The following is a 40,570-nucleotide window of genomic DNA, read 5'->3' on the forward strand; positions in this document are numbered from 1 at the left end:
GCTGCCCGGGTTCTCGTTCGGCAGCGTCTTGCCCGAAGCGGCGGATTTCCATTCGCCATCGATGTGCAGCAGCACCTGCTCGGGGTAGGACATTTTCAGCCAGTCTCCTGTTTGATGCCACCTTGGGCCGGCGGAACGCCGATGTGGCTTCCATGGCCGAGACGACTTTGCTCATGACGCTCGGGCCCAGTTCTCAAGGCACGCTTGATACGGCACGGCGGAAGGATTGACTACGGCGCTAGTCGATTTTCTTTTCACTTTCGGATAGGCCAGCGCCTTCAGCGCCGGGGGTGGAAGCAGGGCCTCTCAAAGCGAATGGTGAAGCTTCAAGCCCGCTTCGTGCCAGTCCAGCGCGACGAGCCTTGCATGATGCGAAAGCGTTGCGAAGCAGGTCCGCCGATCGACCCCGCCGAAACACAGATTGGTGACGAGGAGGTCGGGCATGGGATGCACTATAGGCTGACTGCCAAGCCCTCTGAACTCCAGTATGGCGCATAGATCGAGCGCCGCCGCGCAGACCGCGCCGGACTCGGTGACGGCGAGCCCATCGAAGCGGGCGAGCCCTCCGGGACTGGCGAAGAGCGTTCCTCCCGCCGGCGAGGGCCATGAACGTTTGCCGACCCGACCCGGGCCTTCGATCGCCCATGACCAGATGCGTCCCGTATAGGTCTCGGCCACGTAGAGCGTCCTGCCGTCGGGCGACAAGGCGATACCGTTGGGCGAGATGAGACCGGCGATGACTTCCCTGATCTCGGAACCGTCGCCGGCGGCCCAGTAGACCGCGCCGAGATCCATGTCCCGCTGCCGGCGCTTGCCCATATCGGTGAACCAGAAACCACCCGTGCCGTCGAACACCAGATCGTTCGGCCCGCGCAGCGGATATCCGTCGCATCGGTCATAGAGGCGCTGCAGTCGCCCGCTGGCGAGGTCGACGACGTCGATGCTCCCGGTCTCATAGTTTGCGCGCTGCGGGCCACTGCGCAGCCGGCCGGGCTCAACCTCGATCCAATCGACGCCACCATGGTTGCAGATGTAAATCCTGCCGTCGGGGCCGAGCGCGGCGCCGTTTGGCCCTCCGGGCACTTTGGCGATCACCGACACCTCGCCGCTGGCGGACACCCGCTTCAAGCTTTCGTCGGCGATATCGACCACAATGACGGAGCCGTCGGGCATGGCCACTGGGCCTTCCGGGTATACCAGCCTGTCAGTAACGACGCGCATTGGACCTCGACAACCTGCAAATGGGACAGCGCCACGCCGATGTCGGCCGGGGCGCCTGGATCGAGCGCCGGGCGATGGCCCAGCACGGCTTCATATTGTCCGCGCGGCTTCCGTCAATTGGCGCGCGAAAAGGTCTTCATCAACATTGCGGCCGCTGAGAACGACGACGAAGGTGCGTCCTTCGGTCCTGTCGCGTGCGGCCAGCAGGGAGCCCAGGGCAACCGCGCCGCTCGGCTCCGTCACCAATCCGAACTCCTCGAACGCGGCGCGCATGCCTTGCCTTGCATCATCATCCGTCGCGGTGATGATCCCCGACAGCCGCCTTCTGTTGATCTCGAACGTGAACTCTCCAGGGGTCAGCGACAGCAGCGCGTCGCAGATTGTTTCCCCGGATGCGGACACGCTGACGCGTTCGCCACGAACCAGACTTTGCGATGTGTCGTCATAACCCGCCGGTTCGACGCCCCAGATTTCAGTCGCCGGTGACAGGACACCCAGCGCAAGCGCGCTTCCGGCGATCAGCCCGCCCCCGGAACATGCGGCGGCGAAGCCGTCGATCCGAACGCCCGATGCCGCAGCCTCCTTGGCAGCCTCGTAGGCGACCGTCGCGGCGCCGGCGACTATATGCGTGTCGTCGAACGCCGGAACATAAACGAGCCCCTCGCTTTCGCGCCAATGCCTGACAAGCTCCGCCCTGTCGGCCGAGCGACGATCATAGGCGACGATCTTGGCGCCCAGCGCGCGCGTCTGCTCGATCTTGTTGAGCGGCGCGTCCGCGGGCATCAGGATGACGGCCCGCGCGCCGGCAGCCCGTGCGGCCCAGGCAACCGCGCGCCCGTGATTGCCTGACGACAACGCCAGCACACCGCGCGCGAGCTCATCGGAAGACGATCGGGATATGCGGTTCCACGCGCCGCGCACCTTGAAGCTTCCGGTCGGCTGCAAAGTCTCGGCCTTGACCAGAAGCCGACCGCCGATGCGATCATTCAGCCGTCCGCTCTCCATGAGCGGGACCTTGAGCAGGATCGGAGCCAGCCGGCGGGCGGCGTCCTCGATCGCGGCGATGCCGGGGATCTGTCCTTCGGCAATCACAACGGGACTTCTTTCGGCGGATATGTCGGCAGCATCAGCGATCACGATTTTGATCCATCATAAGCGGATTTCCGGGATTCCGGAGACGGCGGGCGCGGCTGCGGCGGCCGAGATCCCGATCGATCACTTCGGCCTGGCTCGCCGTGATGCAAGCATCGTCGCGCCGATCTGCTCGTTTTTCCCGACCAGCTCGAAAAGCCGGCGCGGATTGGCGCCGATCGCTTTCACGACGCGGCCCCGGGCGGCCGGTATGCAGACTTCCGTCTTCTTGTCGCGTATCGCCTTCAGGACGATTGCGGCGATCTCTTCGGGGGCCGCAGGCTCGCGGGAAAAGGCCGCCGCCACGCCTTTCTCGGCTTCCAGCTCGAGCATCGCCGTTTCGGTGGCGCCGGGGTGGATGATCGTGAAATCGACGGGCGAGCCGCGCTCTTCCAACGCCAGGCCGAGATGCATCGCGCGCAGCGCATGCTTCGAGGCCGCATAGCTGACCAGCCCCGGAAGGGTCAGAAACGCCGTCATCGAGCAGACCGTGGCGATATGCCCCGATCCCTGCGCCCGGAAATACGGCAGGACGGCAAGGCTTCCGAGCATCGGTCCAAGCGCATTGACCTTCATTGTGTGCTCATGCGCTTCGAGCGGCACGTCCTTGGTCGGACCGGGGTGAGCCACGCCGGCATTGTTCACCAGAACATCAAGCCGGCCGAAATGACCGCATGTTGCCTCCACCGCCGCCTTCCAGCGCGCTTCGGAGCATATGTCGAGATCAAGGGGCAGCGCGTTGTCGCCGAGCGACGCCGCCAGCTGCCTTGCGGCGGCGATATCGACGTCCGCGATCGCAACCCTGTGGCCCTGCTTTATTGCGAGCCTGACGATCGCAGCCCCGATACCACCAGCGCCACCGGTCACGATCATGACCTTCGGCAAATTTCCCTTCGTCACGCCTATTCCTCGATTTAATTTTGCCAATAATAGAAATCGTGTTGGTTGGACCTTGTCATACGAACGTGCGTCCCTTCAAGTGGCGTTCGTGCGAAGCAGCCCGTTCCGTGCACATCGATCGAGCTAACTGGCGGACCGAACCATGAATGACCATTTGGACATTGCGAGCCTACCTTCCTTGGCCGAGGCGGGGTTTTTGGGCGGCCGCGATAACTTCCGGGAGTTCTGCAGGACCATTTTCAAACTGCCCGAGCCACGGTTCCTGCGTAACGACCAGAACCAGCTCGTGGTCTTTCGACATGAAGACCTGCAGGCGTTTGGAACCGCGCCGGAAATCGGCAACCTGCCGATCGGCAAGCTTTACCCCGCCAGATTTGCCAGCGACGGCAGCCCTGCAAGAGGGCCGGGTTCCGACGTCGCCGACGTCATCTCCAGCCAGGTCTTTACCTTCAATCCACCGCTCCACGGTCCTGCCCGGCGGATATTGATCGACTGGCTTGGGCCGATGCAGATGACGGTGCTCGAGAAAGTGGGCCGCCAGGCGGCGCAAGCCGTGCTCGACCAGATCCAGCATTCCAGCCCGCTGGACTTCGTATCCGCGATCGCCGAAAGGCTGACGATCTCGTTCTGGAGTTCGCTGCTTCACCTGACAGAAAGCGAGGCAGACACGATCGGCGCTTGCACGCGGGAGATGACGAGGCTTTTCCACCTCGCCCGCAGTGCCGACGATCTCCAGGCGCTCGATCTCGCCTTTGCCGAATACGCGCGAGTACTCGATGGCGTCGCGACCCGCAGATTGGCAGCGAAGGATCCCGATCTAACCGCAATAGCCGAAAAACTCGCGATGCTGCATTGCGACGACGATCCCTTCGCGGTGGGCGTGGCGCCAAAATCCGTCGGGCAATTGCTCGCCGGCAATCTGGTCGACGGCTTCCATACGACGGCGCTGGCAACGGCCAATACGTTCTGCGTTCTGGCAAGAGATCCGAACGCCATGACCCACGTTCGCAACTCTCCGCAGCTTGCCGCCAAGGCGATCGCCGAGGCTCTGAGGATAGAACCGCCGATCATCCTCCTGAAGAGATACGCGCTCGAAGACTTCACATATCGGGGCAAGACGATACCGGCAGGCAGCATCGTGACGATGCTCTGGGCGGCAGGCAACTACGATCCGTCGGTGTTTCCGGACCCGGAACGCTTCGACATCAACCGGCTCCACGCCGGATTGACCACCTTCGGCAAGGGCATCCACATTTGCCCGGGAAGGCACCTGGGAGTGATGCTGATACGGGTACTTCTGGATGTCTTTCTGGAGAACGATATCGAGGTTGAGCTTTCAGGTGATCGCGTCACCTGGATTCCTCGCCATATGGTCAATCAGCTCAGCCTTATGCCCGCGATGGTCAAGAGACGCGCGGGGTGAACACCACCGCGCCAATGCAACCTTGGCCGACGGCTTAAGTTCAGGAACCCGCCGGCCTGGCCGCCAACACCGATAGTCCTCGACGCCCCCACGGGATGTCGACGGGAGCGACCCATTAGACAGGAATTCCATCAATCCAGGTCTCGGATGGTTGAAACGCCCCGGTTCCGGACGCTGCCCGTTCAAGCAAAGTGAAATCGGCATTACGGGCCGTCGAGATCGAGCCCGCTACGTCCTCGAGGCCGAACCGGCGGGCAGCTCCCCGCGTCACCGCAAAGACCTGTTGGGCGATGTCGCAAGCCAAGAGAGAAGAATGCGTCTCGGCAGGAGAAGCTGCCGCCGGGCTCTCGATACAAAAATCGGGTTCCAGATCCTCGACCAGGCGCGCGACGGACGGGTCGATCGGGAATCGGATTTCCAGACGATGACGCCGATGAGGTGGCCGAGGTTTCAATGCGGTACAGGTCTTCACGATGTTCTCGAGTTCGCCTGGGTCGTTGGCAACCAGGGCCAGTCGCCAGCCCGCGCGATCGAGCAATTGCGCTTCTTTCGCGACCTCGTCCGATGCCTGACCCGCTTCGATGAGGGCCGTATCAACGCTCAGCAGTTCGGCACGGCTCGCCGCCGGCAGACGACCATCCCATTCCTCGCGCAGACGGCGATGCGCCACCGCACTGATGCGAACCTGCCGCCTGCCGCCAAGCAGCGCCGCGACGGCTTCGATTTCGACACGCCCGCCGTAGGCTCCGATGGCGCGGTCTATGACCGTGGTAAAGCCCCCGTTGCGCGCGTTCGCAACGCTGTTGGCCAACATGCGCGTGTGCGACGACACCGTATGATGCTTGCGCATCGCGAAGGGCCGAAGCACTGCAGCCAGGTCCATGGCGCCGGAGCAGCGCTCGCCCGCATCGGCTGTTGCGCCGGCGAGAGCATGCATCGCACGGTTTGCCAGGCCTCTTCCGACCCCCTCTGTCTCGATCGCTATCGGCCTCGGTCCGTATAGATCTTCCACCATCAGGAGGATATCGCGACTTTGACAGTGGGGATCCTTGCCTTGGCTCAGCCTGACGAAGATCGGTTCCGAAAACAGCGGCGGCGTGAGTGTGGTGGCGAGGTGCCCTTTCAGGTCGCCGACGGGCTCGCGGAGGTCGACGTCCTGCCAATCCAGCAGCGCAAGCGGGTCCTTGGAAAGGTTGTCGAGCACCATGCCTGGAATGACCGTCCTGCCGCCGAGGTCGATGACGCGGGTGCTCCTGGCCTTGTGCGCCATGGCGCCGTCGAGCGAGCCGACAAACTGAACGAGGCCGTCACGGATGCTCAGCGCCTCGGCGTCAGGCTGCAGCTCGTCCATCGTCACGATGGGGCCGCCGCGCAGGATGACGTCCGCCGGCCCTTCCAGACGCCGCGCGACAGTCTTGCCAGCCGCCCGGTAGCTCAGGCGGCTGGCGGTTGCGGGGTCGCAGAACAGGCACATCCGGGGACCGTGGCGTATCGTTGCCGAACGTCAGCAATGCCGATCTATTTGATCGCCACGACGTTGACCGGCGAGCCGGTGCCCTGGTGGACCTTGAGCGGAGCGGCGACGTAGAGGAAATCCCATTGGCCGTCCGCGTGGCAATCCTTCGCCAGCGCCTCGAAATTGCAGATCTCGTTGAAGGTGATGCCCAGATTGCGCATCAGCGCGCAATGCAGCGTCACCTGCATGCCGGTTTCCGGGTCGAAGTCCATCTCGTTGGAGATGGTGTCGGTGCACAGAGCCGGGATCTCCATCTTGTGGAACCAGTCCACCAGTTCCGGGCTGTAGATCATGCCAGGCTCGTTGAAGTCGGCATAGAATTTCTGCGGCCCCTGCGTGTGCAGCAGCTGCAGGAAGCCGATGCGCATGCACAGCACGTCGTGCTTCTCGATCGTGACGCCCTGCTTCTTGGCCGCGCCGAGGATATCCTCGAGGCCGAGCGTGTCGCCCTTCTCCAAGGCGAACTTGCCCTTGTAGGCAGCCATGTCGAGAAGAACGCCGCGTCCGACGATCCCGCGTTCGGCGATCGGCTCGATCGACGCCTTGTTCATGCCACCGATGGTCTCGGACGCCGGATAGCCGTTCCAGATCTGGTCCTCGTACCAAACGTGGCCGAGGGCGTCATACTGCGTGGACCCCTGCAGGAACATGGTGATCTGATCGTCGGCATATTGGGCGCCGCCGGGCAGCGGCTTCAACCTGCCGCTGTCGTAGTCGCCACGGTCTTGCGTGTTGCTGCGCTTGGGTTGCGTGCGGCTGGGAAAGATCGGATCGCCGGTCGGGCTGGCGATCAGTTCGCCGCAGGTGATGACCTTGCCCTGCCTGATCGCGCGCACGCCGCGCAGAACTTCGGCATTGGTCAGAAAATTCAGGGCGCCGACCTGGTCGTTGGGACCCCAGCGCCCCCAGTTCTTCGGCGAGCCGGCCAGGAGCTGGCTCATCCTCCGATCCTGGTCGCCTGTCATTCCGGCTTGTTTCGACATTTCTTTCTCCTCCTTCGCAAGATCTGAATTTCGGCGCCCGGCTATCCGGTGGACCGTTCCCTCAAGGCAAGCACCGCCGCCAGAACGACCAGGCCGAAGATGATGTCGCGCGACGCCGACGGCAGCGTCGTTCCGGCAAGCAGGGTTTGCAGGGCCGTCAGCAACAGGACGCCGCCCAGCATTCCGACATAGTGGCCGCGTCCGCCGGTGATCAGCGTGCCGCCGATGATCACCACGGCGATCGAAGGCAGCAGATAGGTGTCGCCCATGCCGAGGCTGGCCTGTCCCCCGAACCCGGTCAGCAGGATGCCGACGAGAGCGGAGCAGACGCCGCTCAGAACATAGACGGCAATCGTCGTGGTCCGGACGTTCACGCCGGCGAGATAGGAGGCCCTGGGGCTGTTGCCCAGCGCGTATACCCAACGGCTGAAGACCGTGCGGCCGAGCAGGCCGATCGCCGCGAGCACGAAGATCGCCACGAAGACGACGACAGGGGTAATGCCTAACACCTTGCCGGTCATCAGCCAGCGCAAGCCTGGCGAGGTGAAGCCTGCTGGCGTGCCATCGCTGAACACAAGGGCCGCGCCCTGCAGGATGCCGTTCATGGCCAGAGTGACGACGATGGGCGGCAGGCCGAGGACGGCGACGCCGATGCCATTCAGCCCGCCAATCGCCGCGCCGACGACGAGCACCAGAGGGATCACCCACACCGAGGCCAGATTGGAGCCATTGATGAGGCCGGCGGCGAGGATGCCGCAAAAGGCAATCGTCCAGGCGATTGAAAGGTCCAGTCCGCCCGAGAGGATGACCGTCCCCTGTCCGAGCGCCAGGATAGCCAGGAAAGAGCCCAGGACGATCAGGGAATCATAGTATTTCCAGGCGAAGATCGTGTCGCCGCCATAGACGACCTGCGTCGCGATCACCACGATCACGAAGGCGAGGTAGGCCGGCAGAACGATGCGCACGAGATCGGCGTGGCGCACCAGCCATGACACGTTCCAACCCTGGTCTTGCGCGCTCATCTGTCTGAGGGCCGCAGGCTTGAGCGTAGCAGCCGACGCCGCAAAACCGGCACCGCGGGACTTCAGGCGCAGGCCGACCGAACTGAGATAGCGGCGCAGCGGCGCCTCCGAACCAAGTGCTCCGGCCATTGCGGCGACGATCAGGACGATGCCCTCGGCAACCGTGCTGTAATAGGCCGAGACATCCAGTGAAAGCAGGATGTTGACCATGACCATCAGCGTATAGGCGCCAAGGACGGAGCCAAGGGCGCCGCCGCGGCCGCCCGCCAGCGATGTGCCTCCGAGCACCACCGCCGTAAAGGTCTGCAGCAGGATCGGGTCGCCGACCAACGGATCGGCCGAGCCGGTCTGCGCGCTTATGAAGACACCCGCGGCGCCGTAGAAAAGACCGCCGAGGGTAAAGGCCCAGAAGCGGGTCCAGGGGACCGACAATCCGGCCGAGCGGGCGGCATCGGCATCGCTGCCGACGGCGTAAAGGGCGGTGCCGAACCGCAAGCCCTTGAGATAGAGCCACGCCAGAAGCGCCACGGCCACGACGAGAACGGAGGCCGGCAACACGTCCGTGATGGCCGAACCGGAGAAGAACGCCGTGATTTCCGGCGCGACCGCCCCGCCCGGGTCCGGCATGATCAGCAGCGTCACGCCGTGCACAAGGAACATGGTGGACAACGTGACCACAATCGACTGAAGCCTGAAATACGCGACGAAGAAGCCGTTGAAGGCGCCGACGAGCCCGCCGACCAGCAGACCGAGCAGCACCACGCCGACCTGTCCGGCGAGCGTATCCTGCGGCAGCGATGCAACGATGACGTTGACCAGGGAGATGGTCGAGCCGGCCGACAGGTCGAAGCCGCCGGATAGCACGATGATCGTCTGGCCGACGGCAGCCAGCGCCAGCGGCGCCCCGCCATTGGCGAGGGAGTGAAAATCGAAGTAGCTCATCGGCGCCGGCGAGATGGCATTCACCAGTCCCAGAGCCAGGATGAATATGACGATGATGGCGGCGAGCCCGCGATTTCTGAGCGCCGCCGAGAACAAGCCATTGCCGGACCGGGCGGAAGGTGCCTGCATCGACTGGGCCATGATCAGACGCTCGCTGCTTGTGGCCGGCGGGCACCACCGATGGCCGCTTCGATGACCACGTCCTCGCTGAGGTCGGCGCCATCGATCTGCCGCGCGATCCGCCCGCCATACATGACGAGGACGCGGTCGCATAGATTGGTCAATTCCGGGATTTCCGTCGAGAACATAAGAACGGCGCCGCCGCCATCCGCGAATTGGCGGATCATAGTGTAGATCTCATGCTTGGTGCCGACGTCGACGCCGCGTGTCGGATCGTAAAGCAGCAGGATCCTGCTCCCGGTCAGCAGCCACTTCGCGATGGCAATCTTCTGCTGGTTTCCGCCGCTGAAGGTGCCGACTTTGCTGTGCAGCGCCCTCTGGTCGACCTGGATGGCCTTCAGCGCGTCGGAGACGGCCTTCCGTTCCCTGGCGGCGTCGATCAACCCGAAGCGCGTGAACTGGCTGAGGCTTGGCAGCGACGCATTGCGCCGGCCGTCGAGCTTCAGGAACAAGCCTTCCGTCTTGCGGTCCTCCGGAACCAGGCTGATGCCGATATTGGCACGAATGGCATCGCGCGGCGACGTAAGCACGACAGGCTGGCCCCGCACAAGGAGCTGTCCATCGCTGACGGGTTGCGCGCCGAAGCAGGCGAGGAAAAGCTCGAGCTGCCCCATGCCTTGCAGCCCGGCGACACCCAGCACCTCGCCCGGCGACAGCGTGAAGGATGCGCCCTTCAGCCGATGGCCGACGGAGATGGAGCGTGCTTCCAGGGCCGGCGGCGAGACGGCCTGCCGCGCTTCGGCGCGCGGCGGGAATGTCGCGTCCAGCGAACGGCCGATGATCATGCGCACGACCTCGTCATCGGAGAGCTCGCCCACTCTGGCGGTACCGATGTCCTTGCCGTTTCGCAGAACCGTCAGGTATTCGCAGAAATCGTTCACCTCGGGCATGCGATGCGAAATGAAGATCGTGGAGATGCCCTCCGTCTTCGCCTTGGCAATGATGTCGCCGAGCCAGGTGATGTCGGGGCCGGACAACGTCGATGTCGGCTCGTCGAGAAGCAGGATTCGAGGGCGTCGGAAGATCGCCCTGGCGATCTCGAGTTTCTGGCGGATCGCCAGGCTGAGGTCGCGCAGGTCGGCGCGCGGATCGACGAAACTGAGACCCATATCCGCGAGATGGCGCGCGACGATCCGCTCGGTTTCGGCCTTTCTGATTTGCCCCAGAGCATTGGTCGGCTCGTAGAGCAGCAGCATGTTCTGGGTGACCGTCAGATCCGGAATCTGGGTCATCTCCTGGAAGGCCGTCTGTATCCCGAGCATATGCGCTTCGCGCGGCGAGCCGATCGTGACATCCTTGCCGTCGATGACCAGTTGTCCACTGTCGGGTCGCACGAGCCCGCTCAGCACCTTGACCAGGGTCGACTTGCCGGCACCGTTCTCGCCGAGAAGCGCATGCACGGTTCCGGCCTTGACCGAAAAGGACGCATCGTTGAGCGCAACGGTCGGCCCGTAGGCTTTGCGCACTTTGATTGCCGAGATGGCTGTAGGTGTTTCACTCACGGTATCACTCGCCAGGCAAACAGACAGGCCGGCATTTGGCGCGGACGCCAAATGCCGGTTCATGCGCCGACTACTCTTCAGGCGTGCCGGTGAGCGCGGCGTTGAGGCCGACCTGCGGCAGATCCGGCGAGAAGATCGAGGCGTACCAGCCGGGGTTGGGAATGATCTCGGGCTGGAACGTGTTGCAGCCGGCTTTCATTTCCTCCCAGGAGCCAGTCTGGCACAGCTTGACCTTGTCGTTTGTGACCGCGCCGGGAGACAGGAGCGTGGTTTTCTCGACCTTCTTCTTCGCCAGAACCTCCATGGCGATCTTGAAGGCATAAGCGCCCGGATAGGCTTGCGAGCTCGCCGAGATGCTGGGCGCGCCGAGCGGCTTGTAGGTGCCGTTCGAGCCGGCAGCCTGCGTGTCCTTGGGAAGCATCTGCACGCGGTGGCCATTGGAGCCCTCGCCCGCGCAAGGCAGAACCTTGTCGTCGGCGACACCGGCCTCGAGCTGCATCGAGTTGGCCGTGTAGCATCCGACCTGCATCCACAAGCCGTTCAGCGTATCCCAGCTATGGGTGGCCACGATCTTCGCCAATTCGGTGCGAGCGACCGCCTGGCTCCACATGCCATTCGCCTCGGCCACCACCTTGATGTCGGGATATTTTGCGAAAACCTCGCGAGCGGCTTTGTTGCGCAGCGTGTCGACGGAGGTTCCGGACACGCCGGTGATCATCACGATATTGCCCTTGCCACCGAGCTTGTCGGCGAGCCACCGCGCCGTCACCTTGCCCCATTCCGCCTGATCAATATGGACGTTGTAGGCGCATGGCTCCTCGATCACGCCGTCATAGGCGACGATGGTGACGCCCTTGGCGCAAGCATTCTTGACGGCTTCATTGAGCGCGGTGGGTGAAATCGGGTAGACGATGATCGCCTCCGCCCCGGCCTGCACCATGGCGTTTATCTGCTGGATCTGCTTCTGGGCGTTCGGACCGGCGACCTGGACTTTCAGGTCCACCTTGTCGGCATACTCTTTCGACGCAGCCATGGCCTTCAGCATGTTAGCCGCCTCGGCCTGCCAGTCGTTGCCGATATAGCTCATGCTCAGATAGATCTTGTGCCGCTTCTCGGCCATCGCCTGCGACGTGACCGACAGGGCCGCAACCGCTGCGGTTGCCAGACCCAAAGCGGCGGATTTCCAGAAATTCATGACTTTTCCTCCCTTCAACGAACCGATGGCCAGGCCAGGCCTGGCCGCCACTGGAATTCGACTCTCTCTCCCCATTCAGTCGCGGCGCACGACGTGTTGTCGATTTAACCGACTGACTGATTGTCGGACAATAACCATGTCTAACTCTGCCCGTCAACGCCGTTGATGGTCACCGCTCAATTTTGCTGAACGCAAAGCGCTATAGCGGCGTGTCGTCGCTGGCCCACCAGTCGGAGGCGAGATCGTGAGCGCTGATCGCGGCGTTGAAATTCGGCCGCCGTTTTTCCTTGTATGCGGCCATGGCTTCAGCGACGTCAGGCAGGGCCAAGGCAGCCACCAGCGCCCGCGACTCGTAACGATGCGCGACAACCGGATGGCTCGCGCCGAGCATGCGCCAGAGCAGGCGTCGCGTCGTCGCGATTGAAACGGGCGCCCCGTCGGCGGCGATCTCGTTCGCCTTGCGCAACGCTCGCGCCATCAGGTCTTGCGGGCTGACGACCTCGTGCACGAGCCCTTTGGCGAACGCTTCGTCGGCACCGATCATCCTGCCCGACATCATCCATTCGACGGCATTCGCGATACCGACGATGCGCGGCAGAAACCAGCTCGAGCAGGATTCGGCCACAATGGCGCGCCGGACAAAGACATAGCCGAAACTGGCCTGGGTCGAGCAGATCCGCACGTCCATCGGCAACGTCACCGAGGCGCCAAACCCGACCGCTGGGCCGTTGATCGCGCCGATGACCGGCTTGTTCATCCTGAAGAGACGCAGGACGACTTTGGCACCGACATCGGCCGGCACGCCTTCGCCGGTCACCGGATCGCCGCCGGTAGGCAGGGCGAAACCGTTGGTCAGGTCGGTCCCCGCGCAGAAAGCCCGGCCTGCCCCCGTCACCACGACTGCCCTCACGGCATCGTTGCGGTCGATCTCATCGAGAGCTTCGAAAAGATCGTCTATGCCATTTTGCGTTATGGCGTTGAGCTTCGCGGGCCCGTTCAGCGTGATCGTCGCGACGTGTCCGTTGACCTCGCATTTGATTTCAGTGTCCACCGGATTGCCCTTCCTTGCAGTTGACAAGTTTCGCGTCCGCCATCAACGTCGGCTTGTCCGACAGTTAGACAAATTCAGCGGCAAAAGCCATGACTCACAGGTTCGTTTCGCTGCAAAGGGCAGGAGGCGTCGCGACGATCGCCTTCTCCCGCGAAGAGGCTTTGAACGCGCTGACGCTGGGCATGATCGAGGAGTTCGACTGCCTGCTGGCGCAAATCGACGGTGCGCCGGACATCCGCGCCGTGCTGCTGCGCGGCGAAGGCCGGGCCTTCATGGCCGGCGGGGATCTGGATTATCTGCGTGCCGCCGAAGACGCGCCGGCTGCCGCCGGCGCCACGATCCGTTCGCTGAACAGGACCATCCTGCGGCTGACGCGCCTGTCCAAGCCAACGGTCGCCTGCGTCCATGGCGTGGTGGCGGGTGCCGGGCTCAGCATCGTCCTGGCTTGCGATGTGGCGGTGGCCGCGCAGGATTGCCGCTTCGTCTACGCCTATGATGCCATCGCCGCGGTGCCGGACGGCGGCCTGTCGCATTTCCTGCCGCGGGCGATCGGCCTCGGCAGAGCCTTGAAATTCGCTTTCCTGAAAGGAGAGCTGACAGCGAGCGAGGCCGAGAGCTTCGGGCTGGTCGCAATGACTGTGCCGGCATCGGAGCTATTGCATAGGGGAGCCGCAGTCGCGGAAAGGCTGTCCGGCCGGAACCGCGAGGCCCTGGTCCGTACCCGGCGTCTCTTGCGTGAAAATTTCGATAGAGCGCTGGAGGATCAGTTGGAGCAGGAACGAACCGCCTTCATGGCATGCGCCGAGACCGCCGCCTTCCAGACCGCGATCGAAGAATTCTTTGCCGCACGCGCCGCGCGAAAGGCGAAATCAGCTGGTGAGTGACCTGTCGATCTGGTTATCGAGCGGCAGCTTCGCCATCAGCCAGCCGCGCTTCAGGTCTTCGATGTGCTTGGCGGCCCAGAGCTCGGCGTGCCGGGGATCCCGACGCTCCAGCGCCTCCACAATCTCCGTATGCGCTTTTATGAGGCGACCGGCAGCCTGGGGAAGCTGGGGCTGGATCTGCTCGAACGCGGGATAGAGCAACCGGCCCACAGGCTCCCGGCACAAAAGCAGCGCATGATTGTGTGCGGCCTCCGACAGCAGCGTGTGGAACTCCAGGTCGAGAATGCCCGGCGATTGCCCTTGCTCGACAGCCTGCTTCGTTGCCGCGAGATTTTGCTTGAGGGCGTCCAGTTCCGCTTCCGAGATGTTTTCCGCGGCGAGCCTGGCTGCGAGAGGCTCAAGCACCCGCGACACATCCCAAAGCTCCCCGAAGGTCACGGCGCGCATGACGAGGGCTCGCGTCGTGCGCGGTGTCAGATCCGAATGATCCGGTATCGTCACGAGGAGCCGCTTGCGCCCCTCGCGCCTGACCAGGCCATCGCTTTCGAGCTGGCGTATGCCTTCGCGCACGGTCGAGCGGTTGACGCCGAACCGGGCGGCGAGTTCGACTTCGCTGGGTAACGGATCGCCCGGTCTCAGCGAGCCGGCAAGAATGTGGCGCCTCAACTCGTTCGACACGACCTGATATGCCGGCGGGACGCTCAATTTTTCGATTTTCAGCATTCTTATGCCTTTGGTGGCCGCAGTATCCGCAGTCGTCTTGCTCAAATCGCGGGCGACACGTCTTTGGCGGAACTCGCCGCTGCCCCGCGCATTTTCGCGGCCCTCAATTCGTCGCGGGCGATGCCGCGCAAATGAACCTCGTCAGGCCCGTCGATGTAGCGCAGCGCCCGGCCCCAAGTCCACAGAAATGCAAGCGGAGTATCCGAAGTCAATCCTTTTGCTCCAAAGACCTGCATTGCCCGGTCGGCAACTCTTGTCTGCAGACGAGCGGCAACTACTTTGATCGCCGATATTTCTCGTTTGGCGGCCTTGTTCCCGGCGACGTCCATAAGCCAGGCCGCCTTCAGGTTCAACAGCCGGGCCTGCTCGATCTCGATGCGGGATTCGGCAATCCAGTCCTGGATGTTGGCATTGTCCGCGAGGGCTTTGCCGAAGGTGGATCGGCTGAGCGCGCGATCGCACATCAGTTCCAGGGCGAGCTCGCATTGGCCGATGGTGCGCATGCAATGATGGATCCGGCCCGGCCCCAGGCGGGCCTGGGCGATGGCGAACCCCGCCCCCTCCTCCCCGAGGAGGTTGGCGACCGGCACGCGGACATTTTCGAAGCGCACCTCGCAATGCCCTTCGGGCGAATGGTGGTGCATCAAGGTGACATCGCGCACGACGCTGAATCCGGGCGTGCCGGCCGGGACGATCACGAAAGAGTGCCTGCCGTGTTTCGGCGCATCCGGCGACTTGTCCGAGATGCCGAAAACCAGGGTGAAGGCGAAGAGCGGATGCAGCGCGCCGGTGGTGAACCATTTGCGGCCGTTGACGACGAAATGGTCGCCGTCGCGATCGATCGTGGTGGCAAGGTTGGTCGGATCCGACGATGCCACGTCCGGCTCGGTGATGGACACGCCTGACCGTATCTTGCCGTGCAGCAGCGGGTTGAGCCATTGCTCCCGCTGGGCGGGCGTGGCGAACATGTGGAGAATTTCCATGTTGCCCGTGTCCGGCGCGCTGCAATTGAACACCTCGGAGGCCCAGGGCACGCGTCCCATGATCTCGGCGAGAGGCGCGTAGTCCACGTTGCTGAGCGCCGTCCCCGGTTCGTCTTGACGGAGCGCGGGAAGGAACAGGTTCCAGAGCCCTGCGCTCCTGGCCTTTTCCTTCAGCGGCTCGACCACTTCGCTCGGGTAGGCGCCGGAGTGGGCAATTTCATGCCACCGCCGGTCCTTGGGCAGGATGTGGTCTTCCATGAACCGGTCGAGTTCCGTCCTGAAGGACTGGACCTTTGGTGAATGTTCGAAGTTCATCATCTTCCTTTCCGTCATGGCGCCCGATCGAGGATTTCTTCAGGGCGCTGAAACACGCGACCTCGACCGCCTATCCGGTGATCAGGGCGCGCAGTGCATTCTTGAGGACCTTGCCGTTGGCGTTGCGGGGCAACGGTTCCTTGAGGAAGGTCACGCCGTCCGGCACCTTGTAGTCGGACAGGCGCTCGGCGCAGAAATTCTTGACGGCGGCCTCATCGCTGAGCGAGCCGTCGCTGTAGATGAAGGCATGCACCCGTTCGCCCAGGATCGGATCCGGCTTGCCGACGACCGCGCTTTCGACGAGGCCCGGTATATGGGCGAGCGTGCTTTCGACCTCGATGCAGTAGACCTTGAAGCCGGCCCTGTTGATCATGTCCTTCTTGCGGTCGAAGACGTAGACATAGCCCTGCTCGTCCTTCGACCCGATGTCGCCGGACACCCAGTAGCCCATGACGAAACCGGCCTTGTTGCCAGCGGGATTGTCCCAATATCCGGGAACGACGACGGCGCCGCCGATCAGCAACTCGCCGCTCTGCCCTGACGCAACCTCGCGCCCTTGATCGTCGACGACGATGATGTCGGCGCAAGGCAGGACCTTGCCCACCGAACTCGGCGCCTTGGTGATGTCGCCGAGCGGCATCATCGTCACGGGCGAACTTGTTTCGGTCGAACCGTAGACGTTGCACAAGGTAAGGTTGGGCAGCGCGGCCGCCAGGCGCTCGATCGTGGCTTCCGGCATTGCCGCTCCGCCGAACCCGGCGACCTTCCAGTTGGAGAGATCGAACTGCATGAAATCGGGATCGAGCAGCAGCAGATTGTAGATGGCAGGGACGACGACGGTGAAGTTGATCTTCTCGCGGGAGGCAAGCTCGAGGAACGGGCGTGCCTTGAAGGCGCGCTGGATCACGGTGCAGCCCGCGACGCGCATCGCGGTCAGGATGATGGCGACAAGCCCGGTCACATGCGAGGCCGGCACGGCCAGCATCGCTATATCGCCTTCAGCGATCGCAAAGCCGTGCTGGTAGTGGAGCAATGTATGGATCGTGCTCACATGGGTGAGCATGGCTCCCTTGGGCTTGCCGGTGGTGCCGGATGTGTAGAGCAGGCAGTAGGTATCCTCCTCGGCGACATCGGGAAACGCCACGGCCGGGCGTTCGCCAAACAGGTCGCCGAAAGGCTCGCCGCGGCCGTCTCCCACGACGTAGGCATGGCGCAGCGAGCCGACCGCTTCGCCCGTCGGAACATTCGCCTCGTATTCCGCGTCATAGATGATCCCGGAAGCCGTGCATTGATTGAGGACGAATTCGACCTCCGGAAGCTTCTGACGGATATTCATCGGCACGGAGATCAGGCCGGCGCGCGCCGCCCCCAGGATCGAGTAGACGAACTCGAGGCCGTTTCCGAGCAGCAGCGCCAGGCGATCCCCCTTCTTGAATCCCGCATGGATCAGGTTTCGTGCAACCAGCTCCGCCTTCGCATCCAGTTCCCGGTAGGTAACCCGCTGCTGTTCGAACACCAGGGCAATCCGGTCGGGCGCGCGTTGCACGGCACTGCGGAACATCTCGTCCATGTTGCCCGGCCTGTCGACGAAACAGCGCACTATGCGTTCACCGTAGCGAACCTCATGACGCATCGCTGGAACCGGCATTTTTGACCTCCCTTGGAAATTAGCGGCCGACGTGCTTCGGCCATGTCCTTTTATGGAACCGTGATGACCACCTTGCCCGTCACGGTCCTGGAGGCGAGCAGCTTCAAAGCCTCGGCAGTGTCCGCAAGGGGAAAAAGGCGGTGTATCGACGGTTTGATTTTTCCGGCGGCATAGAACGCGAGCAATTCGCTCACCGCCTCGACGTGGCGCGCCGCGTCGCGCTCGATCGCCGCGCCCCAGAACACGCCGCGGATATCGCAGCTCTTCAGCAGGGGCAGGTTGAGCGGTATGCTTGCGATGCCCGCCGGGAATCCGACGACAAGATAGCGTCCCTCCCACGCGATCGCGCGCAGAGCCGGCTCGGTATATTCGCCTCCGACCGGGTCGTAGACGACGTCGGCGCCTTGTTCTCCGCATGCAGTCTTGAACTGGCCTGCAAGGCGCTTCTGTCCGTCTTTCCCCAGTGCGCCGGTTTCATAAAGAACCGTGCCGTCGGCACCGAGCGAGCGCGTCGCGGCAAGCTTGCCCTCGCTCGACGCCGCCGCGATCACCCGGGCCCCCATGGCCTTGCCAAGCTCGACGGCCGCGAGCCCGACGCCACCGGCGGCGCCGAGGACGAGCAACGTCTCTTCGGGCCGCAGCCCGGCCCGATCGTTCAACGCATGGTAGGAGGTGCCGTAGGTCATCAGGAAGGCCGCGCCGTCCTCGAACGGCATCGAATCGGGCATCAAGGAACAGCGCTGGGCTTCCGCGCACACATATTCGGCCATGCCGCCCCAGCCGAGCATCGCCATGACGCGCTGCCCCGGAACGAAGTTGCCGACCCCCGGGCCGATTGCATCGATGATCCCGGAAACTTCGGCTCCCGGTGAGAAGGGACGAGCCGGCTTGAACTGGTAGCGGTCCTCGATGATCAGCAGGTCCGGATAGTTCACGCCGATGGCATGAACGCGGATGCGGACCTGACCCGGCCCTGGCGAAGGAACCGGCCGCTCCGCCAAAACCAGGGATTCAGGCCCTCCCGGTTCAAGGCTGAGCACGGAAATCATCGAATCTGACATAGTTCGGGCTCCAGCCTTGTCCGACAAACCGATAATCCGGCTTCATAGCGCATTCGTCAATGCCCTTGTTAAGGCGGATTGTCGGATTGACGGTCTGTTGGCACTTATTTATTGTCCGACAATCGAACATTAGCAGCAGGCCTCTTGTGACCAATCCTACCAAACGGCTCGAACAATTCCTGAGATCGGAAATCCCGGGACTTTCGGGGGACCTTCGGCTGGAACCCGTCGCGGGAGGACAATCCAATCCGACTTTCTTTGCAAATTTCGACAATCGCCGGCTCGTTGTAAGGAAGAAGCCCGACGGGCCGGTCCTGCCGTCCGCCCACGCCGTGGATCGGGAATTCAGGGTCCTGGAAGCCCTCGGAAAGGTCGGGATCGCGGTGCCGCCCGTCCTGCTTTACCACGAGGCGGGAGATGTATTCGGGACATCCTTCTACGTCATGGAGCGCGTCGACGGGCGCATCTTCCATGACAGCCAGCTCGCCGGGGCGCCTCGGTCCGAACGCTTCGAGATGTATCGCTCCGCGGCCCGGATGCTTGCCGCGATCCACAAAGTCGACTTCGAGCAGGCCGGCTTGTCCACGTTCGGCAAACACGGCAATTTTTTTTCGCGTCAGATCGCCCGCTGGACCCATCAGTGGCATCTCTCCAAATCGCACGACCTGCCGGAAATCGACCGGCTGGTCGAGTGGCTGCCAGCGAATCTACCCGCGAACGACCAAACCACTGTCGTTCATGGCGATTTCCGCATCGGCAATCTGATGTTCCACCCGACGGAGCCGCGCATCGTGGCGGTGCTTGATTGGGAGCTTTCGACACTCGGCCATCCGATGGCGGACCTTGCGCATAGCTGCATCTACAGCTGGTATGTCACGCCCGAGGAATATGGCGGCATTCTCGGCCTGGACTTCGCCGACCACGGACTGCCGACGCTTTCGGAATTCTCCCGCGCCTATTACGAGGCCTCCAACCAGTCGGACCGGCTGGAGGTTTTCCATATCGTGCTGGCCTTGTTTCGAAATGCCGTCATCTTTCAGGGCATCGCCTCGCGCGCCAAGGCTGGAAACGCGGCCTCGCAAAACGCCGCCGCCGTGGGCAAGCTGGCTCCGATCTTCGCCCGCCGCGCGGTCGACCTGATCGAATCCTCCGGACAGCTCTGAGCCGGCCGGGCCGAGGGTCCGGCTCCGTCGCTGCCGCGACCCCCGCCGTGTTCTAATCGCAGTAAGCGAAGCCGACCGCCCTCGTGTGGTAGTAAAGACCGGAATCCTGCATGACAAAACTGCGCATCAATTCCTGGCCGCAGTTGTGATGCGAGTGGGCTTCGGTGGGCGGCGTGACCATGACGCCGAATTTGCGCCAATCGACGCGCTGGCCTTCGATGACGGAATGACACCCCTCGCCCTGGATGCAGAACGTCAGCGCCACCGCGTTGTGGCGATGGGCGCGCTGATCGCCACCGGCTTCAAGGGTGTTGATTACGCCCACCATCATTGGCGTGACGGTGCTGGTCGCCTCGCTTATGGGTGTTGTGCAGAAAACCGCCTTGCCGGCGACATCCGTTCCGGCCCGCGAGTGGACATCCTTGAGGATCAGGTCGATCTCGGAGCCTCTGTAAAGCGTCGGCTTTATCACGCCGTCGGCCGGATCCCTGGGCCGAACCCCGAGGAAGTTCAGCATCGGCTCGTCGGTGCATTGCAGCAGCAGCGCGCGCCCGCGCCCGCGCCCGGCTCTGTGCGTTGTGACTCCGCCGCCCGGCATGCAGAACACATCTCCGGCCTGCCATTCGAGCTTGACGTCGCCCTTGCTCGAAGCGCCATGGCCGGAGGCCACATAGTACATTTCGCCGGTGGCGTTGGTGGAGAGCTCGAGCGCGGAACTGTCGTCGAGGATCAGGTATCGCGCCAGCAGGCTGGGAGTGGTTGCCGGATAAGCCAACCCCAAACGCGCCGACAGATCGAGAGCGATAGCGCCCGCCGGCGTGGCATCATCGAGAGCCGCCAACCGCTCTTCCTCGAAGAGATGACAAGGCACTTTCGGGATCTTCACGCTGAACGCGTTCGAAGGCGTTCGGAATATGGGCGCTCCGATGCCTGCGTGGTTGCCGTGGATTGCCTCAGATACGCTCGCGCGATCGGCCATCGTCATCCTCTCCCAAGATCGACATCGCTCTCATTCCCAAGCCTCCTGCGATTTTTCACTCCAAGGCGGCCAGGCCGTTGTCGACCACGACGCGTTCGCCCACCTTGGCCCTGAAGCTGACGACATGGCCGTCGCGCCAAAGCGAGATGGACAGGACGTCGCCTGGAAACACCGGTGCCGTGAAGCGGCAGTCCATCGTCTTGATCGAGGCCGAACTATCGCCGCGCAAGGCCTTCGATATCGCGCGCCCGATGTGGCCATAGGTGGCAAGACCATGCAGGATGGGCCTGGGGAACCCGGCCGCGCGGGCGAACTCCGGATCGACATGCAGCGGATTGTCGTCGCCGGAAAGGCGATAGATCAGCGCCGACCGCAATGAGGTCGGCATGTCGACGGTCGCGTCCGAATTCCGGTCGGGAAGCTGATGCGGTTTGGGCGGCGCGATCACCGGCCCGCCCAGGCCGCCGTCACCTCGGCAGAACGCGGTCTGGGTAACCGTCGCGAGGGCCTCGCCGGTCGACCGGTCCGCAATCACCCTTTCGCTCACGACCAGCGAACCCCGGCCGGCTCCCTTGTCATATATCGCGACGATCCTCGGCGTTGCGACAAGTGAGGCGGCGACCGGCAACGGTCGATGGAGTTCGAAGCGCTCCGAAGCGTGCACTGTCAGCGTGTCGTCGAGACCGGGCGAGAGCGTGCGATACCAGTTTCCCGGATAGGCAAGAACGACCGCCATGGTCGGCAGCGCGATCAGGCCGTTCTCGTAGACATGCCGCAGTTCCCCGGGATCGTCCGGCGGATCGCCGGCCCCAACGCCCAGCGCGTAGAGGATGGTCTCACGCGCACCATAGTCGTGCACGATCTCCGGAAACCGGAAAGCCATCAGCTCGTCGTAGCGGGACATCGCGGCCTTTCAGTTGCGCAAGGGTTTGCCAGTCTTGAGCATGTGCTCAATGCGCGCGGCGGTCGCCGGAAGCTTGGCCAGTCCGACACATGCTTTGCGCTCGAGCGTCATGATCTGCGTCTCGTCGAGATGCGCCGCTGCCGTATCGCCGCCGGTAAGCGCGCCGGCCAGGGCTTCGGCTATGGCGACGTCGGCGTCGCTGATCTGGCCGAGATTGCGGGAGGCCCGGACGCTGTTGGTCAGCGACAGATAGCCTGAGCGTCCGGCAACCGCGATCGACGCGCGTTCCGGCGCGACGTAGTTGCGGGCGAGCTCCATCGCAAAGCTTCTGGCGGCGCCGAGAAGGTGGGCGCGGTTCATGACGATCCGATCGGCAGGCACCAGCATGCCAAGGCCGCGCGCGTCGAGCGCCGACGTCGAGACCGCGGCGCGCCAGATCACGTCGAAGACGGCCGCGGCATTTGCAGCCGGCCCGCGCGGAACAGACGGGTTCAGCGCCGCGCGCCTGAGCAGCTGGGTGCCGCCGCCCCAGCCGGGGATGATGCCGACCTTGGTCTCGGGCAGCCCCGCGTTCAGCTCGGCATGGGCGACGATCGCGTCGCAGTGGAGCATGAACTCGCAGCCGCCGCCGAGCGCCAGGCCATGCGCGGCGGCGACCACCGGAAACGGCGCGTATTTCATGCGCAGGAACAGGTCCTGGCCCTCTTCGATATAGGCATCGAGCGCTACCCAGTCCTTGCGCTCGATCATGCCGAGAAAGGCCCGCAGATCGGCTCCCGCCGAGAAAGCGCGCGGATCGTCATTGCCGAGGACGAGGCCCGAGAACGAAGAACGGACATGCTCCAGCGAGGCTTCCAGCACGCTGAAGACAGCCGGCGCGAAACTGTTGAGTTTCGTGTGCAATTGAAGGCACGCAATGCCTTCGCCCATGTCCCAGAGCGAGGCCGCCTCGTTCTCGACGACCGCCTTGCCTTGCTCGCGGAGCGAGGCGATCGACAACGCCGGGGCGGTCGTGCCGCGTCCGGCGCGGACGGGCGCCGTCTCGAGCAGCCGCGCCGGCAAGGCGCGGCCTTCGGCGGTAAACCGGGCGGCAAGCCGGGCGCCATCATAGCGCCGGGCCAGCGCCACCGGGCCCTGCGACCAGCCATAGCCGAGGATCATCGCACGATCGATGTCGCTGCGGTCGAGGCTGATGTCGTCGGCTATCCTGTCGACATAGCCGACGAGGTTGGCGAAGACCGTCCAGGCATAGCGTCCAAGCCGCTCGTCGCTTTCGAGAAGCGCTGCAAGATCCTTTCCGTCGCCCGGCAACTGCCGGAGGTCGAAAGGCCGCGCATCACGATAGTCCTGGGTCGCGAGATCCAGCGCCTGCTTGGTCTTTTGCGGCGTCAGCCTGTAGAAACCCTCGCCGCTCTTGCGGCCAAGGCGTCCCGCTGCCAGCAGGTCCTGAACCAGCTTCGTGCCTGGCAGGTCGAAATTCTGCAGGTCGTCCGCACCGGGCAGCGCCGACATCAGGCTGCCCCAGACATGCGGGATGAGGTCCAGGCCGATCAGGTCGAGAACACCGAAGACCCCAGTGCGCGGCGCTCCCAAAGCCATCATGACGGCGTCCGCCTCTTCGACGCTCACGCCCTGCCGAATGGCTTCTATGGCCGCGACCGCCAGCGCGTAGCAGCCGATCCGGTTGGCGATGAATCCGGGCGTGTCCCTGCAGTCGACAGTCGTCTTGCCGAGAGCCGTTTCGCAATAGTCCCTGGCAGTGCCTATGATCGCGGCCGGGTTTTCGTCGCCCGAGACGATTTCCACGAGTTGCATCACGCGCGGTGGATTGAAGAAATGCGTGATGACGAAGTCGGACGCGAACTCGCGCGGCATCCCGTCCAGGAGTGCCTCGCGCAGGATCGTCGAGGTATTCGACGAAACCAGCGAGCCCTTCTTGCGCACCGCGTCGATCTGGCGATACAGCGCGCGCTTGGCGCCGACCTCCTCGACGATCGCCTCGACGATCCAGTCCGCCTCCGCCAGGCGCGGCATGTCGTCGGCGATGTTGCCTGGACGCACGATCCCGGCCGCGGCAGGCGTCATGAAGCCGCCGACCTTGAGCTGGCGCTCGACGCCCTTTTGCGCCGGATCGTTCCTGCTGGCCGGATCGGATCCCGGTACATCGAGCAGGTCGACCGCTATGCCGGCATTGGCGAGCTGCGCGGCGATGCCGCCGCCCATCGAGCCGGCCCCGATCACGACGGCACGACGCAGGCCGATGCGCTCGACCCCCGCGGCGGCTGAAATCCTGGCCACGGCGTTCATGCGGCCTCCAGGACCATAGCGATGCCCATGCCCCCGCCGATGCATTGGGTGGCGAGCGCCCGCCTGCCCTTCTCGCGCCGCAACAGCGATGCGGCCTTGCCGACGAGGCGGCCGCCGGTCGCGCCGAGTGGATGACCAAGCGCGATTGCGCCTCCATCGATGTTGAGCTTCTCATGCGGAATGTCGAGCTGCCTGCGGCAGGCTTCCGCCTGGGCGGCAAAGGCCTCGTTCATCTCGACGATATCGATGTCCGCCATCGTCAGGCCGGCACGGCCCATGGCCTTGCGCGAAGCTTCGACAGGTCCCATGCCCATGATGCCCGGCGCGCAGCCGGAGACGGCGAAGCTCTCCACGCGGGCCAGAAGTTCCAGCCCATGGCGCTTCGCAAATTCCTCGCTGCAGACCAGCAGCGCCGAGGCTCCGTCGGTCATCGGCGAGGAGGTGCCGGCCGTCACCGTCCCGTCCTTGAGGAACACCGTCTTCAGCTCGGCGAGCTTTTCGAGCGTAGTCTCGCGCACGCAGCCGTCCTCGGCGACCGTCGTGTCGCCGAGCGGATAAGGAGCGATCTCCTGCGCCAGCAGCCCCTTCTTCTGCGCCGCCCGTGCCTTGGCCTGGCTCGCGAGGGCAAAGCGATCCTGGTCCTCGCGCGTGATTCCGAATTGCCTGGAGACGCGCTCGGCCGTCATGCCCACATTGACGAAGTCCTCGACCTGCTCGTCCGACCATGAAGGGTGGGGAAGCACGTTGAAGCCCATCATCGGCACCTTCGACATGCTCTCCGTGCCGCCGGCGATAAAAGCATCGCCGGCGTTCATCAAAAGCATGCCCGCGGCGACCTGGACCGCCTGGATGGACGAGCCGCACCAGCGGTTGACGGTCACGCCGGCTGTGGTCTCCGGCAAGCCCGCCTGCAGGCCGACGACGCGGCCGATATTGAGCCCCTGCTCGCCCTCGGGAAACGCACATCCCCAGACGACGTCCTCGATCTCTTCGCCGGCAACGCCGGTCCGCTCCAGCAACGCTCTCACCGCATGCGCGCCGAGGTCATCCGGACGCACGCCCGCAAGGGCGCCCTTTCTTGCAAAGGTGAACGGCGTGCGGACGTAGCCCGCTATGAAAGCGTGTCTTGTCATGAATGCTCCTCCCGACCTGCCGTCGTGCTCAACGGCCGTGAAACTGGGGTTTTGTCTTCTCGAAGAATGCGTCGACCGCGCCGGAGAAGTCTTCGGTGAGGGCGCAGACCCCGAAGCTGTCGCCCTCGGCGTCGAGCTGGGCCTCGAATGAGCGATCCCACGACGAGCGCAGCAGCGACTTGATACGGCCCATCGCAATCGGCGCTCCCTGCGCCAGGCGTCTCGCCAGCGTTTCGGTCTCGCTTGCGAGGTCGTCCGCCGGGACGACCCTGTTGACCAGGCCCAGGCGCAATGCTTCCTCGGACCGGACGGTCTCGCACAGAAGCGCTATCTCCATGGCCCTGCGCAGGCCGATCAGACGCGGCAACGCCCATGAGCCTCCGCAGTCCGGCGAAGCGCCGATCGCGGCATAGGCGAGATTGAAGCGGCAATTGTCGGCGGCAATGGCGAGGTCGAGGCTGAGCGCGATGCTCATGCCGCCGCCGGCGACGGCGCCTTTCAGGCTGGCGAGCGTGATCGCCGGCGACTGGGCGAGCCGCTTCAAGGCGGAATGGATCGGATCGATCAGGTCGAACGCGGCGGAACGCTTGTCCGCCGAGGCGCGAAAATACGCGAGGTCGCCGCCGGCGACGAATGCATTTCCTTCGGCCGCGACCACTATGACACGCACCGCGGGTTCGTTCAGGGCTCTGTCCACCGCCTCGTGGAAGCCGCGCGCGCTCTCCACATCCAGGACATTCAGCCGCTCGGGACGGTTGAACCGGATCTCGGCGACACCGTCCTTGCTCCGGTAGAGAATGGCCGGTTTCTCAGGCATGGGCGCTCCTATCGGAAGAGGTGAGTGGCGCCAGGAACCGATCCGACCCCGCCGCCGCCATCGCGTCGCGGTATTCATCCGCCAGACGGTCGCATAGAACGGCGGCAGGCGGGACGTCCGTCACCGCGCCGACCCCCTGTCCGGCCGACCAGATCGCCTTCCAGGCCCTGGCTTCATGGTTCAGATCAAGTTCCGCATGCGCCGGCAGATGGTCCGGATCGAGACCGGCAGCCACGATGCTGGGGCGCAGGAAATTGGCGTTCACCCCGGATATCGCGGGCGTATAGAGGATGTCCGCGGATGACGATGCCACGATCATGTTCTTGTAGGCCGCGGGAGCCATCGACTCGCGCGTGGCGATGAAGCGCGTGCCCATATAGGCGAGGTCGGCGCCCATGACGCGAGCGGCAGCGATATCGCGGCCCGTGGCGAGCGACCCGGACAGCACCAGCGTGCCGCGAAAGAAGGAGCGGATTTCGGAAAGCAGCGCAAACGGGTTGGTCGCGCCGGCATGGCCGCCGGCGCCGGCCGAGACGGCGATAATGCCGTCGACCCCCGCCTGCGCCGCTTTTTCGGCATGGCGGATGTTGATGACGTCATGGAAGACGAGCCCGCCATAGGCATGAACGGTATCGACCACGTCCCGCACCGCGCCGAGCGAGGTTATGACCAGCGGCACCTTATGCCTGGCGACGATCTCGAGGTCGGCGGCAAGGCGCGGATTGGACCTGTGCACGATCAGGTTCACCGCGAAGGGAGCGGCGCTGTCGCCGATGTCGGCCAGCCGCCCGCTTATCTCCTCCAGCCAGGCGGCGAAGCCTTCGCTGCTGCGCTGGTTCAGCGCCGGGAAGGACCCGATCACTCCTGAACGGCAGACCTCGACGACGAGGTCCGGCCCCGAAACCAGGAACATCGGCGCCGCCATGACCGGCAGCCGCAACCGTTTCAGAAGAGCGTCCGCGATAGGCATCCCTCAAGCTCCGGAACGGGGCGTCAGGCCCAGCAGAAGGGTCGCGACACAGCCGTCCGCGACCTCCTCCGCCGAGAGCGATCCAGCGGGGTCGTACCAGCGCGCGATCCAGTTCAGCGCGCCCGTCAGCGTGAACGTCACGATCTTGGGGTCGCTCGCGGCCAGCGAGCCGTCCCGCATCCCGTCGGCGACGACGCGCCGCACCGTATGATCGATCTCGCGCTTGAGGGCTCGAAACTGCGCCTTGGCCTGCGGCGACAGTTCGTGGTCGGCGGTGCGTGTGACGCAAATGCCGAAATCCTGCGTCATGATGATCGCATAGCGGCGCATCAGCGCCTTCAACCTGTCGAACCCGCTGCCGCCATTGCGCTCGACCGTCTCGGCGGCCACCCGGATCCCGTCCAGGCCCAGCCGGACGCATTCGAACAGTATTTCGTCCTTGTTCGCGAAATAGTGGTAGATCGTCGGCTTCGTCACATTCAACGACGCCGCCACCTCGTCCAGCGACGTGGCATGAAACCCCTTCCGGTTGAAAGATTGCACCGCCGCGTGGAGCACGGCCTCGCGTTTCACGGCGCGGTCCCGCTTCCTCTCATGCTTGGCCGGCCAAGGCGATGCAGGCTCCGCGAGTGAAAGCGCGCTCATCCGTTTTCCGATCGGTACCATGGTTACTCATCAGTAGTAATTTACTGGCGAGTAACCTGTCAATGGCTGCTCGGCATCTCGTCAGGGTCCGTGCGGTCGAGCGGTTCTGGGTTTTCCGGGAAACGGCGAACTGCTCTAAGCATTGCGTCTCCTGCCCTCCATGAGATCGAGCACGGCATGGGCTGCGTGGAGGACGTTGGTGCCCGGCCCGAAGACGGCGGCTACGCCGTGATCATGGAGGTACTTGTAGTCCTGGCGCGGCACGACGCCGCCAACCACCACAATGACGTCCGAGGCACCCTTTGCCTTGAGCGCCTCGACCAGTTGCGGAGCCAGGGTCTTGTGGCCGGCCGCCAGCGAGGACATGCCCACCACATGGACCTTCATCGTCGCCGCAAGGTCCGCCGCTTCCTGCGGCGTCTGAAACAGCGGCCCGGCGATGACCTCGAACCCGACGTCCCCGAAGGCCGAGGCGATGACCTTGGCGCCGCGGTCGTGGCCGTCCTGGCCGAGCTTGGCCACCAATATCCTGGGCGCTTCTCCCCGGTCGGCCCGCAGGGCTTCGAGGCGCTTCACCAACATCTCGTATTCCGGCTCGCCGCGGTAGGCGGCATCATAGACCTTGCGCACCACCTTCGGGGCCGCGGCATGGTCGCCAAAGACCTTGCGCAGCACATCCGATATCTCGCCGACCGTTGCGCGGGCCCTGGCAGCCTCGACGGCGATCGCCAGGATATTGCCCTCGCCGGAGCGGGCGACCTGGCCCAGCGCGGCGAGTGCCTTCGCGACCTTTGCGGGATCTCGCTGGCGCCTGACCGTTTCGATGCGGGCGATCTGCGCGGCCCGCACCGCCTTGTTGTCGATGTCGAGGATGTCGAGTTGCGCTTCCTCTTCGAGTCTGTACCGGTTGACGCCGACGATCACCTCGTCGGCGCGGTCGATCGCCGCCTGCCTGCGGGTCGCGGCTTCCTCGATCATGCGCTTGGGCAGTCCCTCATGGACGGCCTTGGTCATCCCGCCCATGGCCTCGACCTCCTCGATCAGCGTCCAGGCGGCGTCGGCGAGCTCCTTGGTCAGGCTCTCGACATAGTACGAGCCGGCCAGCGGATCGACCACCTTGGTCACACCCGTCTCATGCTGCAGGATCAACTGCGTGTTGCGCGCGATACGGGCCGAGAACTCGGTCGGCAGTGCGATCGCCTCGTCGAAGGAATTGGTGTGCAGGCTCTGCGTGCCGCCGAGCACCGCGCTCATCGCCTCATAGGCGGTTCGCACGATGTTGTTGTAGGGATCCTGCTCCTGCAGCGAGACGCCCGATGTCTGGCAGTGGGTGCGCAGCATCAGCGAGGCAGCCTTCTTCGGCTGGAACTCCTCCATGATGCGGGTCCACAGCAGCCGCGCGGCGCGCAGCTTGGCGGCCTCCATGAAGAAGTTCATCCCGATGGCGAAGAAGAAGGACAGCCGGCCGGCGAAATCGTCGATATCGAGGCCCTTCTTCAGCGCCGCGCGGACATATTCGCGCCCGTCGGCCAGCGTGAAGGCAAGCTCCTGCACCAGCGTCGCCCCGGCCTCCTGCATATGATAGCCGGAGATCGAGATCGAGTTGAATTTCGGCATCTCCTTCGCCGTGTACTCGATGATGTCGGCGACGATCCGCATCGAGGGTTCCGGCGGGTAGATGTAGGTGTTGCGGACCATGAACTCCTTGAGGATGTCGTTCTGGATCGTGCCCGAGAGTTGCGCCCGCGGCACGCCCTGCTCCTCGCCCGCGACGATGAAGCTGGCGAGGATCGGGATCACCGCGCCGTTCATGGTCATCGACACCGAGACCTTGTCGAGCGGGATGCCGTCGAACAGGATCTTCATGTCCTCGACGGAATCGATGGCCACGCCGGCCTTGCCGACATCGCCCTCGACGCGCGGGTGATCGCTGTCATAGCCGCGATGGGTGGCAAGGTCGAAGGCCACCGACACGCCTTGCTGGCCTGCAGCAAGCGCCTTGCGATAGAAGGCGTTGGAGGCCTCCGCCGTCGAGAAGCCCGCATATTGCCGGATCGTCCATGGGCGGCCGGCATACATGGTTGCACGCGGCCCGCGCAGGAACGGTTTTTGTCCCGGCAAGCCGCCGAGATAGTCGTTCCCCTCGAGATCCCGTGCCGTGTAGAGAGGCTTGACCTCGATGCCTTCCGGCGTGCGCCAGGCAAGCGTGTCCGGGTCGGCCTTGACCTCCCTCTCGGCGAGGGCGCGCCACTGCTGGAGCTTGTCGGCCATTACTCGAACTCCATGATGAGCTCGTCGACCGCGAGGCTGGCGCCGGCTCTTGCCGCGATCGCCTTCACCACCGCCCGGCGCTCGGCGCGCAGCACGTTCTCCATCTTCATGGCCTCGACAGTCGCAAGCGTTTGCCCGGCCTCGACCGTGTCGCCCACCTGCACCGCGAGCGAGGTGATGATGCCGGGCATCGGACACAGCAGCATCTTCGATGTGTCAGGCGGCGTTTTCACCGGCATCAGCCGGGCAAGCTCGGCCACGCGTGGCGAGCGCACGAACGCGGTGACGTCGATGCCACGCCAGCGCAGGCGCAGGCCGGAGCCGTCGAGCGACACCTTCACGCCCACCGCCTCGCCGTTGACCACAAAGGCGGCATGACTATCGCCCGGCAGCCAGTCGCTCGACACGGTGAGGCTCGGCCCATCGGCAAAGGCGACGAGGGCGCTCGCCTCGTCTTGAAACATCGCGAACGCAAATTCACAATCGGCCACCGTCGCCATCCAGTCCTTGCCAATGCCGCGCGGATGATTGGCGAGAGCGCCCGAAATCTGTGCCGACCGGCGAACGATCCTCGCATTGATGAAGGCCGCGACGGCCGCCAGCAGACGCGCCTGGGCATCATCCGGCCCGACGCCCTGAAAACCGTCCGGGAACTCTTCCGCGATATAGGCCGTGGTCAGCCGGCCCTCGCGGAAGCGCGGCTGCGCCATCACCGCCGACAGGAACGGAAGGTTGTGACCGATGCCTTCGACCTCGAAATCGTCGAGCGCACGGGCCATCGCGTCGATCGCCGCGCCACGCTCCGGCGCCCAGGCGCAGAGCTTGGCGATCATCGGATCGTAATACATCGAGATCTCGCCGCCCTCGAACACGCCGGTGTCGTTGCGCACGACCGTGCCGTCGTCGCGCCGCCCCTCGACCGGCGGCCGGTAGCGAGTCAGGCGTCCGATGGACGGCAGGAAGTTGCGATAGGGGTCCTCGGCATAGAGCCGGCTTTCGATCGCCCAGCCGTTGAGCTTCACATCGTCCTGGCCAAAGCGCAGCTTTTCGCCGGCGGCGATGCGTATCATCTCCTCGACGAGGTCGAGGCCGGTGACCAGTTCCGTCACCGGATGCTCGACCTGAAGCCGGGTGTTCATCTCGAGGAAGTAGAAGTTCTTCTTGCCGTCGACGATGAACTCGACCGTGCCGGCCGAGAAATAGCCGACCTCGCGCGCCAGCGCGACGGCCTGCTCGCCCATGGCCTTGCGGGTGGCTGGATCGAGGAATGGCGACGGCGCTTCCTCGATGACCTTCTGGTTGCGCCGCTGGATCGAGCATTCGCGCTCGCCGAGATAGACGATATCGCCATGCTGGTCGCCCAGCACCTGGATCTCGATATGACGCGGCTCGGTGACGAATTTTTCGATGAAGATGCGGTCGTCGCCGAAGGAGGCCTTGGCCTCGTTCCTTGACGACTGGAACCCCTCACGCGCCTCTGCGTCGTTCCAGGCGATGCGCATGCCCTTGCCGCCGCCGCCTGCGGACGCCTTGATCATCACCGGATAGCCGATCAATGCTGCGATGCGTGCGGCTTCGTCCGCGTCCTCGATCAGGTCCATATGGCCCGGCACGGTGGAGACGCCCGCCGCGGCTGCGATACGCTTGGAGGTGATCTTGTCGCCCATTGCCTCGATCGCCGCCACCGGCGGGCCGATGAAGGCGATGCCGGCATCCTTGAGCGCATCGGCGAAATTGGCGTTCTCCGACAGGAAGCCATAGCCGGGATGCACCGCGTCGGCGCCAACGGCCTTCGCGGCGTCGACGATCCTGGCGATGACGATGTAGGACTGGCTGGATGGCGACGGGCCGATGTGGATCGCCTCGTCGGCCATCTTGACATGCAGCGCGTCGCGATCGGCATCCGAATAGACCGCCACCGTCGCAATGCCGAGCTTCTTCGCTGTCTTGATGACGCGGCAGGCGATCTCGCCCCGGTTGGCGATGAGGATTTTCCTGAACATTACCGCTCGACCACAAACATTTCCGACGCGCCTTGGCGTGCCCATTTCAGCGCTGAACGCTCCAGTGTCCTGGGCACGTCGATCACGCACAGGCACCAGTCCATCTCGCCATGGTGATCCACCCATTCGAGGAGCCTTTCGGCGCCAAGTCTTTCGGGTCGAAGCCGGGCGGCCAGCTGCCGCGGGGTCGAACAGAGAATTCCGTCAATCTGGACCTGCGTGCACATGGACCCTCACAGCGGCATGGTGTCGTGCTTCTTCCAGCGCGGCTCGAGGCTCTTGCCGCGCAGCGCGGCAAAGGCGCGGGCGATGCGCTTGCGCGAGGAATGCGGCATGATCACCTCATCGATGAAGCCGCGTTCGGCCGCCACGAACGGGTTGGCGAAGCGTGTCTCGTACTCCCTGGTCCGCGCCGCGATCTTGTCCGCGTCGGCGAGTTCCGAGCGATAAAGGATCTCGGTCGCGCCCTTGGCGCCCATCACGGCGATCTCGGCGGTCGGCCAGGCATAGTTCACGTCGGCGCCGATATGCTTGGAGGCCATCACGTCATAGGCGCCGCCATAGGCCTTGCGCGTGATCAGCGTCACCATCGGCACTGTGGCCTGGGCGTAGGCGAAGAGAAGCTTGGCACCGTGCTTGATGACGCCGCCATATTCTTGGCTCGTGCCCGGCAGGAAGCCCGGCACGTCAACCAGCGTCAGAAGCGGAATGCTGAAGGCATCGCAGAAACGCACGAAGCGCGCGGCCTTGCGGCTGGAATCGATGTCGAGGCATCCCGCCAGCACCATAGGCTGGTTGGCGACGACGCCCACGGTCTGGCCCTCGAGGCGCAGGAAGCCGGTGATGATGTTCCCGGCATAGGCCTGGCTGATTTCGAAGAAATCGCCCTCGTCGGCGATGGTCAGGATCAGTTCCTTCATGTCGTAGGGCTTGTTGGCGCTGTCGGGCACCAGCGTATCCAGCCGCATGTCGAGGCGCGCCGGATCGTCGTGGAAGGGCCTGACCGGCGGCTTGTCGCGATTGTTGAGCGGCAGGAAGTCGAACAGCCTGCGGATCGCCTCCAGCGCCTCGACGTCGTTCTCGAAAGCGCCGTCGGCCACGGAGGATTTTTGCGTGTGCGTGCCAGCGCCGCCGAGTTCCTCCGCCGTGACGATCTCGTTGGTCACGGTCTTCACCACATCCGGGCCGGTGACGAACATGTAGGAGGTGTCGCGCACCATGAAGATGAAGTCGGTCATGGCCGGCGAATAGACGGCGCCGCCGGCGCACGGCCCCATGATCACGGAGATCTGCGGCACCACGCCGGAGGCATCCACGTTGCGCTTGAAGACATCGGCATAGCCGGCGAGCGAATCCACGCCTTCCTGGATGCGCGCGCCGCCGGAATCGTTGAGGCCGATGACGGGCGCGCCGTTCTTCACGGCCATATCCATGATCTTGCAGATCTTCCTGGCGTGCGTCTCCGACAGCGAGCCGCCGAGCACGGTGAAGTCCTGGCTGAAGACATAGACCATGCGGCCATTGATGGTGCCCCAGCCGGTGACGACGCCGTCGCCGGCGATCTTTTGGGCAGCCATGCCGAACTCGGTCGCCCGGTGGGTGACGTACATGTCGTATTCCTCGAAGGACCCCTCATCGAGAAGCACTTCGAGCCGTTCGCGCGCCGTCAGCTTGCCCTTCGCATGCTGAGCGTCGATGCGCTTCTGGCCGCCGCCAAGGCGGGCTTCGACGCGCCTCGCCTCCAACTGTTCCAGCACAGCGCGCATCAGCGTTGCGCCTTCCTGTCGAACCCGGCGTTGCCGGGGGCGAACGACCGCACCGCCTGCAATGGGACTACATCGAGCGCCGCGGCCCGATGGGGCCCACGCAAGGTCGAAACGATTGTCGTCATGTCTTCCCCATCGGTCCGGGATCGGGGCAGACAGCTAGCGCTCGGGCGGGTTGGAGAAAACGGTTGAAAAGGCGCAAAAGCTATGTAAGCATTTTTGCAAATAGAAAAATGCGAAATTGCAAAAATGGCACCCTCGAAACTCTTTATCGGCCGCAAGATCCGCGAACTGCGTGAGGCGAACAAGGCGACCCAGGCTGTCTTTGCCGAGAGACTGGGTATCTCGACCAGCTATCTCAACCAGATCGAGAACAACCAGCGCGCCGTCTCGGCCACGGTGCTGCTGTCGCTGGCCGAGAAATTCCGGGTCGACCTGTCCGCCTTTTCCGGCAGCGACAGCGACCGGCTGCTCTCGGCGCTGAGCGAGGCGCTGGCCGATCCGCTGTTCGACGTATTGTCGCCGGGATCGCAGGAGTTGAAGCTGGTGGCGCAGAGCGCGCCCGCCTTCGCCCATGCGCTGCTCGCCTGCCATCAGGCCTACCGGCGCAACAGCGAGCAGCTTGCCAGCATCGACGACCAGATGGTGCGCACCGACAGCTTTTCCGAGCCGACGCCTTATGAGGAGGTGCGCGACTTCTTTCATTTCGTCGACAATTATATCGACGAACTGGATATGGCAGCCGAGAGCCTCGCCGGCGATCTGCGGATCGGCGAGCAGGACGGCATCGCCGCCATGGCGGAGCACCTGGAAAAGCGGCACGGGGTGCGCGTTGCCGGTTCGGGCGAGGACAGCGAAACGCTGCGCCGCTATGACAGCAAGGCCAAGGTGCTCTATCTCAGTCCCTATCTGGACAGCGCCTCGCGCGCCTTCCAGCTTGCTTTCCAGATCGCCGCGCTGGAGCGACGGGCAGAGGTCGATGCGATCATCGCGCGCGCCGGTTTCCGTACGGCCGAGGCCGGCGACATCTGCCGTATCGGCCTCCGCAATTATTTTGCCGGGGCGCTGGTGTTGCCCTATGGGCGCTTTCTCGCCGCGGCAAAGGAAGTACGGCACGACATAGAATTGCTGGCGGCGCGCTTCGGCGCCAGTCTCGAACAGGTGGCGCACCGGCTCTCCACCTTGCAGCGGCCTGGGCAGAAGGGCGTGCCCGTCTTCTTCGCCCGCATCGACAGGGCCGGCAACATCACCAAGCGCCATAGCGCCGCGAAGCTGCAGTTCGCCCGCTATGGCGCGGCTTGCCCATTGTGGAATGCCTACGACGCCTTCGAGACCCCTGGCCGGTTCGTGCGTCAGCTCGCCGAGATGCCGGATGGGGCGCGCTATCTGTCCATCGCCACGGAGATTTCCAAGCGCAGCGGCGGCTTTACCGCGCCGCAACGGCGCTATGCGATCGCGCTTGGCTGCGATGTCGCGCATGCCGACGACTTCGTCTATGCCGACGGCCTCAACCTGGCCGGCCGGGCAGGTTTCCAACCGATCGGCATCTCCTGCCGCATCTGCGAGCGGGTGAACTGTGGCCAACGCGCCGTGCCGCCGCTGAAACGGCGCCTGCGCGTCGAACATGACGTGCGGACAACCCTTCCGTACCAGATCACGTAGTCCTATGCCGGGGCATGATGAGGGGCCAAGGGCGAAACGCCCGCTCTTCGAGGGGTGATCGGCTAAGAAGCCGATTTATGCCCGGCCTTGCGCGCCTCGCCGACCGAGGTACGCTGTTCCTCGACGAGGTCGCCGACATCCCCCTGCCCGCCCAGACCGCGCTGCTGCGCTTCCTCGATTCCATGGAAGTCCGCGCGATCGGCGGACAGCACACGCACAGGGTGGATGTGCAGATCGTTTCCGCCACCAACCGCGATCTTGGCGAGATGGTCGCCGGGCGAAGCTTCCGCGCCGATCTGCTCTATCGGCTCAACGCCTTCACGCTGCATCTGCCGCCCCTGGGAGCACGTTCGGATTTCGCGCTGATCGTGCGGCACCTGATGCGCAAGCTTGCGCCGGACGCGGCGATCACCGACGCAGCGATCACCGCGCTTTCGCTGCGCAAGTGGCCCGGCAACATCCGCGAGCTTCAGGCAGCGCTGCAGCGCGCCCTGGTCCGCGGCGCGGACTACGTCGACGAAGGGTCTTTCGACGATCACCCGCTCCAGGAAGAAACGGACAGTTGCCCAACCTGCCGCGGACATCCACTCGACGAGAGCAGGTGTCGCGACATTCGCAGGACCTATCGCGAGGCTTCCGAAAATATTTCGGAAACGGCGCGCCGGCTCGGCCTTTCGCGAACGACCGTCTACAAGCATCTCGGCTTGTAATCAGCGCTGCCCGTCTCGAAGATTTCGATAAAACTTGCGCTCATCTCAGCTTAGAGGTCCAGGCGAAGTTTGCTGGCGCGACCGTCATTGGCCGCGAACCAGCCCGGATGTCCGTTACGCCGGCAATGTCTCCGATGCGTCATAGCACTGCATCGAAATCAGTCAGCGATGCGGCCCAGGCTCGAACCACTGCGATCAGCGGCCAGGATGTCATCCAGCCAGCGTGGATCCATCTGTGGGACGGCGGACAACAACGCTTTCGTATAAGGATGATCCGGCGCAACCATGACGGCGCTCCTGGGGCCCTGCTGCACGATCTTGCCGCGCTGCATGACCACGACTTCGTCGGCTATGGCGTTCACGGTTGCGATGTCATGGGTGATGAAGATGTAGGATTTGCCGAGTTCCTTCTGCAGCCGAAGCAACAGCTTGAGGATCTGCTCCTGGACGAGCTGGTCGAGCGCCGAAGTGATCTCATCGCAGATGAAAACATCCGGATCGGCCGCGATCGCCCTGGCGATGGAGACGCGCTGCTTTTGCCCGCCCGACAGTTCGGACGGGAAGCTGGTGAGGTATCTCCGCGGCAGTTCGACCGTTTCCAGCAGGTCGGCCACCCGGCGCGCGCATTGCTGCCCCCTCTGGCCGCTATGCAGGGTGACCAGGCGGCCGACGATATCCATGACCGTCTGGCGCGGGTTGAGGGCATTGTCGGCCGATTGGTAGATCATCTGGATGCGCCGCAATTGGTCGACGTCGCGGTTTCGGAACGACCGGGCCAGCTTCTGGCCGTTCAGGCTGACCGAACCGCCGGCAGCCGGCAGCAGCCCGGCTATGACGCGGGCGAGCGTCGACTTGCCCGAGCCGGACTCGCCGACGATTGCCAGAGTACGCCCTTTGGGCAAAACCAGGCTGACGTCGTCCAGCACCTTCGCTTGTCCGTAATGGGCAACGATATGCTCTACGTCGAGGATCGGAGGTGCTTGCGGAACCGCTTCCTTTTCCAGGGACCGCACGGCCCATAGCGAACGCGTGTATTCCTGCTGGGGCCTTTCCAGCATCAGTCCGGTCTGCTGCTCCTCGACGAGTTCGCCATAACGCAAGACCATGATGCGATGCGCCATCTGGGCGACAACGGCAAGGTCGTGGGTGATATAGAGCGCGGCCGTATGGTGATCGTTGACGATCCGGCGGATGGACGCCAGCACCTCGACCTGCGTGGTCACATCGAGCGCGGTCGTCGGCTCGTCGAACACGATCAGGTCCGGTTTGCACATCATTGCCATGGCCGTCATCGCGCGCTGCAATTGCCCGCCGGACAATTGATGCGGGAAACGTCCGCCGATCGTGTTCGGATCGGGCAACTGCATCTCGGCAAAGAGCGAGCAGGCCCGGGCCTCCGCCTCCTTGCGTGAGGTCGCGCCGTCGCGCATGGCGCACTCAACGGCCTGATCCATCAGCGTGTGCGCGGGATTGAAGGAGGCCGAGGCGCTTTGCGCGACATAGGCGATCCGCGTGCCGCGAAGCCTGCGCCGGGCGTCCTCATCCAGAGCCAGCATGTCCCGGCCACCGAAGAGAACTTCTCCCGAAGCTACGCGGCATCCGGAGCGGGTGAAGCCCAGCGCGGCCAGGCCGAGCGTGGATTTGCCCGCTCCCGATTCTCCGATGATGCCGAGGACTTCCCCTCGCCGCAGCGACAGGCTGATGCCCTTGACGATCGGTTGCCAGGCGCCGTCGGTGTCGGCCTCGACCCACAGGTCCCGGATGTCGAGGATCGTGTCGGAAGCCTGCGACCGCAATGACGGTTCAGCTATCATTGCGCAGTCCGCTCGTGACATCCAGGAACCAGTCTATGACGAAGTTGATGCTTACGGTCAGGATCGCGATCGCCGCAGCCGGAAGAAGGGGCGTGATATTGCCGTAGCTGATGAACGTCGCGCTCTCGCGCACCATCGTGCCCCAATCCGCGGATGGCGGCTGGATGCCGAGGCCGAGAAAGGAGAGAGCCGAGATGGTCAGGAACACGAAGCAGAAGCGCAGCCCGAATTCCGCCAGGAGCGTCGGAAGCACGTTGGGAAGGATTTCCTTGGTGACGATCCACCAGGTGCTTTCCGCGCGCAGATAGGCCGCCTCGATATATTCCATCACCACGACGTTGCGGGCGAGCAAGCGGGACAGACGGAAAATCTGAGTGGCGTTGAGCATGGCGATGATCAACACGATGCTGGTGATGGATGACCCGAACAGGGCCAGCAGAATGAGCGCGAAAATCAGTTGCGGGATCGCCATCAGCGTGTCGGCGACCACCGACAGGACATTGTCGAACCAAGGCGACGAGATAGCCGAGAAAATGCCCAGCCCCGCCCCCACGACAAATGCGAGCGAGGTTGTGATGAAGGCGATACCGACAGAATTTCGCGCGCCGTAAATCAGGCGGCTCAGCACATCGCGCCCCATCTGATCGGTACCGAGCAGATGCGCGACGCTCCATGCAGCGAACGGTTCGCTGGAAACCACGTCGGACTCGCCGAAAGGCGCCAGCAGGGGCGCGAACACCGCCATGGCGACATAGATTGCAATCACGACCAGGCCGATCCGGGCTGAAAGCGGCGTCTTCCTGAGGCCATCGCGAAACAACGATAGACGAGAGCGGCGATACCTGATCGGCGAGGTGTCGCCGCCCTGTCGGTTGGCTTGGAAGGTCATCGTGGATGAGCCAGTCTGGGGTTCGTGGCTATCGCGACTATGTCTGCCAACAGGTTCAAAAGGACATAAGCCGTGGCGAAGATGAGCGCACAGGCCTGAACGACCGGAATATCGCGTGAGCGGACGGCGTCCACCATCGCCTGGCCGATGCCCGGATAGACGAAGACGACTTCCACCACGACCACGCCGACGATCAGATAGGCCAGGTTGAACGCCACGACGGCCGCGATGGGCGCCCATGCGTTAGGCAGCGCGTGGCGAAGGACGATATCGCGCGTTGTGACACCCTTCAGCTTCGCCATTTCGACATATGGCGCGGAAAGCAGGTTGATGATCGCGGCCCGCGTCATGCGCATCATGTGGGCGATGATCCCGAGGCTGAGCGTCGCGATCGGCAAGGCGAGGCGCAGGGCGATCTCGGATGCCGTCATGTTCGGCGTTATGCGCGCCAGCGAATAGAAGATCGGCAGCTTCACGGCGAAGAGGAGCATGAGGACATAAGCGACGAAGAACTCCGGAAACGATATGCCGACAAGCGTGACCGTGTTGAGCAGGCGATCCACCCAACTGTTGCGGCGGATCGCGGCGATCATGCCGAGCGCCAGGGCAAGCGGGACGCAGCAGATCGCGGTTATGGCCGCCAGGAAAAGCGTATTCTTCAGACGCGGGCCGACAATGCTGACGACCGTCCGCGGTGTGCCGGAGCCTGAGGAGAACGACATCCCCAGATCTCCAGTGAGGGTCTTGCCGATCCATTTCGCATAGCGCTCCGGCAGGGGGCGGTCCAAGCCGATCGATTTCTGAAAGTTGGCGACCGTCTCCGGCGTCGCCGCGCGGCCCAGGGCGACCTTGGCGAAGTCGCCGGGCAGAACCGCGATCGCCGCGAAGATGATCAGGGAGACGAGGAACAGGGTGACGAAACCGGATCCGACCCTGATAAGCGCCGTTCTCGCCAAAGGTGGAAGTTTCAGCCGCTGCAACAATCTGGCCTTTCGAAAATCGGCTGGCGACAAAGCGCCAGCCATCCGGTCGGGTGAGACGCGTCAGGCCCGCGGTCAGGCCAGCCACCAGCGCTCCGCCATCCGGAAATTGTCGCATTGAAGCATATTGCCGATCTTGCCGTGGGTGATCTTCTTCGACAGCGCGTCCATGAACAGCGCATATGCGATGACGAGCGCTCCGCCGTCGTCGTGCAGGATCTGCTGCATCTCGCCGTACATCGCCTGACGCTTGGTCTTGTCGGACTCCGCCCTAGCCTTGACGAGAAGTTCATCGAAACGTCCGTTGCTCCAGGCGGTATCGTTCCAGGGCGCGCCGGTCGCGTAGGTCGTCGTGAACAGGGAATCCAGCGTCGGCTTGCCCAGCCAGTCGACGCCCACGAAGGGCTTGTGCTGCCAGACATTATCCCAATAGCCATCGTCCGGCTCACGGATGACGTTGATATCGATGCCCGCCTTGGCAGCATGTTCCTTGAACAGCAGAGCGGCATCGATCGCGTTCGGGAAGGCGGTTTCGGCGACGGAAAGATCCACCGACAGCGTGGTTAGTCCCGCCTTTGCCAGATACGCCTTGGCCTTGGCGACATCATATTCATGGATCGGCTCGGGATTCACCGCGAAAGCGATCTGGGGAGCGGCCGGATCGTCGTTCGCGACCTTGGCGTTGCCCAGGAACGCCTTGTTGATGACGTCGTTTCGATCGATGGCGTGCTTCAGGGCCTGACGCACATCCGGATTGTCGAATGGCGCGGTCTTGGTGTTCATGCTGAAGCTGAAGTGGCGCAGCCCGCTCACCCGGGTGATCTCGATATCCGGATTCTGCTCGAGCATCGTGAGCGTCTTTATGTCGACATCGACC

General features: G+C 64.0%; 33 protein-coding genes. 5 read left to right on the top strand and 28 right to left on the bottom strand.

The window, feature by feature from the left end; all coding sequences use genetic code 11:
* Window positions 1-306: 306 nt before the first annotated feature.
* The 3 genes from FJ471_RS20930 to FJ471_RS20940 all read right to left on the bottom strand — a co-directional run bounded on the left by FJ471_RS20930 (window position 307) and on the right by FJ471_RS20940 (window position 3,252).
* The gene (locus tag FJ471_RS20930) at window positions 307-1,179 is read right to left on the bottom strand and encodes an SMP-30/gluconolactonase/LRE family protein (RefSeq protein WP_281408541.1); all 873 of its coding nucleotides are present in this window, start codon (window positions 1,177-1,179) and stop codon (window positions 307-309) included.
* Between the two features lie 132 nt (window positions 1,180-1,311).
* Window positions 1,312-2,358 (bottom strand): pyridoxal-phosphate dependent enzyme, encoded by a 1,047-nt coding sequence (locus tag FJ471_RS20935; RefSeq protein ID WP_210242042.1) that lies wholly within the window; start codon window positions 2,356-2,358, stop codon window positions 1,312-1,314.
* 78 nt (window positions 2,359-2,436) lie between these two features.
* Entirely contained in the window at window positions 2,437-3,252 is an 816-nt protein-coding gene (locus FJ471_RS20940; protein WP_140806650.1) for an SDR family oxidoreductase, read from the bottom strand.
* A gap of 142 nt (window positions 3,253-3,394) precedes the next feature.
* On the opposite strand from FJ471_RS20940, the gene FJ471_RS20945 reads away from it, so the two are divergent.
* Window positions 3,395-4,675, top strand: a complete 1,281-nt coding sequence (locus FJ471_RS20945; RefSeq protein ID WP_140806651.1) for a cytochrome P450 — start codon at window positions 3,395-3,397, stop codon at window positions 4,673-4,675.
* Between the two features lie 115 nt (window positions 4,676-4,790).
* Here the strand turns inward: FJ471_RS20945 and FJ471_RS20950 are convergent, their stop codons facing one another.
* The 6 genes from FJ471_RS20950 to FJ471_RS20975 all read right to left on the bottom strand — a co-directional run bounded on the left by FJ471_RS20950 (window position 4,791) and on the right by FJ471_RS20975 (window position 13,066).
* The gene (locus tag FJ471_RS20950; RefSeq protein ID WP_140806652.1) at window positions 4,791-6,149 is read right to left on the bottom strand and encodes a hypothetical protein; all 1,359 of its coding nucleotides are present in this window, start codon (window positions 6,147-6,149) and stop codon (window positions 4,791-4,793) included.
* A 44-nt stretch (window positions 6,150-6,193) separates the two neighbouring features.
* A complete protein-coding gene (locus FJ471_RS20955; protein WP_210242043.1) occupies window positions 6,194-7,132 on the bottom strand; it encodes a cyclase family protein in 939 nt (312 codons plus the stop codon).
* An 83-nt stretch (window positions 7,133-7,215) separates the two neighbouring features.
* Window positions 7,216-9,279 carry an ABC transporter permease gene (locus FJ471_RS20960; protein WP_140806653.1) on the bottom strand — a complete coding sequence of 688 codons (2,064 nt, stop codon included), beginning with the start codon at window positions 9,277-9,279 and terminating at the stop codon, window positions 7,216-7,218.
* A 2-nt stretch (window positions 9,280-9,281) separates the two neighbouring features.
* Entirely contained in the window at window positions 9,282-10,784 is a 1,503-nt protein-coding gene (locus FJ471_RS20965) for a sugar ABC transporter ATP-binding protein (RefSeq protein WP_246684780.1), read from the bottom strand.
* 106 nt (window positions 10,785-10,890) lie between these two features.
* Window positions 10,891-12,015: a sugar ABC transporter substrate-binding protein gene (locus FJ471_RS20970; RefSeq protein ID WP_140806655.1), complete on the bottom strand. Its 1,125-nt coding sequence runs from the start codon at window positions 12,013-12,015 to the stop codon at window positions 10,891-10,893.
* Window positions 12,016-12,214: 199 nt separating this feature from the next.
* Window positions 12,215-13,066, bottom strand: a complete 852-nt coding sequence (locus FJ471_RS20975; protein WP_140806656.1) for an enoyl-CoA hydratase-related protein — start codon at window positions 13,064-13,066, stop codon at window positions 12,215-12,217.
* An 89-nt stretch (window positions 13,067-13,155) separates the two neighbouring features.
* Here FJ471_RS20975 and FJ471_RS20980 point away from each other — a divergent pair, with 89 nt between their 5' ends.
* The gene (locus FJ471_RS20980; RefSeq protein WP_140806657.1) at window positions 13,156-13,950 is read left to right on the top strand and encodes an enoyl-CoA hydratase/isomerase family protein; all 795 of its coding nucleotides are present in this window, start codon (window positions 13,156-13,158) and stop codon (window positions 13,948-13,950) included.
* Here FJ471_RS20980 and FJ471_RS20985 read toward each other — a convergent pair.
* From FJ471_RS20985 to FJ471_RS21000, 4 genes are all read right to left on the bottom strand, one after another.
* On the bottom strand, window positions 13,936-14,673 hold the full coding sequence (locus FJ471_RS20985) for an FCD domain-containing protein (protein WP_140806658.1): 738 nt from the start codon (window positions 14,671-14,673) through the stop codon (window positions 13,936-13,938). The genes FJ471_RS20980 and FJ471_RS20985 overlap by 15 nt on opposite strands.
* 41 nt (window positions 14,674-14,714) lie before the next feature.
* Window positions 14,715-15,971, bottom strand: a complete 1,257-nt coding sequence (locus FJ471_RS20990; RefSeq protein WP_140806679.1) for an acyl-CoA dehydrogenase family protein — start codon at window positions 15,969-15,971, stop codon at window positions 14,715-14,717.
* A 70-nt stretch (window positions 15,972-16,041) separates the two neighbouring features.
* Window positions 16,042-17,619 carry a class I adenylate-forming enzyme family protein gene (locus FJ471_RS20995; RefSeq protein WP_140806659.1) on the bottom strand — a complete coding sequence of 526 codons (1,578 nt, stop codon included), beginning with the start codon at window positions 17,617-17,619 and terminating at the stop codon, window positions 16,042-16,044.
* Between the two features lie 50 nt (window positions 17,620-17,669).
* Window positions 17,670-18,668 (bottom strand): NADPH:quinone oxidoreductase family protein, encoded by a 999-nt coding sequence (locus FJ471_RS21000; RefSeq protein ID WP_140806680.1) that lies wholly within the window; start codon window positions 18,666-18,668, stop codon window positions 17,670-17,672.
* A 98-nt stretch (window positions 18,669-18,766) separates the two neighbouring features.
* Here FJ471_RS21000 and FJ471_RS21005 point away from each other — a divergent pair, with 98 nt between their 5' ends.
* Complete coding sequence (locus FJ471_RS21005) at window positions 18,767-19,843, top strand: phosphotransferase family protein (RefSeq protein WP_246684781.1); 1,077 nt, start codon at window positions 18,767-18,769, stop codon at window positions 19,841-19,843.
* Window positions 19,844-19,895: 52 nt separating this feature from the next.
* Here FJ471_RS21005 and FJ471_RS21010 read toward each other — a convergent pair whose 3' ends face one another.
* The 11 genes from FJ471_RS21010 to FJ471_RS21060 all read right to left on the bottom strand — a co-directional run bounded on the left by FJ471_RS21010 (window position 19,896) and on the right by FJ471_RS21060 (window position 33,638).
* The gene (locus FJ471_RS21010) at window positions 19,896-20,822 is read right to left on the bottom strand and encodes a cupin domain-containing protein (protein ID WP_181179616.1); all 927 of its coding nucleotides are present in this window, start codon (window positions 20,820-20,822) and stop codon (window positions 19,896-19,898) included.
* A 55-nt stretch (window positions 20,823-20,877) separates the two neighbouring features.
* Window positions 20,878-21,726 carry a MaoC/PaaZ C-terminal domain-containing protein gene (locus FJ471_RS21015; protein ID WP_140806662.1) on the bottom strand — a complete coding sequence of 283 codons (849 nt, stop codon included), beginning with the start codon at window positions 21,724-21,726 and terminating at the stop codon, window positions 20,878-20,880.
* A 9-nt stretch (window positions 21,727-21,735) separates the two neighbouring features.
* Complete coding sequence (locus tag FJ471_RS21020; protein ID WP_140806663.1) at window positions 21,736-24,033, bottom strand: 3-hydroxyacyl-CoA dehydrogenase/enoyl-CoA hydratase family protein; 2,298 nt, start codon at window positions 24,031-24,033, stop codon at window positions 21,736-21,738.
* A complete protein-coding gene (locus FJ471_RS21025; RefSeq protein ID WP_140806664.1) occupies window positions 24,030-25,166 on the bottom strand; it encodes a thiolase family protein in 1,137 nt (378 codons plus the stop codon). The genes FJ471_RS21020 and FJ471_RS21025 overlap by 4 nt, the downstream gene beginning before the upstream one ends.
* A 28-nt stretch (window positions 25,167-25,194) precedes the next feature.
* A complete protein-coding gene (locus FJ471_RS21030) occupies window positions 25,195-25,983 on the bottom strand; it encodes an enoyl-CoA hydratase-related protein (RefSeq protein WP_140806665.1) in 789 nt (262 codons plus the stop codon).
* Window positions 25,976-26,953: a nitronate monooxygenase family protein gene (locus FJ471_RS21035; protein WP_140806666.1), complete on the bottom strand. Its 978-nt coding sequence runs from the start codon at window positions 26,951-26,953 to the stop codon at window positions 25,976-25,978. Before FJ471_RS21035 ends, FJ471_RS21030 begins: the two co-directional genes overlap by 8 nt.
* Window positions 26,954-26,956: 3 nt before the next feature.
* Window positions 26,957-27,598 carry a TetR/AcrR family transcriptional regulator gene (locus FJ471_RS21040; protein ID WP_140806667.1) on the bottom strand — a complete coding sequence of 214 codons (642 nt, stop codon included), beginning with the start codon at window positions 27,596-27,598 and terminating at the stop codon, window positions 26,957-26,959.
* Window positions 27,599-27,733: 135 nt separating this feature from the next.
* Window positions 27,734-29,869, bottom strand: coding sequence for a methylmalonyl-CoA mutase (scpA, locus tag FJ471_RS21045; protein ID WP_140806668.1), 2,136 nt, complete (start codon window positions 29,867-29,869; stop codon window positions 27,734-27,736).
* Entirely contained in the window at window positions 29,869-31,872 is a 2,004-nt protein-coding gene (locus tag FJ471_RS21050; RefSeq protein ID WP_140806669.1) for an acetyl/propionyl/methylcrotonyl-CoA carboxylase subunit alpha, read from the bottom strand. Before FJ471_RS21050 ends, scpA begins: the two co-directional genes overlap by 1 nt.
* On the bottom strand, window positions 31,872-32,099 hold the full coding sequence (locus FJ471_RS21055) for a hypothetical protein (protein WP_140806670.1): 228 nt from the start codon (window positions 32,097-32,099) through the stop codon (window positions 31,872-31,874). Before FJ471_RS21055 ends, FJ471_RS21050 begins: the two co-directional genes overlap by 1 nt.
* A gap of 6 nt (window positions 32,100-32,105) precedes the next feature.
* Complete coding sequence (locus tag FJ471_RS21060; protein ID WP_140806671.1) at window positions 32,106-33,638, bottom strand: acyl-CoA carboxylase subunit beta; 1,533 nt, start codon at window positions 33,636-33,638, stop codon at window positions 32,106-32,108.
* A gap of 249 nt (window positions 33,639-33,887) precedes the next feature.
* Here FJ471_RS21060 and FJ471_RS21065 point away from each other — a divergent pair, with 249 nt between their 5' ends.
* Entirely contained in the window at window positions 33,888-35,300 is a 1,413-nt protein-coding gene (locus FJ471_RS21065; protein ID WP_140806672.1) for an XRE family transcriptional regulator, read from the top strand.
* 77 nt (window positions 35,301-35,377) lie between these two features.
* On the top strand, window positions 35,378-36,010 hold the full coding sequence (locus FJ471_RS21070) for a sigma 54-interacting transcriptional regulator (RefSeq protein WP_181179618.1): 633 nt from the start codon (window positions 35,378-35,380) through the stop codon (window positions 36,008-36,010).
* Window positions 36,011-36,168: 158 nt separating this feature from the next.
* Here FJ471_RS21070 and FJ471_RS21075 read toward each other — a convergent pair whose 3' ends face one another.
* The 4 genes from FJ471_RS21075 to FJ471_RS21090 form a co-directional block, all read right to left on the bottom strand.
* A complete protein-coding gene (locus FJ471_RS21075) occupies window positions 36,169-37,824 on the bottom strand; it encodes an ABC transporter ATP-binding protein (protein ID WP_140806674.1) in 1,656 nt (551 codons plus the stop codon).
* Entirely contained in the window at window positions 37,814-38,713 is a 900-nt protein-coding gene (locus FJ471_RS21080) for an ABC transporter permease (protein WP_140806675.1), read from the bottom strand. Before FJ471_RS21080 ends, FJ471_RS21075 begins: the two co-directional genes overlap by 11 nt.
* The gene (locus FJ471_RS21085; protein ID WP_246684782.1) at window positions 38,710-39,669 is read right to left on the bottom strand and encodes an ABC transporter permease; all 960 of its coding nucleotides are present in this window, start codon (window positions 39,667-39,669) and stop codon (window positions 38,710-38,712) included. The genes FJ471_RS21080 and FJ471_RS21085 overlap by 4 nt, the downstream gene beginning before the upstream one ends.
* A 99-nt stretch (window positions 39,670-39,768) precedes the next feature.
* The coding region (locus FJ471_RS21090) for an ABC transporter substrate-binding protein (protein WP_246684783.1) at window positions 39,769-40,570 on the bottom strand (802 nt) is incomplete at its 5' end.

Source organism: Mesorhizobium sp. B2-7-1 (assembly GCF_006440735.1).
Classification (GTDB): Bacteria; Pseudomonadota; Alphaproteobacteria; order Rhizobiales; family Rhizobiaceae; genus Mesorhizobium.

Excerpts from the sequence above, each read along its gene's own strand:
- FJ471_RS20945 (WP_140806651.1), top strand. The coding sequence starts at position 3,395 with ATGAATGACCATTTGGACATTGCGAGCCTACCTTCCTTGGCCGAGGCG.
- FJ471_RS20950 (WP_140806652.1), bottom strand. The coding sequence starts at position 6,149 with ATGTGCCTGTTCTGCGACCCCGCAACCGCCAGCCGCCTGAGCTACCGG.
- FJ471_RS20955 (WP_210242043.1), bottom strand. The coding sequence starts at position 7,132 with ATGAGCCAGCTCCTGGCCGGCTCGCCGAAGAACTGGGGGCGCTGGGGT.
- FJ471_RS20960 (WP_140806653.1), bottom strand. The coding sequence starts at position 9,279 with ATGGCCCAGTCGATGCAGGCACCTTCCGCCCGGTCCGGCAATGGCTTG.
- FJ471_RS20970 (WP_140806655.1), bottom strand. The coding sequence starts at position 12,015 with ATGAATTTCTGGAAATCCGCCGCTTTGGGTCTGGCAACCGCAGCGGTT.
- FJ471_RS20980 (WP_140806657.1), top strand. The coding sequence starts at position 13,156 with ATGACTCACAGGTTCGTTTCGCTGCAAAGGGCAGGAGGCGTCGCGACG.
- FJ471_RS20985 (WP_140806658.1), bottom strand. The coding sequence starts at position 14,673 with ATGCTGAAAATCGAAAAATTGAGCGTCCCGCCGGCATATCAGGTCGTG.
- FJ471_RS20990 (WP_140806679.1), bottom strand. The coding sequence starts at position 15,971 with ATGAACTTCGAACATTCACCAAAGGTCCAGTCCTTCAGGACGGAACTC.
- FJ471_RS20995 (WP_140806659.1), bottom strand. The coding sequence starts at position 17,619 with ATGCCGGTTCCAGCGATGCGTCATGAGGTTCGCTACGGTGAACGCATA.
- FJ471_RS21000 (WP_140806680.1), bottom strand. The coding sequence starts at position 18,668 with ATGATTTCCGTGCTCAGCCTTGAACCGGGAGGGCCTGAATCCCTGGTT.
- FJ471_RS21010 (WP_181179616.1), bottom strand. The coding sequence starts at position 20,822 with ATGGCCGATCGCGCGAGCGTATCTGAGGCAATCCACGGCAACCACGCA.
- FJ471_RS21015 (WP_140806662.1), bottom strand. The coding sequence starts at position 21,726 with ATGTCCCGCTACGACGAGCTGATGGCTTTCCGGTTTCCGGAGATCGTG.
- FJ471_RS21020 (WP_140806663.1), bottom strand. The coding sequence starts at position 24,033 with ATGAACGCCGTGGCCAGGATTTCAGCCGCCGCGGGGGTCGAGCGCATC.
- FJ471_RS21025 (WP_140806664.1), bottom strand. The coding sequence starts at position 25,166 with ATGACAAGACACGCTTTCATAGCGGGCTACGTCCGCACGCCGTTCACC.
- FJ471_RS21030 (WP_140806665.1), bottom strand. The coding sequence starts at position 25,983 with ATGCCTGAGAAACCGGCCATTCTCTACCGGAGCAAGGACGGTGTCGCC.
- FJ471_RS21035 (WP_140806666.1), bottom strand. The coding sequence starts at position 26,953 with ATGCCTATCGCGGACGCTCTTCTGAAACGGTTGCGGCTGCCGGTCATG.
- FJ471_RS21040 (WP_140806667.1), bottom strand. The coding sequence starts at position 27,598 with ATGAGCGCGCTTTCACTCGCGGAGCCTGCATCGCCTTGGCCGGCCAAG.
- scpA (WP_140806668.1), bottom strand. The coding sequence starts at position 29,869 with ATGGCCGACAAGCTCCAGCAGTGGCGCGCCCTCGCCGAGAGGGAGGTC.
- FJ471_RS21050 (WP_140806669.1), bottom strand. The coding sequence starts at position 31,872 with ATGTTCAGGAAAATCCTCATCGCCAACCGGGGCGAGATCGCCTGCCGC.
- FJ471_RS21055 (WP_140806670.1), bottom strand. The coding sequence starts at position 32,099 with ATGTGCACGCAGGTCCAGATTGACGGAATTCTCTGTTCGACCCCGCGG.
- FJ471_RS21060 (WP_140806671.1), bottom strand. The coding sequence starts at position 33,638 with ATGCGCGCTGTGCTGGAACAGTTGGAGGCGAGGCGCGTCGAAGCCCGC.
- FJ471_RS21065 (WP_140806672.1), top strand. The coding sequence starts at position 33,888 with ATGGCACCCTCGAAACTCTTTATCGGCCGCAAGATCCGCGAACTGCGT.
- FJ471_RS21070 (WP_181179618.1), top strand. The coding sequence starts at position 35,378 with ATGCCCGGCCTTGCGCGCCTCGCCGACCGAGGTACGCTGTTCCTCGAC.
- FJ471_RS21075 (WP_140806674.1), bottom strand. The coding sequence starts at position 37,824 with ATGATAGCTGAACCGTCATTGCGGTCGCAGGCTTCCGACACGATCCTC.
- FJ471_RS21080 (WP_140806675.1), bottom strand. The coding sequence starts at position 38,713 with ATGACCTTCCAAGCCAACCGACAGGGCGGCGACACCTCGCCGATCAGG.